The sequence below is a fragment of the Microbulbifer sp. ABE4_465 genome (assembly GCF_056160765.1).
Genome location: NZ_JBSWXV010000006.1, coordinates 57,672 through 115,342, shown reverse-complemented (window position 1 = coordinate 115,342; position 57,671 = coordinate 57,672). Strand labels below are relative to the sequence as shown.

48 protein-coding genes (2 of these 48 cut by a window edge) are annotated in these 57,671 nt (G+C 58.4%); 14 read left to right on the top strand and 34 right to left on the bottom strand.

Going from position 1 to position 57,671, the window contains the following annotated elements:
* From ACXAG1_RS11685 to arfB, 5 genes are all read right to left on the bottom strand, one after another.
* Positions 1-1,120 carry the 5' portion of an amidase gene (locus ACXAG1_RS11685; protein ID WP_475119782.1) on the bottom strand. The gene continues 335 nt to the left of window position 1, outside the view, so only the first 1,120 of its 1,455 coding nucleotides appear in the window; it begins with the start codon at positions 1,118-1,120; its stop codon lies off the left edge, out of view.
* A gap of 143 nt (positions 1,121-1,263) precedes the next feature.
* Positions 1,264-2,202, bottom strand: a complete 939-nt coding sequence (locus ACXAG1_RS11680) for a hypothetical protein (RefSeq protein WP_475092223.1) — start codon at positions 2,200-2,202, stop codon at positions 1,264-1,266.
* Positions 2,203-2,276: 74 nt separating this feature from the next.
* Complete coding sequence (locus ACXAG1_RS11675) at positions 2,277-4,877, bottom strand: TonB-dependent receptor (RefSeq protein ID WP_475092222.1); 2,601 nt, start codon at positions 4,875-4,877, stop codon at positions 2,277-2,279.
* A gap of 183 nt (positions 4,878-5,060) precedes the next feature.
* Positions 5,061-6,116, bottom strand: a complete 1,056-nt coding sequence (locus tag ACXAG1_RS11670) for an Ldh family oxidoreductase (RefSeq protein ID WP_475092221.1) — start codon at positions 6,114-6,116, stop codon at positions 5,061-5,063.
* 27 nt (positions 6,117-6,143) lie between these two features.
* The gene (gene arfB / locus ACXAG1_RS11665; RefSeq protein WP_475092220.1) at positions 6,144-6,560 is read right to left on the bottom strand and encodes an alternative ribosome rescue aminoacyl-tRNA hydrolase ArfB; all 417 of its coding nucleotides are present in this window, start codon (positions 6,558-6,560) and stop codon (positions 6,144-6,146) included.
* A gap of 114 nt (positions 6,561-6,674) precedes the next feature.
* Here arfB and ACXAG1_RS11660 point away from each other — a divergent pair, with 114 nt between their 5' ends.
* The 3 genes from ACXAG1_RS11660 to ACXAG1_RS11650 are packed head-to-tail and all read left to right on the top strand — an operon-like array spanning position 6,675 to position 11,283.
* Positions 6,675-8,666: a BCCT family transporter gene (locus ACXAG1_RS11660; RefSeq protein ID WP_475092219.1), complete on the top strand. Its 1,992-nt coding sequence runs from the start codon at positions 6,675-6,677 to the stop codon at positions 8,664-8,666.
* A gap of 54 nt (positions 8,667-8,720) precedes the next feature.
* On the top strand, positions 8,721-10,709 hold the full coding sequence (locus ACXAG1_RS11655) for a BCCT family transporter (RefSeq protein WP_475092218.1): 1,989 nt from the start codon (positions 8,721-8,723) through the stop codon (positions 10,707-10,709).
* Between the two features lie 55 nt (positions 10,710-10,764).
* A complete protein-coding gene (locus tag ACXAG1_RS11650) occupies positions 10,765-11,283 on the top strand; it encodes a GNAT family N-acetyltransferase (protein ID WP_475092217.1) in 519 nt (172 codons plus the stop codon).
* Positions 11,284-11,350: 67 nt separating this feature from the next.
* Here ACXAG1_RS11650 and ACXAG1_RS11645 read toward each other — a convergent pair whose 3' ends face one another.
* A complete protein-coding gene (locus ACXAG1_RS11645; protein WP_475119781.1) occupies positions 11,351-13,051 on the bottom strand; it encodes a sodium:solute symporter family protein in 1,701 nt (566 codons plus the stop codon).
* A 3-nt stretch (positions 13,052-13,054) separates the two neighbouring features.
* Positions 13,055-13,402: a DUF4212 domain-containing protein gene (locus ACXAG1_RS11640; RefSeq protein WP_475092215.1), complete on the bottom strand. Its 348-nt coding sequence runs from the start codon at positions 13,400-13,402 to the stop codon at positions 13,055-13,057.
* 264 nt (positions 13,403-13,666) lie between these two features.
* Between ACXAG1_RS11640 and ACXAG1_RS11635 the strand changes: the two genes are divergently transcribed.
* Positions 13,667-13,957, top strand: a complete 291-nt coding sequence (locus tag ACXAG1_RS11635) for a DUF1540 domain-containing protein (RefSeq protein WP_475092214.1) — start codon at positions 13,667-13,669, stop codon at positions 13,955-13,957.
* A 141-nt stretch (positions 13,958-14,098) separates the two neighbouring features.
* Here the strand turns inward: ACXAG1_RS11635 and ACXAG1_RS11630 are convergent, their stop codons facing one another.
* The 15 genes from ACXAG1_RS11630 to ACXAG1_RS11560 form a co-directional block, all read right to left on the bottom strand.
* Entirely contained in the window at positions 14,099-16,090 is a 1,992-nt protein-coding gene (locus ACXAG1_RS11630) for a cellulase family glycosylhydrolase (RefSeq protein ID WP_475119780.1), read from the bottom strand.
* A gap of 340 nt (positions 16,091-16,430) precedes the next feature.
* On the bottom strand, positions 16,431-17,495 hold the full coding sequence (lipA, locus tag ACXAG1_RS11625; RefSeq protein WP_475119779.1) for a lipoyl synthase: 1,065 nt from the start codon (positions 17,493-17,495) through the stop codon (positions 16,431-16,433).
* Entirely contained in the window at positions 17,488-18,240 is a 753-nt protein-coding gene (gene lipB / locus ACXAG1_RS11620) for a lipoyl(octanoyl) transferase LipB (protein ID WP_475119778.1), read from the bottom strand. The genes lipA and lipB overlap by 8 nt, the downstream gene beginning before the upstream one ends.
* Complete coding sequence (locus ACXAG1_RS11615; protein WP_475092209.1) at positions 18,240-18,521, bottom strand: YbeD family protein; 282 nt, start codon at positions 18,519-18,521, stop codon at positions 18,240-18,242. The genes lipB and ACXAG1_RS11615 overlap by 1 nt, the downstream gene beginning before the upstream one ends.
* A gap of 310 nt (positions 18,522-18,831) precedes the next feature.
* The gene (locus tag ACXAG1_RS11610) at positions 18,832-19,980 is read right to left on the bottom strand and encodes a D-alanyl-D-alanine carboxypeptidase family protein (protein WP_475092208.1); all 1,149 of its coding nucleotides are present in this window, start codon (positions 19,978-19,980) and stop codon (positions 18,832-18,834) included.
* Between the two features lie 80 nt (positions 19,981-20,060).
* Positions 20,061-20,963, bottom strand: coding sequence for a septal ring lytic transglycosylase RlpA family protein (locus ACXAG1_RS11605; RefSeq protein ID WP_475092207.1), 903 nt, complete (start codon positions 20,961-20,963; stop codon positions 20,061-20,063).
* A gap of 92 nt (positions 20,964-21,055) precedes the next feature.
* On the bottom strand, positions 21,056-22,045 hold the full coding sequence (mltB, locus tag ACXAG1_RS11600; protein ID WP_475092206.1) for a lytic murein transglycosylase B: 990 nt from the start codon (positions 22,043-22,045) through the stop codon (positions 21,056-21,058).
* Between the two features lie 213 nt (positions 22,046-22,258).
* A complete protein-coding gene (rodA, locus tag ACXAG1_RS11595; RefSeq protein ID WP_475092205.1) occupies positions 22,259-23,404 on the bottom strand; it encodes a rod shape-determining protein RodA in 1,146 nt (381 codons plus the stop codon).
* Positions 23,397-25,319 carry a penicillin-binding protein 2 gene (gene mrdA, locus ACXAG1_RS11590; protein WP_475119777.1) on the bottom strand — a complete coding sequence of 641 codons (1,923 nt, stop codon included), beginning with the start codon at positions 25,317-25,319 and terminating at the stop codon, positions 23,397-23,399. The genes rodA and mrdA overlap by 8 nt, the downstream gene beginning before the upstream one ends.
* A gap of 208 nt (positions 25,320-25,527) precedes the next feature.
* Positions 25,528-26,004, bottom strand: coding sequence for a 23S rRNA (pseudouridine(1915)-N(3))-methyltransferase RlmH (gene rlmH, locus ACXAG1_RS11585; protein WP_475119776.1), 477 nt, complete (start codon positions 26,002-26,004; stop codon positions 25,528-25,530).
* 18 nt (positions 26,005-26,022) lie between these two features.
* Positions 26,023-26,385: a ribosome silencing factor gene (gene rsfS / locus ACXAG1_RS11580; RefSeq protein WP_475092202.1), complete on the bottom strand. Its 363-nt coding sequence runs from the start codon at positions 26,383-26,385 to the stop codon at positions 26,023-26,025.
* 44 nt (positions 26,386-26,429) lie between these two features.
* Entirely contained in the window at positions 26,430-27,074 is a 645-nt protein-coding gene (gene nadD, locus ACXAG1_RS11575) for a nicotinate-nucleotide adenylyltransferase (RefSeq protein WP_475119775.1), read from the bottom strand.
* Positions 27,075-27,087: 13 nt separating this feature from the next.
* Positions 27,088-28,392 (bottom strand): glutamate-5-semialdehyde dehydrogenase, encoded by a 1,305-nt coding sequence (locus ACXAG1_RS11570; RefSeq protein WP_475119774.1) that lies wholly within the window; start codon positions 28,390-28,392, stop codon positions 27,088-27,090.
* A gap of 141 nt (positions 28,393-28,533) precedes the next feature.
* A complete protein-coding gene (locus tag ACXAG1_RS11565) occupies positions 28,534-31,227 on the bottom strand; it encodes a DUF2339 domain-containing protein (RefSeq protein WP_475119773.1) in 2,694 nt (897 codons plus the stop codon).
* 88 nt (positions 31,228-31,315) lie between these two features.
* Entirely contained in the window at positions 31,316-31,897 is a 582-nt protein-coding gene (locus tag ACXAG1_RS11560) for an LON peptidase substrate-binding domain-containing protein (protein ID WP_475119772.1), read from the bottom strand.
* A gap of 151 nt (positions 31,898-32,048) precedes the next feature.
* Here ACXAG1_RS11560 and ypfJ point away from each other — a divergent pair, with 151 nt between their 5' ends.
* Both ypfJ and ACXAG1_RS11550 read left to right on the top strand, forming a co-directional pair.
* Positions 32,049-32,957 (top strand): KPN_02809 family neutral zinc metallopeptidase, encoded by a 909-nt coding sequence (gene ypfJ / locus ACXAG1_RS11555; protein WP_475119771.1) that lies wholly within the window; start codon positions 32,049-32,051, stop codon positions 32,955-32,957.
* A 76-nt stretch (positions 32,958-33,033) separates the two neighbouring features.
* Complete coding sequence (locus tag ACXAG1_RS11550; protein WP_043318700.1) at positions 33,034-33,315, top strand: peptidylprolyl isomerase; 282 nt, start codon at positions 33,034-33,036, stop codon at positions 33,313-33,315.
* A gap of 203 nt (positions 33,316-33,518) precedes the next feature.
* Here ACXAG1_RS11550 and ACXAG1_RS11545 read toward each other — a convergent pair whose 3' ends face one another.
* The 7 genes from ACXAG1_RS11545 to ACXAG1_RS11515 all read right to left on the bottom strand — a co-directional run bounded on the left by ACXAG1_RS11545 (position 33,519) and on the right by ACXAG1_RS11515 (position 43,476).
* A complete protein-coding gene (locus ACXAG1_RS11545) occupies positions 33,519-34,349 on the bottom strand; it encodes a hypothetical protein (RefSeq protein WP_475119770.1) in 831 nt (276 codons plus the stop codon).
* 138 nt (positions 34,350-34,487) lie between these two features.
* The gene (locus ACXAG1_RS11540) at positions 34,488-38,588 is read right to left on the bottom strand and encodes a YhdP family phospholipid transporter (RefSeq protein WP_475119769.1); all 4,101 of its coding nucleotides are present in this window, start codon (positions 38,586-38,588) and stop codon (positions 34,488-34,490) included.
* A gap of 84 nt (positions 38,589-38,672) precedes the next feature.
* The gene (gene rng, locus ACXAG1_RS11535) at positions 38,673-40,160 is read right to left on the bottom strand and encodes a ribonuclease G (RefSeq protein WP_475092195.1); all 1,488 of its coding nucleotides are present in this window, start codon (positions 40,158-40,160) and stop codon (positions 38,673-38,675) included.
* Between the two features lie 11 nt (positions 40,161-40,171).
* Positions 40,172-40,825: a Maf family protein gene (locus ACXAG1_RS11530; protein WP_475119768.1), complete on the bottom strand. Its 654-nt coding sequence runs from the start codon at positions 40,823-40,825 to the stop codon at positions 40,172-40,174.
* A 173-nt stretch (positions 40,826-40,998) separates the two neighbouring features.
* On the bottom strand, positions 40,999-41,478 hold the full coding sequence (mreD, locus tag ACXAG1_RS11525) for a rod shape-determining protein MreD (RefSeq protein WP_475092193.1): 480 nt from the start codon (positions 41,476-41,478) through the stop codon (positions 40,999-41,001).
* Positions 41,479-41,482: 4 nt separating this feature from the next.
* Positions 41,483-42,274: a rod shape-determining protein MreC gene (gene mreC / locus ACXAG1_RS11520; protein WP_475092192.1), complete on the bottom strand. Its 792-nt coding sequence runs from the start codon at positions 42,272-42,274 to the stop codon at positions 41,483-41,485.
* Between the two features lie 167 nt (positions 42,275-42,441).
* The gene (locus tag ACXAG1_RS11515) at positions 42,442-43,476 is read right to left on the bottom strand and encodes a rod shape-determining protein (protein ID WP_043318714.1); all 1,035 of its coding nucleotides are present in this window, start codon (positions 43,474-43,476) and stop codon (positions 42,442-42,444) included.
* A gap of 365 nt (positions 43,477-43,841) precedes the next feature.
* On the opposite strand from ACXAG1_RS11515, the gene gatC reads away from it, so the two are divergent.
* The 6 genes from gatC to ACXAG1_RS11485 all read left to right on the top strand — a co-directional run bounded on the left by gatC (position 43,842) and on the right by ACXAG1_RS11485 (position 49,721).
* Positions 43,842-44,129, top strand: coding sequence for an Asp-tRNA(Asn)/Glu-tRNA(Gln) amidotransferase subunit GatC (gatC, locus tag ACXAG1_RS11510; RefSeq protein WP_475092191.1), 288 nt, complete (start codon positions 43,842-43,844; stop codon positions 44,127-44,129).
* Positions 44,130-44,191: 62 nt separating this feature from the next.
* Positions 44,192-45,646, top strand: coding sequence for an Asp-tRNA(Asn)/Glu-tRNA(Gln) amidotransferase subunit GatA (gatA, locus tag ACXAG1_RS11505; protein ID WP_475092190.1), 1,455 nt, complete (start codon positions 44,192-44,194; stop codon positions 45,644-45,646).
* Positions 45,647-45,652: 6 nt separating this feature from the next.
* Entirely contained in the window at positions 45,653-47,131 is a 1,479-nt protein-coding gene (gene gatB / locus ACXAG1_RS11500) for an Asp-tRNA(Asn)/Glu-tRNA(Gln) amidotransferase subunit GatB (protein ID WP_475093933.1), read from the top strand.
* Positions 47,132-47,558: 427 nt separating this feature from the next.
* Positions 47,559-47,855 (top strand): PA4642 family protein, encoded by a 297-nt coding sequence (locus tag ACXAG1_RS11495; protein WP_475092189.1) that lies wholly within the window; start codon positions 47,559-47,561, stop codon positions 47,853-47,855.
* A gap of 3 nt (positions 47,856-47,858) precedes the next feature.
* Positions 47,859-48,761, top strand: a complete 903-nt coding sequence (gene cysZ / locus ACXAG1_RS11490; protein WP_475092188.1) for a sulfate transporter CysZ — start codon at positions 47,859-47,861, stop codon at positions 48,759-48,761.
* An 81-nt stretch (positions 48,762-48,842) separates the two neighbouring features.
* Positions 48,843-49,721: a PPK2 family polyphosphate kinase gene (locus ACXAG1_RS11485; RefSeq protein ID WP_475119767.1), complete on the top strand. Its 879-nt coding sequence runs from the start codon at positions 48,843-48,845 to the stop codon at positions 49,719-49,721.
* A gap of 71 nt (positions 49,722-49,792) precedes the next feature.
* Here the strand turns inward: ACXAG1_RS11485 and rhlB are convergent, their stop codons facing one another.
* Positions 49,793-51,331 (bottom strand): ATP-dependent RNA helicase RhlB, encoded by a 1,539-nt coding sequence (gene rhlB, locus ACXAG1_RS11480; protein ID WP_475119766.1) that lies wholly within the window; start codon positions 51,329-51,331, stop codon positions 49,793-49,795.
* A 166-nt stretch (positions 51,332-51,497) separates the two neighbouring features.
* The gene (locus tag ACXAG1_RS11475) at positions 51,498-52,124 is read right to left on the bottom strand and encodes an HvfX family Cu-binding RiPP maturation protein (protein WP_475119765.1); all 627 of its coding nucleotides are present in this window, start codon (positions 52,122-52,124) and stop codon (positions 51,498-51,500) included.
* A 71-nt stretch (positions 52,125-52,195) separates the two neighbouring features.
* Here ACXAG1_RS11475 and ACXAG1_RS11470 point away from each other — a divergent pair, with 71 nt between their 5' ends.
* Positions 52,196-53,626: an MATE family efflux transporter gene (locus tag ACXAG1_RS11470; RefSeq protein WP_475119764.1), complete on the top strand. Its 1,431-nt coding sequence runs from the start codon at positions 52,196-52,198 to the stop codon at positions 53,624-53,626.
* Positions 53,627-53,737: 111 nt separating this feature from the next.
* Entirely contained in the window at positions 53,738-55,279 is a 1,542-nt protein-coding gene (locus ACXAG1_RS11465; RefSeq protein ID WP_475119763.1) for a succinylglutamate desuccinylase, read from the top strand.
* A 3-nt stretch (positions 55,280-55,282) separates the two neighbouring features.
* Here the strand turns inward: ACXAG1_RS11465 and ACXAG1_RS11460 are convergent, their stop codons facing one another.
* The 3 genes in view from ACXAG1_RS11460 to prfA are tightly spaced (at most 22 nt apart) and all read right to left on the bottom strand, a layout consistent with a single transcriptional unit that may run on beyond the window.
* Positions 55,283-56,191 carry a cation diffusion facilitator family transporter gene (locus tag ACXAG1_RS11460; protein ID WP_475119762.1) on the bottom strand — a complete coding sequence of 303 codons (909 nt, stop codon included), beginning with the start codon at positions 56,189-56,191 and terminating at the stop codon, positions 55,283-55,285.
* A gap of 22 nt (positions 56,192-56,213) precedes the next feature.
* Positions 56,214-57,044: a peptide chain release factor N(5)-glutamine methyltransferase gene (prmC, locus tag ACXAG1_RS11455; RefSeq protein WP_475092179.1), complete on the bottom strand. Its 831-nt coding sequence runs from the start codon at positions 57,042-57,044 to the stop codon at positions 56,214-56,216.
* 5 nt (positions 57,045-57,049) lie between these two features.
* Positions 57,050-57,671, bottom strand: the 3' portion of a protein-coding gene (gene prfA / locus ACXAG1_RS11450; RefSeq protein WP_475092177.1) for a peptide chain release factor 1. It continues 464 nt past the right edge of the window; the window shows 622 of its 1,086 coding nt (coding positions 465-1,086); the start codon falls outside the window, past its right edge; it ends in the stop codon at positions 57,050-57,052.

Sequence of the window (57,671 nt, the reverse complement as noted above, 5' to 3'; positions counted from 1 at the left end):
TGTGGAAGGCCGCCATACGCTCGCACAGGGCGGCGCGCTCATTGACGGCTTCGAGATAGTCCAGCATGGAAAGCTGTGCCGCCTTTTCCGAAACCGCCACCAGTTGCGGATCCATGATCATGCGCTGCTTTTTACTGATATTGCGCAGGGCGTTGGCGGCGCCGCCGTAGAACAGGTGGCCAAATGCCCCCAGCGGGTCGTCGAACCCCGGGGCCACTTCGGTGATTTCCGCTCCCAGGGATTGCAGCAGTTTGGCCGCGGCACGCACACTGTCTTCCACCTCGCGTTCCACCTGCACGTAGCCGAGGGTTGCACTAAACGCGATATGCACACCGCGCAGTAAATCCTGCGGTTCCCCTTCCAGGGCGGCGAGATAATCGATATTGCGGCGAGGGACGGCGTTGGTATCCCGGCAGTCCGCTTCCGACAGGACATTCATCAGCAGCGCACAGTCCGCAACCGTCCACGTCATGGGTCCGGCATGGGCGAGGGTGCCAAACGGACTGGCCGGCCAGTGCGGCACTTCGCCAAAGCTTGGCTTCAATCCGACGAGTCCGCTAAATCCTGCGGGAATGCGGATAGAGCCACCCGCATCGGTGCCCAGTGCCAGTGGCCCCATACCCAGTGGCACCGCGGCTGCACTGCCACCACTGGAACCGCCAGCGGTTTTATCCGGGTCCCAGGGATTGCGGGTGACTCCGTCCACCGGGTTATCGGTTACGCCTTTCCAGCCAAATTCCGGCGTGGTGGTTTTCCCCAGGGGCACGGCGCCGTTGCGATTGAGTGCCGCAACACTCGGCGCTTCTTTGCCGATAGTGGATTTCGGGTCGATGGTTTTGGAGCCCTTGATGGTCGGCCACTGGGGCGTAAGGAACACATCCTTGATGGCGACCGGCACACCGTCCAAAAGCCCCTTGGGATTGCCCTGTTGGTAGCGCTGCTCGGATTCCCGTGCATACGCCAGCGTCGTTTCCGCATCCACCAGGTTATAGGCATTCACCACCGGATTACACCGTTCTATCTGCGCGAGCATGGCCTGTGTGGCCTCAACCGGGGAAAATTGCTTGTCCTTATAGCCCTTGAGCAATTCCAGTGCAGACAGTCGGATAAATTCGGTCATCGGCGCTATTCTCCGTGTTGTGCGATCGCCTATTGTCACTTGTCGTTGGAATACGGTCTTTTTATGACGCGTCCCCCTAATGTAGACCTAATTGGCGCCGTTTCGGCGAAATGCGCGTCGAACAACCCGCCCCGATAAGGCCTTCAATCCCGGTTGAACTGGCCGGGGCTGCGAATCTGGCTGCTAACAGCCGGGATCGCCGGTGAGCTGACCTCGGGAACCTGCATGCGGAAGACCTTGCGGTCCCGTTTGCGGATTCCCCACAGTGTGCGCTGGCCACTACTGCGATCCCACGCGATACCCTGTCCGTGGATTTCCGGCGCCTCCACCGTCGCCACCCAGCGCAGCTCCGAACCGAGTTCAGGAATCTGCATGACATAGATCTCCGGGTGATCGTGGCCGGTGAGATACAGATATCCATCCGGGCCCCAGCTGCCGCCGGAATTGCTCATCGGCGCAATTCGATCGAGTACATTTTTCGGCAGCGTCCAACGCGCAAGCACCTCGAACGCGTCATTCATCTTGACGACCTGAGTATTCAGAGTTTTGCCATAGGGCTCCAGCTGACCTTTCTGAACCTTGTCGTAATTTCCAAATGCTCCCCACCAATAACCCTGGTAGCGATCCAGCCAGGTGAAAGACCCGAGCGCGATACCGAAACTGTGCGATGCTACGTGCTCCATGGTGGCTGTGTCCCACACTTCCACCGAACTCGTCATCGGCCAGTTGGGATAGTTGGAGTGGGAAGCATAAAGCTTGCCCTGCCACACCATACCGCTGTCCATATGCATCAGCGGGCCCCGCTCACTGACACCATCCCACTGCAGAATTGGAACGCCATCCGTCTTGCGGTGTTTGGTAATACGAAAATTATTCACTGCGTAAAAAAACTGGTTATCCACCGCAATGCCCTGCCGGGCATCGAAGGTATCAAATGTCTTCTCGGTAACTGCACGCAGGGTTTGTTCCGCACTTGCGGGTAACACCACTACCCAGAGCGCTAAAAACTTGATCGCGCTGCGTAGCGAGCAGTAAAAAGAAGCACTCTGTATAAACCTTGATAAATACACTGCCAATTTCATGCCAACATAATCCTAAATAGAAACCACAAACAAAAAGGCCCTCCGCAAGGAGGGCCTGGTATCAAGCAGATAGATCAGAAGGCGTAGGTAGCACCCAGATAATAGGTAGAACCCACATACTCATACTCGGTGTTGAAGCGCTCGTCACCGCCCTGAAACTCGGTGGTTGGCTCATTGTTCAGGTTATTGATGTCCAGATATACCGAGAAATTATTGGTAGCCGCGTAAGACGCGCGCAAATCCCAGCGTCCAAACTCGCCCTGTTCAATATCATCCGCCACATTTTCCAGGCTATTGAGATCCGTCAGGAAAGACGCGTTGTAGTTGTAGGTAAGACCCGCGTAAAAACCGTAGTTTTCGAAAAAGAAGGTGAAACTCTGGATTTCTTCCGGCTGCCCTTCCAGTTTGCGGTTCACACCCAGGTTGCTATCAAAGAAGGTCGCTTCGATATCCGTGTAGGAGTAGCTGGCACCGAGCCCGTTAAACGGCGCAGGCAAGTTGGTCAGCTGGTGCTGGAGGTTGAACTCGAAACCGGTAATCTCGGCCGTATCGGCATTTTTTACGGTGCGCACGGTCAGCTCGTCAACGCCGTAATCACTGCCCAGGTAAATTCCGCCATCAATCAACTGCTCGTCGTTGACGATAATGTTGTCGATGTCCTTGCGGAACCATGCCAGGGACAGCACGCTGGACTCGCTGGGGTACCACTCCATGGAGAGGTCGTAGTTATCGGCCTCGTACGGCAGCAGGTCCGGATTACCGATGGAGAGCACTGCGTCACCATCGTCGTTGATACCGAACTGGGAGCTGGCACTGAGGTCAGAATAATCCGGGCGTCCGAGGCTGGTGGTAAAGGATGCGCGGGCAATCAGATCCTCGCGGATCATATACTTCGCCACCAGCGACGGCAGCAATACATCGCTATCACCCTCGATGGATACCGTGGAGTAGTTACCTTCCCCATCCAGTTGCGAAGCACTGGATTCGATGTCGGTTTGCTCGTAACGCAGGCCCGCAATCACATCCAGACGATCGAAGCGCAGCGTATTCATCACGTACGCGGCAGACGTGGTCTCCTCTACACTGCGGTCGCTACCAAGCAGTGCTGCGGTATTACCGCCGTCGGCCTCAAACAGGTGTGGGTTGCTGGCAAACAGTCCATTCAGCGCCTTGAGGTCAAACCAGAGGTTATCCTGGCTCATGCCATCGACATCATTCTGGAAACTGCCATCGGTAACCGGGTAATTGCTCAGGGTATCGCGATACGCATCATAGCTCCGGTTGCCAAAATCAAACTGCTTTTCATTGGCCGTCAACTTCACACCAAATTTCACACTCGACTCAGCACCGGCAAAGTCGTACAGACGCTCCGCATCGAAGCGCACACTCTGAATGTCCTGCTCTGCGCGGTCGTTCTGGTACCCGACCGAATGGAAACGCAGATTCTCCGCCAGATTATGTACCGCACCACCGGGATTGAATTCCACAACACCTTCGCCATTTACCACGAAGCTATCGGGCCCCATAACAACAGAGTCATCCTGGCGGAAGGACCAGTCGGAATTGGTTTCGTGCAATTCCGAGCGGCTCAGGTTGACACCGTAATCCAGTTTCCACAAATCCAGGTTTGTATTACCGGTCAGGCTAAAATTCGCCAGCTCTTTCTCCACATCCTCGCGACGCAGATCCGCTCGGATATAGGTTCCGCCTTCGGCCATATACACCGTGTCACCTTCTACACGGTCAATCAGGTCGGCATCCTGTGCAATGCCCTGGCGAAAGCGGTTGCGATGCTGGAACTCTTCAAACTTGCTGTAGAAACCCTGTGCGAGAATATCGGTGGTATCGCTGAGACGATATTCCAGTCCGCCGATGAGAGTGACGCGGTCACGCCCGATCACATAGTAGTTATTCTTGGTCTGTTCCGGGAACAACAGGCCGTCTACTTCCGCCCAGTCATCCTGATAAATTCCCTGCGCCAGATATTCGCGCTCGGTCGAGGATGCGCCAAGATTCCAGCCCAGTTTTTCGCTGATTTTTCCGGACACCGCAACATCAACATTCTGCGGATTTTTACCATCGTAATAAGGGTTTTCCTGATCCGCCTCTTCCAGTCCCATGCGCACATTCGCTGTCGCATTGAACCCGTCGCCATCCAGAGGACGCTTGGTAACGATATTGATGGAACCACCAATTCCCTCACCATCCATATCCGCAGTTTTCGCCTTGTAGACTTCTACCCGCTGTAACAACTCACCACCGAGAAGGTCCAGTGGCATTGAACGGCCGCTGCCATCTTTTTCCGGAGAGCCCGTCACGAATCCATTGACATTCACCCGGTTCCAGTCCGGCTTGATACCGCGAATCGACGCGAAGCGGCCCTCGCCTTTTTCAATCAGGATAGATACGCCCGGCAGGCGATTGAGGGATTCAGCAGCATTCTTGTCCGGCAGGCGGCCGAGATCATCGGTGGCCAGAGCATCCATCACCACCGGCATATCCCGTTTGATATCCAGCGCCCGAGTACGGGACAGACGCTGACCGGTTACCGCCACTTCTTCGAGTGTGGTTGATTCAGTCGCTATAGCGCTATCTTGCGCAATCGCGATATTGGCGCTGGCAATAATTGCCAGGGTGAGAGTAGATACAGGAAATAGGTGACGCAAAGACGCCATGATTGCCCCCAGAGAGTGTGTCGTTGAAAGATCGACGGGATCTCGTGGTCCCGCCGTGTAGTTGACTGCACAATACGGGGGCAAAATGACACTAAGGTGCCACTAAAATGACCGGTCAATGAACAGTAGGTTACCGACTAATCCGGTACCGTGCTTCACGGGTGATGGAATTGAAAATGGTTTTCAATCACCTATGGCTGCTGGCATGGGAATGCCGTAGTTCCGGGCGAGCTTGTGTAAATCTTCTTCAATAGTGGGATAAAGGGAGACGCCCTGTGCCATCTGGTCGCGCCGCAGCTCCCAGGCCCGCTTGCCGGGCACCCGTGCAGCTCCGCCGTCGTCCGTCTCACAGGATTCCCACAAGTAGGTAAGAGCCGCCGTCTGGCGAAGAAAATTCTGCTCACTGCCAAACGCTTTGGGGTCGATGATCTGCAGGAAAACAGAATTGGCTTCATCATCCCCGGCCACATCATCGGCACGACCGTAGCCACCAAGACCCATGGTGAGAATTTCCAACATGGCGGACAGCGCCGCGCCTTTGTATCCGTGGTCCGCACCACCCACGGGCAGAATACTGCCACCATTGGTAAACGCTGCCGGGTCATCGGAGAGATTGCCCTCGCGGTCTTTCAGGTATTTCTCCGGCAACTGTTTACCTTCACGCTCCGCACGCGCTACATAGCCACCGGCAGTGACCGACATACTGATATCAAACAACAGGGGATAATCGGCCGCCGGCGCGCAAAAAGCGATGGGGTTGGCGGAAAACAGCGGAGTTTTACAACCCTGAGGGGAAACGGTCTCTTCCGCCGGAGTAGAACAGGTGAGGATCCCCACGCAATTGCGCTCGACAATTTTAGGTAGGTAAGCGGCCAGACAGGCAATATGCTGGCTGCGGCGAAGGGTCGCGGTCGCAACGCCGTGTTCTCGAACCCGAGCCAACGCCTGATCAATGGCCTGATTGACTATCCAGGGACCGGGCAGAAAGTCGGCGTCCCAATTAAACGTATTTCCGCGATCCGACAACACATGGGGATCACCCTGCATGCGTGAAGCGCCACTTTCCAGCCAATTGAGGTTGCTCGCCACCCGGTGCAAGCCATGAGTGGTAAAACCCATCAGGTCCGCTTGTAAAAAAGTTTCCGCCATCACATCGGCCCGTGCGCGATCGAGGCCCGTCGAGGCAAAAAGGTCGCTGGCAAACTGTTTCAGGTCGCGCGCGTTGTATCGGGTGGACATGCATTCTCCTTCTTGGTGCTTTGTCGATCAGTGATCGGAAATTTTTCCACGCAGAGATTTGATCTGGCTTCGCTGGGACTTGCTTTGCAAACGCCGTTCTTTGGAGCCACGGGTGGGCTTGGTTGCGACCCGCTTCTTGGGAGTTTTCGCAACACTGGCAATCAGCTCGCCCAGCCGCTCCAGCACGTCCGCCCGGTTTTTTTCCTGGGTACGGAATCGCTGCCCCTTAATGACCACTACGCCATCGGCGGTAATACGCTGATCGCGCAAGCCGAGCAGGCGCTCCTTTACTACCGGGGGCAGGCTGGAAGCGTGTATGTCAAAACGAAGATGGATCGCCGTGGATACCTTGTTGACGTTCTGACCGCCAGCGCCACCCGATCGCATCGCGTGCATTTCGACCTCTTCCAGGGGGATTTCGACACTTTGAGAAATTTTCCACATATCAACCGACAATATTATGAGCTGTGTTTATAAGACTAACTTTCGTCTATGCTGTGAGCAAACGGCGCAAAATTATACCTCTGCGTCGGGGTAGTCTATTTTAGGGATTCGGGAATGCCTGACACTATCGACAGTAGTAAACAACCGGCCCATTTCAATCCACCGGTATTTTACTCGGCTACCGCGGTACTACTGCTGATGGTCGCCTATGCCGTTCTCGCTCCCGACCACGCGACGTCTGCATTCAAAACCATGCAGACGTGGATCGTAGCGCATATGAGCTGGTACTACGTCTTGACCGTGGCAGTCATTCTGATCGGCACCATCATCATTGCCATGTCCCGCTTCGGCGAAATAAAGATGGGGCCAGAACACGCGGAACCAGATTACGACTTTACTTCCTGGTTTGCCATGCTGTTTTCCGCCGGTATGGGGATTGGCCTTCTGTTCTTCGGGGTTGCAGAGCCGGTCATGCATTACCTGCAACCACCGGTGGGTGAAACTGGCACCGTGTTCGCCGCTCGTGAGGCCATGGTACTGACCTTTTTTCACTGGGGTTTTCACGCCTGGGCCATCTACGCAATCGTGGCACTGATACTCGCCTATTTCAGCTATCGCCACAAACTTCCTCTCACTCTGCGCTCCGCGCTCTATCCACTTATCGGTGAGCGTATTTACGGGCCCATTGGACACGCGGTGGATGTATTCGCCATTGTCGGTACCGTCTGCGGCGTCGCCACAACTCTCGGATACGGCGTATTGCAGATCAACTCCGGACTCAACCATTTGTTCGGGCTACCGGTAGGGGAGTCGGTACAGGTCGTACTGATCGTGGTGACCACTATTCTCGCCACGATCTCGGTTGTTCTCGGCCTGGATGCGGGGATCAAACGCCTTTCGCAGCTCAATATGACTCTCGCCGCCATACTTCTGATCATGGTGCTGCTGTTGGGCAGTACGGTATACCTGCTGCAGGCGTTCGTGCAGAACTTCGGAAGTTACGTATCCGAGATCGTCAGTAAAACATTTAATCTGTTTGCCTACGAACCCACCGACTGGCTCGGTGGCTGGACGATTCTCTATTGGGGCTGGTGGATGTCCTGGTCGCCGTTTGTGGGGCTGTTTATCGCGCGCATTTCCCGCGGTAGGACCATTCGAGAATTTGTGATTGGCGCCATGCTGGTACCGGCGCTGGTGACCATGTTATGGATGACCTTTTTCGGAAATTCCGCCATCCATATGATTCTCGACCAGGGTTTGACGCAGCTGGGAGAAATTGTCGCGCAAGACCAGTCGGTAGCGCTTTTCCAGTTCCTGGAGCAGTTTCCTTTTTCAGCCGTGTTCTCCTTTGTCGCGGTGATTATGGTGATCGTATTTTTCGTCACCTCCGCCGACTCCGGAGCTCTGGTGGTCAACATGCTCTCTTCCCACGGAAGAGACGATACACCGCTCTGGCAGCGGATCTTCTGGTGTGCGCTGATTGGCGTGGTCGCTATCGCATTGCTTCTCGCGGGAGGTTTAGGTTCACTGCAGACGGCGGTAATCGCCAGTGCACTACCATTTTCCGCAATTCTGTTGTGTGCGATGTACGGACTGGTCAAGGCACTGCGCACAGACACGGTCAAACGCACCTCCCAATCCGCCATCGTTGCGCCGATCAGCGCGAGAAACCCGGTAGTGTGGCAACGGCGATTGAAAAATGCGCTTAAACTGCCCTCTCTGGCCGAGGTGCACGAATATATTCGGGAGGTTGGCAAACCCGCTCTGGAAGAATTCGCCGAAGAAATGCGCAAGAACGGCTATGACACTAAAGTTACTGAGAAACACAATCAGTGGATCCAGCTAACGGTCTGCCAGGGGGATGAGACCGGGTTTATTTACGGTATTTACCCCAAGGCGACACTCAAGCCCGATGCCAGTCAGCCCGACAAGGAACTGGCCGACGATTACGATGATGGCTCACCAGACACCTACTTCCGCGCAGAAGTCCACCTGTATGAAGGTGGTCAGGATTATGATGTCATGGGCTGGACCAAAGATCAGCTGCTCACCGATATCGTTTCCCAGTATGAGCGGCACCTGCAGTTTCTCCATACCCTGCGCTGATAGCGTCCAAATTGAGAGATTTTCACCCCGACATTTCCCGACCGAGTCAAACCAATGCAATTGCGTACGACGGAAGACGGCAAAGCGAAATTTGATCCACCGGTTTTTTACACCGCCACCGGTTTATTGCTGTTACTGGTGGCTTATGCGGTGTTTTTCCCAGAGGATGCCACCAGCCGCTTCCAGAGTATGCAGAATGCCATTGTCACTTATATGGGATGGTATTACGTGCTGATCGTTGCGGTCCTTTTGGTGACCGTCGTAATCATCAGTATGTCGCGACTTGGGGATATCAAGCTCGGGGCGGAGCACGAAAAACCCGAATACGGTTTCTGGTCCTGGCTGGCAATGCTGTTCTCCGCCGGTATCGGCATCGGCCTGTTGTTTTTCGGTGTCGCCGAGCCGGTGATGCACTACATGAACCCACCGGATGCAGAACCCGGTACCATCAGCGCCGCCCGCGAGGCGATGATCCTGAGTATCTTTCACTGGGGTTTCCATGTGTGGGCGATCTTTGCCGGTGTCGCACTGATCCTCGGCTACTTCAGCTATCGCCACAATCTTCCTCTCACCCTGCGCTCGGCACTCTACCCGATGATCGGGGAGCGTATTCACGGACCTATCGGGCATGCCATCGATGTCTTTGCCATCGTGAGTACCGTGTGCGGTGTGGCCACTACCCTCGGGTTCGGCGTATTGCAAATGAACTCGGGGCTGAACCACCTGTTTGGCGTTCCCGTGGGTGAGATCTCCCAGGTAATCCTGATCGTTGTTACCACGTCACTCGCCACCGTCTCTGTAGTTGTAGGGCTGGACGCAGGGATCAAACGACTTTCACAGCTGAATATGGGGCTGGCAGCGCTACTGTGCCTGACTATTCTGGTTCTCGGCAGCACCGTCTTTCTATTCCAGGCGTTTGTGCAAAATCTCGGCAGCTACCTGTCCGTCCTTGTCAACCGCACCTTTAATCTATACGCCTACGCACCTACAGACTGGATCGGCGGCTGGACCATTTTCTACTGGGGCTGGTGCCTGAGCTGGTCACCCTTTGTGGGGCTGTTTATTGCGCGCATTTCCCGGGGCCGCACCATTCGTGAATTCGCCGTGGGCACGTTGCTGATGCCAACGCTGATCACCATCATCTGGCTGACCGTGTTTGGCAACTCTGCGATCAAATTTATACGGGACGACGGCCTACAGTCTCTCGCGGATATGATTCAAAAAGACCAGTCGCTGGCACTATTCCAGTTTCTGGAACAATTCCCCTTCTCCCAGGTGCTTTCGGGTCTCGCCATAATTCTTGTAGTGATCTTCTTTATCACCTCCGCAGACTCCGGAGCCATGGTAATGAACATGCTGTCTTCCCACGGGCGCGATGATACCCCTGCGTGGCAGCGAATATTCTGGTCTGCAATTATCGGGGTCGTCGCCATCGCACTGCTTCTCGCGGGCGGCCTGGCATCACTGCAAACCGCAGCCATCGCCAGCGCACTGCCTTTTTCTATTATTTTATTGGTGGCGATCTACGGGCTGGTGAAGGCACTGCGCATGGATTCCGCAAAAAAGGATGCGCAATCTGCGCCGGTCGCCCCCATCAGTGCGAGCAACCCGGTGTCCTGGGAACGCCGCCTGCGCAATCTGGTACAACTGCCTTCGCTGCAAGAAGTCCACGACTACATTCGCGAGATTGCCGAGCCGGCGCTGCGCAAATTTTCCGCACAAATGCAGAAAAATGGATTTGTTGCCGAAGTCACTGAAGATGAGAACGCCGTGATTCACCTCACAGTCTACCAGGGCGACGAAGTAGACTTCCTCTACAGTATCTACCCCAAGGCCCACTTGAAACCCAATGCCAATAATCCGGACACGGTGCTGGATGACAACCACGACGACGGCTCGCCGGATATCTACTTCCGGGCCGAGGTACACCTGAGCGAGGGCGGCCAGGATTACGACGTGATGGGCTGGACCAGCGATCAGTTGCTAACCGACATTCTCTCTCAATACGAACGGCACCTGCAGTTCCTTCATTCTCTGCGCTAAATCACTTGCACCATTGCCGCTACAATGACCGGATCAACTAAGGAGTGATCCGGTCATGCCCCTGTTACACACAAACCGCCTACATCTTCGAGAGCTCACCAATAGCGACGACGATGCCCGCTTCACCCTCACGCTGCTCAATGACCCTGAATTTCACCGCTTTATCGGCGACCGCGGTGTGCGCACTCTGGATGACGCACGCGATTATCTGTTGAGAGGCCCCATCGCCATGTACCAGAGTCACGGTTTTGGCATGTACCTTGTGGAGTTGAAAGATGGAACACCAATCGGTCAGGCGGGATTGCTACGCCGCAATGGGCTCGACGATGTGGATATCGGCTTTGCCTTCCTCCCGCAACATCGCGGCCACGGGTTTGCACTGGAAGCCGCCTCTGCGGTGATGGATTGGGGCAAGACGCAATTGGGACTAAAGCGTATTGTCGCGATCGCGTCTCCCGACAACCGCAAGTCCATTCACCTTCTCGAAAAACTTGGCCTCCAAAAGGAAGGACCAATTACCCTGCCGGGAGGTGACGAGCAGCTGGTATTGATGGGGTGGAGCTCGCAGAACTGAGTGCAAAATACAAAAAGCGAGCCGAAGCTCGCTTTTTTATTGGTTATATATTCATCTGAATTCAAATTCAGTGTGCACTGGCCTGTCCTGCCCCCTGAGGGAAGCGAATACTCTCGACCATCTCCTGCACATCTTTCGGGGCCTCACGGGTCACCTTCGCCACCGCAATCGCCACTGCAAAATTGATGATCATACCCAGGGTACCGATGCCCTCCGGGGAGATACCAAACCACCAGTTGTCCGGGGTGTTGGCCGCCGGGTTGATGAACTTGAAGTAACAGATATAGACCGCGGTAAATAGAATGCCGGAGACCATACCGGCGATAGCGCCTTCCTTGTTCATCCGCCTGGAGAAGATCCCCATAATGATCGCCGGGAAAAAGGACGACGCCGCAAGCCCGAAGGCAAAGGCGACCACCTGCGCCACAAAGCCCGGTGGGTTGATCCCGAGGTAGCCGGCAATACAGATGGCCACCGCCGCCGCACCTCGGGCGTAGAGCAACTCCTTTTTCTCGCTGATATTCGGCATCAGATTGCGCTTCAACAGGTCATGGGAAATCGAGGTGGAGATAACCAGTAACAGACCGGCAGACGTGGACAGCGCCGCGGCCACGCCACCGGCAGCCACCAGGGCAATCACCCAGGCCGGCAGATTGGCAATTTCCGGGTTCGCCAGCACCATGATGTCGCGGTCCACGCTCATCTCGTTGCGCTCATCACCGGAGTAGAACATGTTGCCATCGCCGTTCTTGTCTTCCCATTTGATCAGACCGGTTTCTTCCCAGTTGGAAATCCAGCTCGGCGCTTCGGCGTGGGCGGTACCCTTGCCGTCAGGACCGTTGATGGTGTCGATCATGTTAACGCGGGCGAACGAGGCAATGGCCGGTGCGGTGGTGTACAGCAGGGCAATAAACAACAGTGCCCAGCCAGCCGATTTACGCGCGTCGCGTACCTTCGGCACGGTGAAGAAGCGCACAATCACGTGGGGCAGACCCGCGGTACCCACCATCAGCGCGGCGGTAATAAAGAATACATCGACGGTACTTTTGGTCCCCGAGGTGTATTCCGCAAACCCGAGTTCTGCAGAGAGCCCGTCGAGTTTATCCAGCAGATAGGTACCGTCCGACAACATGCCACCGAAACCGGTCTGCGGCAGCACGTGGCCGGTCATCATGATGGAAATAAAGATTGCCGGCACCATGTAGGCAAAAATCAGTACACAGTACTGGGCCACCTGGGTATAGGTAATGCCCTTCATGCCGCCGAGTACCGCGTAGAAGAACACTACCCCCATACCGATCACAACACCGGTGGCGATATCCACTTCCAGGAAGCGGGAGAAGACCACACCCACACCGCGCATCTGCCCGGCCACGTAGGTAAAGCACACGAAGATGGCACAGATCACGGCCACCGTACGTGCCGCCTGGGAATAGTAGCGGTCGCCGATAAAATCCGGCACGGTGAATTTGCCGAACTTGCGCAGGTAAGGCGCGAGGCACAGTGCCAGCAGCACGTAGCCGCCGGTCCAGCCCAGCAGGTATACCGCACCGTCGTAACCCATAAAGGAAATCAGGCCGGCCATGGAAATAAACGAGGCCGCCGACATCCAGTCGGCCGCCGTGGCCATGCCATTGGCCACCGGGTGTACGCCGCCGCCGGCGACGTAAAAGTCGGTAGTGGAGCCGGCACGGGCCCAGAAGGCGATGCCGATATAGAGTACGAAGGTGGCTCCGACAATCAGGAAGGTGAGACTCTGTACGTCCACGGCTCAGTGACCTCCCTGCAGCTGATGTGCATCAGCCGCCGAGCCATCTGCACAGGGCTCTTTCCCGGATCCCGCTGCTGGCTCGTCGTCTTCGTAGACGCCGTACTTTTTATCCAGCTGATTCATCTTGTAGACGTAAATGAAAATCAGCACCAGGAATACATAAATGGCGCCCTGCTGGGCAAACCAGAAACCGAGCTTGAAACCGCCCATACGGAACTGGTTCAGTTCGTCTACAAACAGAATACCGCAGCCAAATGACACTGCGAACCAGACCGCGAGCAAACAGAACATCAGACGAAGGTTCTCTCGCCAGTACAAGGAGGCCTGGCGCCGGTTGGAAAAGCTCATCGCGCAACTCCGTAATTATTTTACTTATCTGACGCAACACTCTACCCGGAGAAAAACAGTTTTGTCATTGATTTCGTTTCGATTTCTCCGCCAAACCCGAAGCCCGATACGCGACTGCGCCCTCCAAAATAGTCACACCCTGCCCTTCCTCTACTCCGAGACCGCTCCCCCCCTTCCCTGTCTTCAGAATTGACACCCTGTACCACTGAACTAGGCTTACAGGGGAAGTTTGGCCCTTCGACAATTATTAAAGAGTATCGCGCCATGATCATCGCCACCGATATGCCCGAAGTATCCAGCTGTACCGCCATAGAGTGTGCCTACAACACAGATGCCGCCTGCCACGCCCGCGCTATTACCATTGGTGACGGCACCCATCCGGACTGTGATACCTATTTCAGCAACAGCCATCATACCAAGCGCGAGCGCAATGCCGGTGTTGGCGCGTGCAAGGTCACCGGGTGTAGTCACAACGTCGATTTCGAATGTGGCGCAGACCAGATAGAACTCGGCTACAGTGGCGACTCGGTCAATTGCCTGACCTACGCCCATTGACCGCAACATACCTTCGAGTATTCGAGTGTGTTCGTCCCTGAGCGGACTTGGCCGAGTTTAATCCGTTTCACGAGCAAAAAAGGCTGGCAGATTCATATCTGCCAGCCTTGTGGTATCACGTCGAGCAATTAGCGGAGCTTACTACTCGGGCGTATTACTCCACAGGCGCTCAAGCAGGTTGGTTTTGCGCTGATCAAACTCCAGCCACTCTCCCCAGCCGGCGGTATTGCTTTGCGGGTCGTAGGCGTGACCGTACCAACCACCGGTGTCACCGGATTCCGGGTTGATGGACCAGTAGCAGCCCTGGATATTTTTCTCGACCATGTAATCGACAAAAATGTCCTGCCACTGAGCATCGACCACGCCGGGCTGGATATGATCCCAGCGCGCCTGATCACGCAGAGCGGCTTTCGCTGGCCAGTCCAGGTTGCCGCCGAACTCACCAACCACCATGGCATAACCCATTTCACGCAGATAGCCGAAGTGCTCGTCCCAACCGGCGCGCAACAATTCTTCATCAATCACGATATTACAGTCGGCATCACCGGCAGCATCTCCCTCCAGACCTTCACATTCAGGCTGCGACACCGCGTCCATAAAGCCTTTCTGCACAAATACAGACGGACCGTAGGTGTGCGGAGACCATACCAGGCGGTCTTTGGGGATATCCGGCGGGTTGTCACCGGCTTCAAACAGGTTTTCCCCCCAGTTCGGGTTGGTCAGCTCGTTGCCGTGCGGCACCTGAACAATAGTGTCCGGAGTACCGTCCTGATTACCAGCGGTGGCGGAAATACCCTGCACAAACAACAGCATATGCGGGCTGACTTCGTCGATAGCGGCAAACGCATCTTCGGTCAGGCTTTTCCACTCTTCCCAGGTGTAGTCCCAGGGCTCGTTGTAGATATCGATCCCGATGATGTTATCCACACCCAGCGCTTCTTCAAGGCCAGCCAGCTCGCGCAGGTTGTCCAGCCAGATGTCGCGGTTATACGCCTGCACATTGGTGACCGAATCCGGGTTGCCGGTGGCGGCACAAGAGCTGTCTTCCCGCGGGTAATCGTACATATCCCGATCCGCATCCACGTAGGGAGGACGGGCATCCAGGCGACCCGCACGCCAGCCCACATAGTTGGAGCAGGAATGCACATCGAGCATGACTTCAATGTTGTTCTGATCTGCGGCGATAATAAATTCTTCCATCGCCTGGCGCGCATTGGGGACACGTACGGATTCGTGGTTTTTCAGCACGTCGCCGCTGGCCTGTGGATCATTCGGGTCAAGTGTTTGCGGTACCACCGGGAAGCGCACCACGTTCACTCCCATTGCGGTGATCTCACTCATGGTCTGCTGAATGGTACGACCGGTGCCCGCACTGCCGTTGGCCCAGAAGGTGTTGCCCACGTAAAGCTCCATGGGCGCACCGCTGGGGTTCACTTCCGCATCGGATGGCTCATGGCGCCCTTCCAGACCAAACCAGGAACCGCAATTTACCGGAATGACTTCACCGTTTTTGGTGATATTACCGGTTGTATCCACACGGAAACGACCTGCCGTGGGCTCACCACCGGAACTGCCGCCGGAGGAGCTGGAAGAGCTGGACGAGCCGCTGCCTGAGCTGGAACCACCGGAAGAACTGGAGGAACTAGACGAGCTGGAGGAACCACTGCCGGAGCTTGAACCACCAGAGGAGCTGGATGAACTGGACGAGCCGCCCGAGGAAGAACCACCACCATTTCCATCCACAACCACCGGCACGGGCGCCTGGCCGCCGGGGTTGGCAATAAAACCTATGATCACTTCACCGCCGGGTGCGATGGTACTGTTGTACGAAGCGGCCCCCACTACGTATTGGCTGGCACTCTGCGACGTGAGTACACCATTCCACAGGTTGTTGATATCCACATCCATGTTGAATGATACAGACCAGTCGCTAAGCGGCTCACTGCCGTCGTTGACGACAAGAATCTCCCCCTGGAATCCTCCGCCCCAATCACTGACAATCCGCATTTCCGCTTCCGCCGCCATCAACGCAGCCGACGACGAGGCCAGCCAGAAGGCCAGCCCGGCCCTGGCGCAGGCCCGGTACAGCGATTGCCGCTGAAAGGGTCGTTTACCCGAAACACTTGCTTCCATTTTTCTCTCCGGTCGTTGTAACTGATTCACCACCGATCATCGATCGGTTAAAAATTGATAGATACCAATTCCCCGATAAAAAGCGGCGAAACACTGTATTTTCAATAATATTTTCTTAGTGCGTGCTCATTCGAGACGCTCTGATGCAACGTGTGGAAAAAGAAAAAGAACCCCATAAAAAGATGACTTTCAGGCCATTTTTCTACAGTTGAGAAATAATTAATTTTTCTGAAACGACAGCATGAACTGTAGCGGAAGTAAAACGAGGGAGATGTCACAGTAAAAAATGGGCAAAAAAAATCCCGGCACCGGGCCGGGATTTTTCAGGCAGCGCACATAATCAGCTGACGACTTCACCGTGCGCCTGCTTATCTGCATGGTAAGACGAGCGTACCATCGGCCCGCAGGCCGCGTGTTTAAAGCCAATTTTCTCGGCATACACGCGGTATTCTTCAAATTCATCCGGGTGCACGTAACGCTGTACCGGAAGGTGCTCTTTACTCGGCTGCAGATACTGACCAATGGTGAGCATGTCGATGTCATGTGCCCGCATATCGTCCATCACTTCGAAAATCTCTTCCTTGGCTTCGCCGAGGCCAACCATCAGGCCGGACTTGGTCAGCACGTCCGGGCGACGCTTTTTATATTCCTGCAGCAATTTCAGGGACCACTTGTAGTTGGCACCCGGGCGAGACTCGCGATACAGGCGCGGCACGGTTTCGAGGTTGTGGTTGAATACATCCGGGGCGTCCGCTTCCAGAATGTCCAGCGCGATATCCATACGCCCGCGGAAGTCCGGGGTCAGGATCTCCACTTGCAGGTTCGGAGATAGCTCTCGGGAACGCTTGATGCATTCGGCAAAGTGCCCGGCACCACCGTCACGCAGGTCGTCGCGGTCAACGGAGGTAATCACGACGTAGCGCAGGCTCATAGCGGCAATGGCTTCGGCCAGGTGCTGCGGCTCGTTGGGGTCCAGCGGATTCGGTTTGCCGTGGCCCACATCGCAGAAGGGACATCGGCGGGTACAGATTTCGCCCATGATCATAAAGGTGGCGGTACCGCCACTAAAGCACTCACCCAGGTTGGGGCAGCTGGCTTCTTCACACACGGTAGCGAGCTTCTGTGAGCGCAGGATACTCTTGATGCGATCCACTTCCTTCGACGCTTTTACCGAAGGTACTTTTACGCGGATCCAGTCCGGCTTGCGCAGGGTCTGATCACTGGCAATCACCTTTACCGGGATACGCTCTACCTTGTCACCATCGCGAAGCTTTTCGCCCTGCTGCAGGCGGCGGGTGCGCTTTACCGGGGTGATCTCGGGCTTACTATCAACCCCTTCACTCTTACCGGGATTGACCGTAGTCGCTTTGATTTCAGACTGGTCAGCGTCGAATCGTTCAGACATTGTTGGTTCCTGATTCGGCAGCCCGCGTGTTTGCGGCTACCTCAAATAGCTTCTCGTCAAATAGTTGCTCGTCCACCGGTTGCCATTCGGCTTCCGGCAGTTGCAGCTTGCGCTGTAGTGCCGCCACAAAGCTTTTTGCTACGGCTGCCCACTGCGGGGTGGGCTGGATGATCTCTGCCATCTGTACCATTTGCATGCCGGCATAACCACAGGGGTTGATGCGCAGAAAGGGCCCCAAATCCATATCGATGTTGATGGCAATTCCGTGGAAGCTGCATCCCCGGCGGACCCGCAATCCGATGGAGGCGATTTTGTTGCCGGCACGCGGGCCTTCGGTCAAATACACCCCGGGCGCATCGGGGCGCGGTGCGGCGGCAATGCCGAATTCGGCGAGCATGGCGACGGTGGCCTCTTCAAGGGCGGTGACCAGATCGCGCACGCCAATTTTGCTGCGGCGCAGGTCCAGCAGCGGATACACCACTAGCTGGCCTGGACCGTGGTAGGTAACCTGTCCACCCCGGTCTACCTGCACTACAGGTATATCGCCGGTATTCAGCAGGTGTTCGGCTTTGCCGGCCTGGCCCTGGGTGAATACGGGGGGGTGTTCGACGCACCAGATCTGGTCCACGGCGTCGTTGCCGCGGTTGTCGGTGTAGTGGGCCATGGCGCGCCATACGGTTTCGTAATCGCGGCGGCCAAGGTTACAAATGACCGGGTTGGCGACAGCCGGTTCTGGAGCGGCCATCAAATCACCATGTATACGCCCGGGTGGGCGGTGAGTTCGTCGGTCAGTGCCTTCAGCTGATCTTCGCCGGTGGCGACGATGTAGAAGGTCACGGAGGTAAATTTGCCATTGCGACTGGGCTTGTGCGTCAGCTTGCTTTCGTCCAGCTCGGGGGCGTGGCGACGCATTACTTCGAGTACGAAGTCCTTTACCTGGTCATCGGAGTCGCGCACGACTTTGACCATGTAGTCTTCACAGGGAAACTCGATTTTGGGAGGCTGCTGCTCTGAATCCTGGGTCATACCACTCTCACTGGGCCGCAGGTCAGAAGTGGGATTGCCGGTCACTTGTCCGGCGAGAGTTGCGGCCGGGCGGCGATTATACAGTGCCGACGGGGCACTGGACAGGGAGGAAAGATTGCAGAAGTAACTGCTTTTCCAGGAAGGACTAGGTCAAGTGGCGGCACTGCTAACGGGTAAACCCTTCTGAGACACGCCGTAGACCCATCCCTGGGGGCTCGGCTGTGGCCATCCAGGCCACAGACGGTCTCAGAAGGGTTTACCCGCTATCAGTGCCTTCGCATCTGACAATGCAATATATCGAGCTTTAGGTTTACTGAAAGAAACCCATCACAAAGCGCTTGATGGAATCCCAAAGACGCTTGAAGAAGCCCGCCTCTTCCACATCCTCAGCAACCACGGCCGCTACGTCGGCAACGGTTTCACCATCCAAATTGACCACGACTTTACCCACCTGCTGCCCTTTGGCGAGAGGCGCTTTGAGTTCGCCGTCGATGATAAGGTCGGCCTTGATGTTTTCTTCACCGCCACGGGGGATGGTGACGAACACATCGCGGGATACCGCGACGCCTACAGTGTCGGTTTTACCGCCCCATACACGCTCGGTCTGCAGCACGTCGTTATTGCCGTAGACTTTGTGGGTCTGGAAGTAGCGGAAGCCATAAGCGAGAAGTTTCTGTGTTTCCGCTGCGCGCTTTTCGTCACTGTCGGTGCCAACAACCACGGAAACAAGGCGCATACCGCGTTTGACAGCGGAGGCGACGAGACAGAAGCCGGCCTCTTCGGTGTGACCGGTTTTGATGCCATCTACCGCGGGGTCACGCCACAACAGGCGGTTGCGGTTGGGCTGGTTGATACCGTTGAAGCGGAAATATTTTTCAGAGTACAGAGCGTAGTGGCTGGGATGATCCTGGATCAGTGCGCGTGCCAGCTTGCTAAGATCGCGGGCGGTGGTGAGGTGCCCGTCAGCAGGCCAGCCGGTGGCGTTCACGAAGTGGGTGTCATTCATACCGAGCAATTGGGCCTGCTGATTCATGACTTCGGCGAAGACTTCTTCGCTGCCGGAGACGTATTCGGCCAGCGCAATACTGGCATCGTTTCCGGACTGGACGATAACGCCACGCAGCAGGTCGATGACCGGTACTTTGTCACCCACTTTCACGAACATTTTCGAGCCGCCCTTGCGCCAGGCTTTCTCGGAGATGTTGACCGAGTCCTGCTCTTTGATAGTGCCCTTTTCCAGCTCTTCGGAGACGATGTAGCTGGTCATCATCTTGGTAAGACTGGCCGGGGGAATCTGTTTGTCGGCGTCGTGCTCTACCAGTACCTGGCCGGTGTGGGCATCGATCAGGATGTAGGCGGTCGCCGCCAGTTGCGGGGGCGCGGGGATCAGGGGTTTATCGGCCTGGGCCACGCTGGCGCTGACAATCAGGAGCAGACAGGCAAATAAGCGTTTGAACATGGGTCTCTCTTTATTCCTTGCAATCGATGTGTGTCATACGCCCGGCTCCGGCCGGGCAAAAAACGGGGCGAGTGTAACGGTTAATCCACTACAACCTGAGGCTGGCCGAAGTTTTTCTCTTCGACAGATTCCCTCAATGCAGCCAGTGCGCGTTGCTGCTCGATGGGCCCGATTCTGACCCGATAGAGCATTTTCCCGCCCCGGTTTACCGGGCTGACGGTTACAGGATAGCCGAATGCAGCGGCAAGCTGCGCTCGAATCTCTTCTGCCTGACTGGAGGAGCTGTAGGCACCCACCTGCAGGTAGGTGTTATCGGGCAGTTTGAAGCTGGCGTCTTGCGGTAAACCCTTGCGCGCAGCGGCATCTTTTTCCACCGCCAGGGTTTCAATCGCACTTGGCAAACTCGCAGGATCCAGGGCTTCGACTTCGACCCGAGCCACACCTTTGTTGATATAACCGAGCTTCTGCGCAGCGGTGTAACTGAGGTCGATGATACGGCCCGGTACAAACGGGCCGCGGTCGTTGACGCGTACGATGATGCTGCGGCCGTTATCCAGATTGGTGACCTTGGCGTAACTGGGTAGCGGCAGGGTTTTATGGGCGGCGGACATGGCGTACATGTTGTACACCTCGCCATTGGCGGTCTTGCGGCCGTGGAATTTGGTACCGTACCAGGAGGCGTGGCCGCGCTCGCGGTAACCTTTTACGTCCTCGCGCACACGATACCTCACCCCATTCACCACATAGGGGGATTTATTGCCGGCAACACCGATGGGCTCACGTACCGGAGTCACTTCGGGGGTCGCCAGCATGTCTACCGGTACCGCCGGACCACTGTCGCGCACCTGATCGAACGGGACCTCATCCGGCTCGACTTTGGCGCTGCCAGTATCCCGGAGAGGTACGTTGCTACAGGCCGACAGAAATACGAGCGCACAGGCGGCGCCAAACCGGGCAGACAACCCGGGTAGTGGTTTTATCATGACTTCCCCCTGTGCAGGACAAACTGCGCCCGCAACTGCGTTTTATCGCTCTATTTCGTTATGTATTAAATTTGCCGAACTGCAGGGCCGGTTCAGGACCGGCCGCCCCGCGCCTTGATAATCTCCTGGCCCAGTTCGTACACCGCCATGGCATACAGGCGGCTGTGGTTATAGCGGGTGATAGTGTAAAAATTATTCAGCCCGATCCAGAACTGTTCGCCATCTTCGGTTTTCAGTGAAAACACATTCGCCGGCATGTCTTTGGTGACCTGCGCCGTGGTTGGAAAGCCCTTCGCCTCCACTTCACCCACGGTCCAGTTTGGCTTGAGGTCGTCGTTGACGATGGTCATGTCCGCGTTGGGTAGCGGCTGGGTAATCACGGTGACCGGTTCACCGGTCTTCCAGCCGTGCTCTACAAAGTAGTTCGCCACACTGCCAATGGCATCTTCGGTATCTTCCCAGATATCCACACGCCCATCGCCGTTAAAATCCACCGCGTAGTGGCGGTAGCTGGACGGCATAAACTGGCCGAAGCCCATGGCACCGGCGTAGGAACCTTTAAGGCTGGTAGGGTCAATTTTTTCGTCTCGGGTCAGCAGCAGATAATTTTCCAGCTCCTTGGTGAAGAACTTGGAACGGCGCGGATAATTGAATGCCAGGGTCGACAATGCATCAATCACCCGGTAACTGCCCATGTTGCCGCCGTAACGGGTTTCTACGCCGATAATCGCAACAATCAGCTCCGGTGGCACACCATACTTTTCTTCCGCGGCTTTCAGGGCCTCGGCATTTTTATCCCAGAAGTCCACGCCACCGCGGATACGGGTATCGGTAATGAAAATCTTGCGGTACTCGTACCAGGGCTTGGCTTTTTCTGCCGGGCGCTTGATCGCCTTGAGAATGGAGTCCTTGCGTTTGGCTTCCCGCATCAGGCCCTGAAGCTCATCGCGGCTGAAGTTGTGCTCCGCCACCATGTAATCCACAAAAGTCTTGGCCTGGGCATTTTCATCGTGCCCCTGCTCCTGGGCACAGGCGCCAAGCACCAGCCCCAAGCCAGCCAACAATCCCGTGGTCCACTTCAAAACAACCGCTCCTGTCTTCATAAAGTACTTCCAACTACTTTTCACTGATCGATGTATTTGTTCAGTCGCCCTCGCGTCCCCGCACCGGGAACACTGCGAATGGCTATTGTGACTGCAACCGCGCCAAAAAGTGGCACGATACACCCGAAAAAGTGAAGGCAGCCTGAACCGGCTCACGTTATTGCATACGCGACCAGTTTCAGGTCAAAGTTGTCAGAAAAGTACTCTGCGCCTTTCCGTGCTGACGGCCATCAGAATACCAAACCCCGCCATCAGGGTAATTACCGAGGTACCACCGTGGCTGACCAGGGGCAGAGGAACCCCCACCACTGGCAGTAAGCCGGTCACCATACCGATATTCACAAACACGTAGACGAAAAAGGTCAGCGTGATACTGCCCGCCAACAACCTTCCGAATACATGTTGGGCCATAAAACTAATATAGATGCCCCGGGCGATGATCAACAGATACAGAGTCAACAGGATCAGTGCGCCGCGCATTCCCCACTCTTCCGCCAGTACCGCGATGATGAAATCTGTGTGGCTTTCCGGCAGAAAATCCAGTTGCGACTGGGTGCCCTGCATGTACCCCTTGCCGGACCAGCCCCCGGAACCGATCGCCGCCTTGGACTGGAAGATGTTCCAGCCGGCGCCAAGACGATCCGCGTCCGGGTTGAACAGGGTGAGAATCCGCTGTTTCTGGTAATCCCGCAGCCCCCACATCCACATGGGCCAGGCGGCCATCAGCCCCATGACAATGGCGCTGCCAATCATCTTCCAGCTGAGGCCGGACAGATACAGGGCAAAGATGCCGGAGGCGGCGATCAGAATGGAGGTACCCAGGTCTGGCTGACGTACGATCAGCACAGCGGGAATACCGATAATAACGAGCGTGGCCACGACCGTCAGAAAGGACGGCGGCAGGGCCCGCTTGTGCAGATAGGCCGCCACCGCGATGGGTACGGCCAACTTCAGAGCCTCGGAGGGCTGGAAGCGAAAGCCACCAATCTGCAGCCAGCGCTGGGCACCCTTGGCACCGACACCCACAAACAGCACCGCCACCAACAGGCAGCACCCGGCCAGATAAAACCAGGGCGACCAGCGCCGGTAAAACTCCAGTGGAATCTGTGCGGCAATCAACATGCCGATAAACGCCAGGCCCATAAAGACCGCCTGGCGTTTTACGTAGTGAAATTCTTCGCCGGCAGCACTGTACAACACCACCAGGCCGACACCAGCCAGTGCCATCAGCAACAGTAGCAGCGGCAAATCGATGTGCCAGCGGCGGGAAAAACTCTCCGGGCGGCGCAGGCTGCTGCCGGTGTCCGGCAGCCGGTTCATGTAATCGCGGCTAGCCACTAATACGCACTCCCGCTTGCTCGTTCATACAGGCGTTGACCATGGGTGGACGCCAGGAGTGACGACTGGCGGTATCTTCGTAGGCCCGAGACATCCAGTCGAAAAAGACTTCACGGGCTACCGGCGCGGCGACCTTGCCGCCGCCCTCGCCGTTTTCCACCAGCACCGACACCGCTATCTGCGGATCGTCCACCGGCGCGAAGGCCACAAACAGGGCGTGATCCCGATGGCGCTCTTTCAGCGCTTCGGAATCGTATTTTTCACCCTGCGCAATACCGACCACCTGAGCCGTACCGGACTTGCCCGCCACTTTGAAGTCGAGGCCGGCACCGGCGCGCTTGCCGGTGCCGTGAGTGCTGTAGACCACCGCTTCCATACCTTCAAAGACCAGGTCCCAATGCTCTGGGCGCGCGTCCACATGGTGCAGAATTTCCGGCGGCTGCTCGATGCCATCCACCGCCATAACCACCTGCGGGCGGTAATGAGTGCCGCGGTTGGCAATGGTCGCAGTCATCACCGCCAGCTGCAGTGGCGTTGCCAACACAAACCCCTGCCCCAGCACTGCGTTCAGGCTGTCACCGGGAAACCAGGGCACACCGCGAGCGCCGCGTTTCCAGGCGCGCGACGGGAAGAGTCCCGGGTATTCCCTCGGCAAATCAATACCGGTTTTTTCCCCGAGGCCGAAACGGGTGGCAATATCGTGCATGCCATCGATGCTCCAGCGATGCGCCATGTCCCAGAAGTAGACATCACAACTCTGCGCGAGGCCCTGAATCAGGTCCACATGCTTGCCGTGGCCCCAGCGTTTCCAGTCGCGATAAATACGGGAGTCATTGGGGAGCTTGAAAAAGCCGGGATCCGCCACTTGTGTCTCGGCGGTGATCACACCGGCAGCCAGCCCCCCCAGCCCCATCATGGGCTTGAGCGTAGAGCCGGGCGGATACTGCCCCTGCACCACACGGTTAAACAGCGGCACATCCAGTGAGTCCCGCAGGGCGCTGTAATCCTTGAAGCTGATGCCGGTTACAAACAGGTTTGGGTCGAAAGACGGCTGGCTGACGAAGGCGAGCACACCACCGGTTTTCACATCGATCGCCACTACAGCGCCACGGTTGTCCCCCAGCGCCTCGGTGGCCACCTGCTGCAGGCGGGTATCCAGATGCAGGGTCAGCTCCGAGCCGGGTTTGGGGTCCTGACGCTCCAGCACCCGCAGCACGCGACCGCGGGCGTTGGTTTCCACATTCTCGTAGCCCACTTCGCCCAGCAGCATATCTTCGTAGGAGCGCTCCAGCCCCACCTTGCCGATACTCTGGGTGCCGCGGTAACGGCGCACGTCTTCCTCGGAGAAACTCGACAGTTCGCGCTCGTTGATCCGTCCAACATAACCGACGCTATGGGCAAACAGCTCCTGCTCCGGGTAATAGCGCACCAGTTCCGCCTCTACGGAAACCCCGAGCAGGTGAAACTCGTTCACGCTGATACGGGCGATTTCTTCTTCGCTGAGACGGTAGCGCAAAGGGACGGGTTCGAAGGGACGGCGGCGCGGCAGGCGGCGCTTGAATTTTTCTACATCGCCATCGTCCAGCTCCACCAGCTGGCCGAGCAGTTCGAGGGTCGCGTCCAGGTCTTTGACCCGCTCGCGCACGATAGACAGGGTGTAGCTGGGCCGGTTGTCGGCGAGCAACTCGCCGTTGCGGTCATAGATCAGCCCGCGGGTCGGTGGCACCGGGCGCACCTGAATGCGGTTCTGGTCCGACTGGGTACGGTAGTCCTCGAAGTTGACTACCTGCAGGTTGTACAGGCGCGCAACCAGCACCCCCAACAGCGCAACCACACCGAAGATGGCCACCAGCATACGGTTGCGGAATAGCCGCTGCTCCGTGTGGTGATCTTTAAAGTGCAGGTTTTCAGGCATGCTGGTGAAAACAGGTTAGTCAGTGGCGCGAAAATGACCACGGAGTGTACACAAGTTTGCCGTCCATGCGGAGATGACAGCGGAGTTGATGGCAAATATCGCAACCTATGGCCCAGGTGCCAGGTTGAGCTCCGTGCCACAGGATTGAGACCACAGCCGCCAGCAGCAGTTCACCATCCCTCGGCCAACCGATGGGATTGGTGACTATCTACTTGTGATAGGGGTGCCCCGCAAGCAGTGTCCAGGCCCGGTAGACCTGCTCCACCAACAGCACCCGCACCAGCGGATGCGGCATGGTGAGCGCAGACAGGGACCACTTCTGGTTCGCCCGCGCCACACACTCCGGCGCCAGCCCATCGGGGCCGCCAATCAGCAGGCAGACGTTGTCGCCGCCCATCTGCCAGTCCGCAAGCTCGCGGGAAAGCTGCTCGGTGCTCCAGGCCTTGCCCTTCACTTCCAGCGCCACCACATGCTCCCGCGGATTGATCGCCGCCAGCATGGCCTCCCCTTCTTTCTGGCGGGCTTTCTCCACCAGTGCCGGAGAGTTCTTCTGGCCGCGATTGCCAAGGGGGATTTCTACCATTTCCAGGGTCAGTTCCCGGGGCAGGCGCTTGGCGTACTCGTTGTAGCCCTCCTGCACCCACCCGGGCATCTTGCCGCCGGCGGCGATGATTCTGATCTTCACGGAAGAACGACCAGCGGATCAGTCTTGGTGCGGGTCGGAACCGTCCGCGTCGTCGCGGGTGTTCGGGGTCATGGACCAGAGTTTTTCCAGGTCGTAGAAGCCGCGGGTTTCCGCCTGCATCACATGGATCACCACGTCACCGTAGTCCACCAGCACCCACTCGCCCTGCTCCATGCCTTCCACACCGATGGGGCGAATGCCCGCTTCCTTGCCGTCCTCAACCACATTGTTGGCCAGGGACTTCACCTGGCGGTTAGAAGTACCGGTGCAGATGATGAGGGTATCCATCACGTCGCTGAGTTCAGAAACGTCCATGGAAACGATGTCTTTACCCTTGAGGTCTTCCAGTGCGTTTACCGCAATTGATTTGATATCAGTCATAACACCTGTATCGGGAGCCGGGGCTCCGCTCTTTTGAGGCTCAACTATTGGTAGAGCCGATAAGTTTGAATGTAGTCCAGCACCCGCTCCGGCAGCAGAAACTGCGGTGAGCGGCCACTTTTGATCTGGGTGCGAATGTCCGTGGCGGAGATTGGCAACAGGCTCAGTTCCTGCAGCAGGATTCGCCCTGCGGGCTGCTGTTGGATATCCACCAGAGCACCGCGCTTTGCCGCCACCAGTTCAGCCACCGCCCCTTCGCCAGGGATGTCGAATCCAGGGCGGGCGACAACCACCAGGTGGGCCAGCTCCAGCAACCGCTGCCAGCGGTGCCAGCCGGGCAGGCCCAGCAGGGAATCCATCCCCATGCAAAAGCTGATGGAGACTTCGCCTCCCAGCTCACCGCGCAGTTCTTCCAGGGTATCCACCGTGTAGGTGGGGCCTGCGCGCTGCAGTTCCCGCGCGTCCAGCACCAGCTCCGGGCAGTCCTGCAATGCCAGCGCCAGCATGTCCCGCCGCGTTTCCGCGGTCACGCCAGGGGCGGCGCGGTGCGCCGGCTGGTGGGATGGCAGCAGGCGCATTTCATCGAAACCCAGGCTCTGCTTCAGCTCCAGCGCCATGCGCAGGTGGCCGAAGTGCACCGGGTCAAAGGTGCCGCCAAACAGCGCCAGGGTTTTCGACGTCGGATTCATTACGGATTCGGGCTCACTGGCGGATCTGTCCGTCCCCGAACACGATCCATTTCTGCGAGGTCAGGCCTTCCAGGCCCACCGGGCCGCGGGCGTGAATCTTGTCGGTACTGATACCGATTTCCGCGCCCAGGCCGTATTCACAGCCGTCCGCAAAGCGGGTGGAGGCGTTGATGATCACCGAACTGGAATCCACTTCCGCCATAAAACGGCGGGCGCGGCTGTAGTCTTCGGTGACGATCGCCTCGGTGTGGCCGGAGCTGTAACGGGCAATGTGCTCCATGGCCCCATCCATATCCGCCACCACGCGAATCGCCAGTACCGGCGCCAGGTACTCCGTACCCCAGTCTTCTTCCGTTGCCGGCAGTGCCTGGGGCAGGATCGCGCGGGTCTTGTCGCACCCGCGCAGCTCAACGCCTTTTTCACCATAGGCCGCGGCCAGGCGCGGCAGGAACTCTGCCGCTACAGCCTCTGCCACCAGCAGGGTTTCCATGGCGTTGCACACGCCGTAGCGGTGGGTTTTGGCGTTCAGGGCAATGTTGAAGGCCTTTTCCGTATCCGCGCGGTCGTCCAGATACACATGGCAGATACCATCGAGATGCTTGATCACCGGCACCCGTGCGTCGTTGCTGATGCGTTCGATCAGCCCTTTGCCGCCGCGGGGGACGATCACGTCCACGTATTCCGGCATGGTAATCAGCGCGCCCACCGCAGCGCGATCGGTGGTGCCCACTACCTGTACCGCGGTTTCCGGCAGGCCAACCTGTTTCATGCCCGCGGAAATACAGGCGGCAATGGCACGGTTGGAGTGCAGTGCCTCGGAGCCGCCGCGCAAAATAGTGGCGTTACCGGACTTCAGGCACAGGCTGGCCGCATCGATGGTCACGTTGGGGCGGGACTCATAGATGATGCCCACCACCCCAAGCGGCACACGCATTTTGCCCACCTGGATACCACTGGGGCGGTATTTCAGGTCGCTGACTTCACCCACCGGGTCCGGCAGTTCGGCAATCTGGTTGAGCCCATCGATCATGGCGTCGATACGCGCATCATTCAGTTCCAGGCGGTCCAACAGGGCCGCATCCAGGCCGTTGTCGCGGCCGTTCTGCATATCCTGGGCGTTGGCCGCCGCCAGCTGCGGTCGCTGATTGTCCAGCTCCGCGGCGATGGCCTTAAGGGCAGCATTTTTGATTCCAGTGTCAGCGCGAGCCATCAGGCGGGCAGCGGCGCGCGCGGCGCGGCCCATGGCCTGCATTGTTTCCATGGCAGATGTGGAACCGGTAGATTCCTGCTCTCGCTCGGTGGCGCTGACACTGTTCATTGCTGATCTCCTTGCAAAACACGCTATCTCGCCGGGATTGTCGCCAATCCCGCGTCAATTCTCACATCTCCCGGCACGAGCGCCGGAAAACGGCCGCGCAGTATACCGCAACGGCGCCGGAAAATTGCCCAACTAAAACGGTTAATGGGCAGATTCTTGCGGCCGCTGCTGCCCCAGTTTCTGGTGGAGAAAGGCAATCCCCAGTAGCGCCAGCCCCATTCCCATAAACGATGCCACCCGCAGCAGCCCTTCAAGACCGGACATATCCACCAGGAACAGCTTGACGATAACGAGAGCCAGCACCGCCATACCGCCCTGATAACAGCTGCGCCAACCGCGCCAACTGCCGAGCAATATGGCCGCCACCGCCAGCGCCAGCCACACCGCAGAATAGGTGTAGAGCTCGCCGGTGGCCGCGGAAGTATCCAGGCGGATACTGCCTTGCCACAGGTGCCGCACCTCCAGGGATACCCATACAAACGCCGCAAATGCCGACAGCAGCGCGGCATAGCGGCGCACCCCAGGTAGATAGAAACGGCTCACCACAAAGGCCAGTAGCACCGGCCCGGCAAACGCCGGCAGCAGCATATTGAATAGCGGCCGCTCGCTAATGGCGCGCCAGGCCCAGGGCTCGCTGGTGGCGGTGGCCAGCAGAATCCACAGGTAATTGACCAGCCCCCCGGCCATCAGCAGCCGGCCGTAGCCGTCGTACCAGTTGGCGAAGCTGCCGGCGATCAGGCTTTTGCGGTAGTACACCAGCCCCAGGGCGGTAAACAGCCACATATTGATCACCGCCTCGGCAAATCGGTACTCCCCGGCCAGGGCATTGCCGTCGTACAGCCAGTAGCGGCATTCCGCCCACAGGGTCAGTACCAGCAAGTGCAGTGCCGCCGCCTCTGCCCAGCGGGCCAGGTTCAGCTGGGGTTCCCGCAACAGACGAGCAGCCAGCCAGGCGCACAGGGCGGAACCACCGTAGGTCCACAGGGACCAGTGGGCGACGTTGTTGTAGATACTGTCATATGTCAGGAGCCAGGGATTCAGGGTAAGGCGCACCACCACCAGTACCAGTACCGCCTTCAGTAGCCAGCCCAGCGCCGGCACTTCAAACCGGCGAATCACCCAGGCCAGAGAAATGGCCTGCAATGCCAGTGCGAGAGTCAGACTCGCCTGCTTCAGCCACAGACACACCGCCAAACTGTAGGCAAAATGCGCTGCGATAAACAGCCACACCACCATGCCCCGGGACCAGTGCCGGCCGACACCGCGGCTGCCCAGATACATAAACACCGCGCCAAAAATGGCGGCGTACAGGCACCACCAGAACTTGGACAGATAGCCCCCGGCCAGCGCGTATCCGATCAGCAGGGACAGTAGCGGTGCCATCACCGCGAGGGACGCCCACCAGGCACCAGACGCGCCGCGGCGGTTCTCCTCGCCCGACAGCTTGATTGAGAGATAGTTGTAGATGGCCATACCACTGAAAAGCACCGCCGTTAACAGCAGGTACAACAGGAAAGCGCCCTGCTGCTCCGCGGCCAGCGGCAACAGGCGCACCGCATCCCCGCCCCACTGATCCAGCCGGCTGGCAAACCAGGCCACCAACTGTCCGAGAAACAGCACCCAGGGCACCGGTGTCAGTGTGGGATTTTTGCGCGCGGCGATCAGCGCCACCAGAGCCAGCGGGCTCCATGTCCCCAACAGGGATACTGCAGAAGCCGTCGAGGGATCAACACCTTCACGGAATATCGACAGACACTGGGCGACCACAATCACCAGCAGGCTCGGCAGTACCAGTGCCGCTGCGGATCCGTTTGCTGGCATGCGCTCCCGTAACAGCCAGTTACCGGGAATGACCGCAATCACCAGATAGGCCACTGCCGCCAGGTAGAGGCCGCGCCAGCCGTCGGCCTGGTGCCCGGCCAGGGAGATCAGCCACCACAGCAGCGCACCAGCCAACATTCCAAGCCACAACCAGCTGCGGTAAACGTGTCGCAACAGCAGCAGTACCGAGGTGGAAATAATCAGTGCGTACACCATCGCACCCAGCACATTTCCCGAGCCGCTGGAAACCAGAATCGGCACCGCATAAGCGCCGAGCATGCCGATGGCGGCGAGCACCGGGCCGTGCAATCGCGCCAGCCACATGGTGATCAGTGCCACCAGCGCCAGCGCGCCAAAGGCCACACCTGGCTCAACCAGGCTGTAAAGATGTACCGCAGACAGCACCGCGGCAAACGCGGTAATAGCACCGCCGCCGGCGAGTGCGGCGAAAGTAGGATGGGTGCTGCCGGTTTTGCGTCGCAGCACTTCGGCTGCCACATACAGGGCAAGCGCGGTCACCAGCCCCATGATCACACGCACTTTCGGGCCGAGTAATCCCTGCTCGATACCGTACCGGGCGAGGAAAATTCCCGACAGCGCGACACAGGCGCCGCCCAGCCACACCATCCAGTTTTTCTGCAGACGCTCGAAGAGCCGGTCGCCCACAGGATCCTTATCCTGCGACTGAGCGGCGGAGCTTGAATGGGTGGACCAGCGCTCTTTTTTCCAACCGGCCTGCGGAGCCGGGGACGGAGCCGGCTCAACCGCTTTTGGTGCATCGATCTCGATATCGAGTTTCAGGTCGTCCGGTGCCGGCTGTGGCTGCGGGGTCATTGTGACGGCGGGCTGCACCGTCTCATCCGCAATGCCATCCACCAGTTCATCCAGCCTCTCTCGCAGGCGAGTGACTTCGCGGCGCAATTGCCTGACTTCGGCGAACGCAAAAATACCCAGAAAGGAGCCGATGATGATTGCGAGAATCAACATCACGCCCACAAAAACAAAATTATCCATTGGCAAAATCTGTTTTCTTTTTGTTTATTTATTTCTTATCGATTATTTACCAGCCCAATTCCGTGGTGCGCAGCTGGGCCTGTACTTTCTATTCCTTGGCCCAGCGATCCAGGTTGGCCGCGATGTTTGCCAGCCGTTCCAGCGGGTCGTGACTGGCCAGCAGCTCGACACGGGCGGCATCGTCCAGAGGAAGCAGCTGCGCCAACTGCCAGGAAAGCGCCTCGGCGGTTTCCACCGGGGCAAACTTCAATGAGAGCGTCGCGGTATGCTGCTTGAGCTCGTTCAAAATCGCCATCAGCCCGTCAAAGGTATCGGGCACCGGGTGCGACTCTTCATCCGGTAACCACTCCACATCTGCCATCAACAGACCGTCCTCTTCGGGAAAGGTCTCCTGCACGCGAAAGCGGGACTCTCCGGCCACATCGATATGCAGCAACCCCTCTTCACCCTGGCTCCAGTCGACAATACGCACATACAACCCCAGCGGCCACACCTCCGCAGGGCCCACGCCCACTTCCTTGCCACTGCGAATCAGTGCCACCCCAAATCCGGTATCGGACCGGAGTGATTCGGTCACCAGTCGCAGATAGCGCTGCTCAAAAATACGCAACGGCAGGGTCACACCGGGAAACAGCGCCATATTGAGGGGGAAGAGTGGGATAAGGGACAAGATCTTGGCTCTCCGGCTGAATGGGTTGGCGACAAAGATACCACTCCTGTCGATGGCACAAGAATAATCTCCCCACCTGAAAACAAAAACTCGCGCCAACTGTTCTATGCTCAAATTTATATGCGAACGGTTATTCAGTGAGAGGTATCCCATGCGCTGGCGTGAAGGTCGCAGAAGTTCAAATATTGAGGATCGCCGCGGCGAGCGCTCTCCGGGTGGCGGAGGAGGCATGGGTGGCCTGGGCAACCTGCTGGCCCTGGCGCCGTTTCTGTTGCGCAGTAAAAAGGGCTGGCTGATTCTGCTGGCACTGGCAGCGCTGTATTACTTTGGCGGCAACCTGTTCAGCGGTATGCCGAACACCGAATCCCCGAGCCTTGGACCCGACGCACAGACAGCGCCCGGCGCACCCGGGGCTGACGATGAGGTGGCGCAATTTGTCTCGGTGGTGCTGGGCTCGACGGAAGATGTGTGGGGGCAGGTTTTCCAGCAGGCCGGGGCACAATATTCTGCCCCCAAGCTGGTGCTCTATACCGACGCGGTGCGTTCCGCCTGCGGCCTCAGTTCTGCGGCGGTAGGCCCCTTCTACTGCCCCGGCGACCAGAAGGTGTATCTGGACCTGAGTTTTTTAAACGAATTGAAAAAGCTCGGGGCGCCGGGTGACTTCGCATTTGCCTACGTGATTGCGCACGAGGTCGGTCACCATGTGCAGAATCTGCAGGGCCTCTCCGCCAAGGTACAACAGGCGCGCATGCAAGCAGACAAGGTAACGGCGAACCGCCTTTCGGTAATGCTGGAGTTACAGGCAGACTGTTATGCGGGCGTTTGGGCGTTCTATGCCAACCGCGACAAACAGATGCTGGAGCCCGGCGATGTGGAAGAAGGCCTTCGCGCGGCTGCGGCAGTAGGCGACGACCACCTGCAACGCCGAGCCGGCCGCGCCGTCTCCCCCGACGCCTTTACCCACGGCAGCGCCGAACAGCGGGCCCACTGGTTCCAACAGGGGTTCAGCACCGGTGACGTCAACAAGTGCAATACCTTTGCGACGCTATCAGGACAGTAGCTGGCCCCAGGAAGCTTTAACCACTAAGCTTGCCGCTCAAGAATTTATCCATCATCAATAAATGAGGAATACACCCGTGCCAAGAGCAACAGCCCGCCACATTCTGGTAGAAAGCGAAGCCCAGTGTCAGGACCTGAAAAAGCAAATTGAAGACGGCGCCGATTTCGGAAAGGTTGCCCAGCAATATTCCAAGTGCCCCTCCGGCCGCAACGGTGGCGACCTGGGTGAGTTTGGTCAGGGTCAGATGGTGCCGGAATTCGACAAGGTGGTTTTCAACGATGAGTTGAACAAGGTACACGGTCCTGTGAAAACCCAGTTTGGTTATCACCTGCTGGAAGTAACCAGCCGTACTGATTGATCGCAGCTTTTAGTTAGCAGTTACTACTGAAGCAAAATGCGAAGGTGTCGATGCCGGGTAGGATCTTGTGAGACCTTCTGCGAGAGGGACCTCGCAGAAGAGCCCCCATGGATGGGTTCACGGCGCGTCTCACAAGATCCTACCCGGTAGCGGCACCGCCACCGGGCAAGAACCGAAGCACCCCAGACCACAAAACCACAAAATTACTCAGCGCTAGTCTCAGCCTGCCACTCGAACAGGTTCATCTCGATAAAGAAGAAGGCCACCAGCCACAGGAACGCATCCCAAAAATCAAGAAGCTCGCCACTGACTCCCCAGTAAATAGCGCAAAGCAGCAGAGTGAAATACAGCAGCCCCTTGATCACCTGGGAATACCGCATGATGGAATCGGTCAGCTGGTGACGCAGTTGCAGCCAGACATCGAATGCCAGGATCGCCACCACCAGCAGCCAGGCACCGGCATTGATCACATCCACCCACGCCAGCCACTGAATCTCTCGCCAGATCTCCGCATCACCCACGATTTGTGCATCAGCAAGACCAAGCAGGCTCGCATCCGCCAGCGACCCGCAATTTGCCGCCGACAGTGCCGTATATTCATTCTGCTCCAGTACCATCGACCAGCCACCGCTGGCCGCCAGATCACAGGCAGATCCCGCTACCGGCAACAGATGCGTCAGCGACAGCATCTCCGAGAAATAACCGTAAAACGAGTACACGATAACCACATAACAAAACGCGGAAACCGCATTCAAAACCCACTTAATACGCCCCTTCAGCTTCTCATCGGACAACACCCAGGTTTCCAGCTCGAACACCAACAGCAGTAACACCCAGGCCAGCGTGTCAATGGAATCGTTATAAGCCTCAATGATATTGCCCAGGCTTATCCCGTCGGCAAAAACAGTACCCGCTGCTGCGTGATTCTCGACAAAAAACGCATATACGTTGACCGCCAAAAGGCAGTAAACGGTGTACTTGAAGATTTTGAACAGGGTATAGCGATTCGCGGAAATACCAGTCAAAGAAACCACCTCGGACACTGGCGACCCACTTCAATAGTGAGCTTATTTTATTATTCATCTTGCCCTGGCCCCACACCACTGACCGGTATTACATTGCAAGTTGCATCAATATCGAAAGATAACTCGGATTGTGCAGTCAACGCTCATTCAGTTGGCACCCGCGCGCTGGGTCTCTCGCCCGGCCGCGCCGTCGTCAAACAAGCGGTCGAAGCGCACCTCAGGATCCGTCCATTCACCGCTGATTCGATAACTCACACTCGCAACCCTATCCACCTGCTTTTTGAACACCTTACTGATCAGGTACACACCCGCCGCAGCGGGCAGGCCCCCGGCCAGCGCCGCGACAAAGGCCAGGTTATTCCCCACGGGCAAAGTTGCCACCAGAGTCAGGTTCAGGTCTTCCCGGCGCAAGTTGACCCGCCCCGCCATCTGCAACTCACTGGTGGGCCCTTCCACCTGAATGGGCACCGCGATCAACAACTCGCCATCCCCCTCGAAATAGACCTCCCCGCGCACCTGGTCAAAGGTCAGTCCGCTCTGCACCAGGTCGGAAAAATCCAGGCGCAGGCGACGTGCCCAGGTGTCGAAGTTGAACAGGGACAGCAGGCGCAACAACGAAGTCCCCGCGTTGTCGCTGGCACGAAGGAAGCGGCCGTTGCGGATATCGATACTGATCTCGCCGTTCATATCATTGGGATTGACCATAGCGGGAGATCCACTCCAGCGCAGCGCGGTATCGAACACCGCTGCGCGGCTTTCGATCGCGGCCTCCTGCCCCCAGGCCTGCAGCACATCACCCAGATTGTCCCCCCGCAGGCGACCAATAAATTGGGAGGATTCACTGCCATCGGCATCGCGCATCCACATCAACTGCGCACCCAGTTTGTTTTCTCCCGCACCACGCCCCTCGATACGGATGCCGCGCATGGCCCCCTGTATTTCACTGATCACAAGGCGCTGTTCAGATGGGTGCAGGCGGAACGACCAGGGACCCATCGCCTCTTCACCCAGCCACAGGCTTTCGGTGGAAAAATCCACCCTTGGCAGACTGGCAAAATCGAACCCTTTCCAGCGGTCATGACGCAAGCCGGGCTCACCAGGTTCCTGCTTATCGACTTCCGTTGCTTCAGCGTCACCATCGGCGGACGGCTCTGCGGCAGCCAGTGCCGGTAGACGAAGGTGCTCCAGCTTCAATCGCAATGGCGAGGCGGTGTTGAGCATGCCACTCAATTCACCCGCCGCGATTTCACTGTCGAAATTGAGCAGCCAGTCCGCGCCGAGACCACGGCCACTCACGTGGATATTATCGATCCGTACCGACTCGGAAACTTTGAGCAGGTCGGTACTGAGATCCAGATTGATCGGCAGTGGTGACCCACCCTGGCCCACGTCCGGCTCGACCGCCTGAGTGGTGTAGATTTCCAACGCCTTTTTCCAGGGCGCAAGGTCCACCAGAGAAAGGTCGCCCACAACGGAGATACCGGGCGTGTCCGGCAGTTTCGCCGGTGCATTCAGCGCGATCGCCCCTCGCTCGAGCTTGCCATCCACCTGCCACAACTGGCCCTGCAAATGTTCCCCATAACTGATGTGGTAGAGGTTGCCCTCGTCACCCACCGGTACACGCATCACAAACCGGGATTTCTCGCCACCGGGTTTACCCAGTGGCGCAGGAAGGTTGACCGCCACTTGCTCAAGATCGGAAGTCAGCTCGAGAATCGCTCGATAGGGCTTGTCTTTGGATTTGGCCGGGATAGTGACCAGTGCCTGGTAATCCAGCTTGCCATCCAGCCACTGCAACTCGGGGCGTCCACTCCACTCGCCGATACCTGACGTAACCGCCTTGCCGTTGACCACCACCTGCGTATCTCTCTCCGCGCCACTGCCCAGATGCTGGATGGACGCGCGCAACGGTTGCCCCCACAACTGGCCGCGAAAATGAGACCCCTGCAAACCTGTTTCACTGTGATAGCGCACGTTGCCATTGAGCTGATGGATCTGCAGGTTCAGGCGTTGCAGGTCCAGGCTGGCATCGGAGAGCGCCAGTTCCACCACCTGCTCTGACGCAAATTTTGCGCCGCCCATGGGCTGTGCAATCTGCAGAGTGCCCTGCATGGCACCGTCCAGAGACCAGTGATCGAAGGCATCTCCCAGGCTGTCGCGCAGGGGCGACTCGCGCAGCAGCTTGAGACCGTCGGTCGCCGGGCCCTGCAGCTCGGCGAATACATCCAGGCGGGAGCCGCCCGGCGCAGGGGATATGCGCACCGAGACATTGGAGCCGTCGACATCCCAGAGGCGGGCCTTGGGTGCGACTACGAGAACCTCGGCATCGTTGATCCCCAGGTGGCCATCAACGTGCTCGGCCGCCGGCCAACCGGGGCTGTAATGCAAATGACTATCGGCAATATCTGCCTGAAGCTGCACCGTCTGACGCTGCGCATGCTGCCCCAGCGCAAGAAGCCCCTCGTCCTCTCCTTCGCGGTAGCTGTATCCGCGATACACAAATCCGGCCGCGGGGATACGCCCCTCGTTACTGGTGCCGATACCGCTGTTCAACCAGTTGCGCAGGTCGTCGCTGACAACGGTGGGCACCAGGTGGCGCTGCTCGGTAACCGCCACATCGCGCAATCCCAGTGCCAGAGTAAAATCCGCAGCGCGGGTGAAAGGCACCAGCGGGATCTGTAACAGAAACTGGCCCGTGAAGGCGCCGCCAGCCGGTACCGATTTTTTTCCTGTCTTGCCAGCGGCATCCAGGTCCAGAGGCCCGGAATACACCGAGACCGTCTCGTGTTCGCGGTCGATATCCCAGGCCACGGTGCCGCGCGCGGCAGAAAAGAAAAATGGTTCGTCGTACAGCAGCGGGAAATGGGCGCTGAACCCAAGCTCGCTGTCCAGCTCGACACGCCCACCCTGTCCGTTCAGGGACAGGAACCCGTTGACTCCGGTCACCGCTGGCGCGCCGCGGTGCGCTCCGGCAGCCACATCGCGTAAATTGGCAGTGACGGTCACTTCGCCATTCACGCGGGATAAACGCACATTTTGCAATTCGCCAGAGGGCTCGAGAGCCTGCAGCCATTCATCGGCCTTGGCAGGAATCAGTTCCAGCACCTTGAGCACCCGGTGCCAGGCCTGCAGTTCGATTTGATCGACCGCCAACTGCAGTCCGCCCTGCTGGTCACCGCTGGCCTGAATATTGACCGCGGGCACTTCCAGCTGTTGCCAGTTCAATCCCAGGTCCTGCAGTACCAGCTCCCAGTTTTGCCCCGGGCGCCAATGACCGGAAATATTGCTGGAGGTGGCGTTCAGGGTCTCCAGTGCACCGGCGGCCTGATTCGACACCGCGCTCCCGGTATTTTGTTCGGGCTGCTGGGCAAGGCTCAGATTGCCACGCAGACTGTATCCCGACTCGGCATCAGAGTTCAGCCACAAACGCCCGCCGGCAAGTTTGCGCCCGGGCCAATACAGTTTTTCCGGCAATGGTGATAGCTGGTAAAGCAGTCCCACCAGATCGGCGTCGATCAACAGTTCGTTGAGCTGCACGTATCCGCGCAGGGAAAACTCCTTGCTGCGGCGGGGATCACCACGCCCCTCCAGCACCAGGCGCAAACTTTCTTCACCCCGGTGCAGACTTTCCATCGCGCCGGTAACAAAAGCACGAGCCACCAGGCGATGAAAACCGCCACTGTTTTCCAATAGGATTTCTTTGAGGTTTAGATTTGCCGATTGGCCATCGGTGAGAGACAGGCCAATACTGGCGTCGCGCACCAGTACCTTGGGCCCAAGCTGAAAGATGCGTGCCGGATCACCAAGCCGTACACCGCCGCCACTGTTTTCCTCTACCGGCTTGCTGGCAAGCGGGAACCCGCGCACCTGCCACCCCCCTTCGGGGCGCTGTTCCAGCTCTGCTGAAAAGCCATCGGCTTCCAGATTTTTCCAGATCAGCTCGCGGTTCCAGATGCTCGCCAGCAGATCCAGATGGAACAGGCCGCGATCCAGTTTTACCTGGCCCTCGGCACCAATTTTCAGGCCATCGATCTGCAGCGCCACTTCCAGAGCCTGCCATTGCAGGGAGATATGCTCGAGCGCCACCGGCGCGCCCAGTCGCTCGGACAGCCAGAGGCCAATTTGTGGGCTGTATTTGCCAACCTGTGGCGAGAGCATACGACCGGTCTGCACAAGGATTGCCAGAGTGATCACAGTGATCACCACCAACAACCAGAACTTGCGGGCAAACCAGCGCAACCACAGCATCAGTCGGCCTCCCCCACAGGGGTGGCACGCGAAAAAGCCGTCACAGTCGGGCGCCTATACCAGAACCACTTGCACCAGAACCACTTACACCAGAACAATGTCGTACTGCTCCTGGTTGTAGATGGGTTCCACCTGAAACTGGATCGGGCGCGCGATAAATTCTTCCAAATCCGCCACATTTGCGGATTCCTCGTCCAGCAGCAGGTCGATCACAACCTGACTGGCCAGCACCATGATCTTGTCGCTGTCGTAAGCGCGCGCCTCGCGAATGATCTCGCGGAAAATTTCATAGCAGACGGTTTCCGCAGTCTTCAGGGTGCCGCGGCCGGCGCAAACCGAGCACGGTTCGCACAGCATCTGGCCGAGGGATTCGCGGGTGCGCTTGCGGGTCATTTCTACCAGACCCAGTTCGGACACCCCGGTGATACTGCTCTTGGCGTGATCCCGCTCCAGCGCTTTTTCCAGAGTGCGCAGGACCTGGCGCTGGTGCTCGGTGTCCTGCATATCGATAAAGTCGATGATGATGATGCCACCGAGATTGCGCAGCCTCAGCTGGCGGGCAATGGCGGTGGCCGCTTCCAGGTTGGTTTTGAAAATGGTCTCTTCGAGATTGCGATGGCCAACGAATGCACCGGTGTTCACATCGATGGTGCTCATGGCCTCGGTCTGTTCGACAATCAGGTAGCCGCCGGATTTCAGGGTCACCTTGTTTTGCAGCGCCTTGCGGATTTCTTCCTCAACGCCGTACAGATCAAACAGCGGGCGCTCACCGGGATAGTGCTCGATACGCGGGGCAATTTCCGGCGCGTACTTGCTGGTGAATTTGGCCGCGCGGGCGTGGGCCTCGCGGGAGTCGATACGGATTTTTTCCGTATGCGGGCGCGCCAGATCCCGCAGGGCGCGCATAAACAGCGGCAGATCTTCGTAGATGATCGCCGGTTCTTTTTCTGTTTTTATCCGCTGCTCCAGCTCGTTCCACAACTTGTACAGGAACGGAATATCCCGCAGTAATTCTTCTTCACTCACCCCTTCGGCGACGGTGCGCAGAATAAAACCGCCGTCAGCGCTCAGGCCTTCATCCGCCAGTTTGGCAGAAGCCAGATCCACCAGCTCGCGCAGGCGTTCACGCTCAGACTCGTCTTCGATGCGGTTTGAGATACCGATATGACGGGTCTGCGGCATATACACGAGATAGCGTGCGGATACCGACAGATGGGTGGTCAGGCGTGCGCCCTTGCTGGAGATGGGGTCTTTCACCACCTGCACCACCAGAGACTGGCCCTCGCGCACCAGCGCACGGATATCCGCCACCTCCCCTTCACGGGACTCCATGCCCTCGTCGTCGAGAGGAGCAATGTCCGAGGCGTGAATAAAACCGGCGCGCTCGAGGCCGATATCCACAAACGCGGCCTGCATTCCCGGCAGCACCCGCACCACCTTGCCCTTGTAGATATTGCCCACAATACCGCGGCTGGCGGTGCGCTCCAGGTAAACCTCCTGCAGCACGCCGTTTTCTACCAGCGCCACCCGGGTTTCCATGGGCGCCACGTTGATGAGTAATTCTTCGCTCACTGGCGTAACTCCTAAATCGTCCCTGCTTCCGCGCCGGTCGAGCGCTTGTCAAACTGCCAGTAGGGAATACCCGCCTGCTGCAGAAACCCGGCCAGGGTTTCCAGCGGCAGCCCCACTACATTGCTGTAACTGCCGTGAATGGACTCCACCAGCAGTGCGCCCATTCCCTGAATGCCATAGCCCCCGGCCTTGTCCTGGGGCTCGCCGGTATTCCAGTAGCCTTCGATCAGCGCGCGATCCAGCGCGCGGAAGCGCACCCGGGTTTCGACCACATCGCTGAAGGATTGATCGCTCCCGCTGAGGCAGATGGCGGTGAGTACCGAATGCTCACGGCCGGACATCAGGCGCATCATGCGGGCAAAATCGGTGAAATCCCCGGGTTTTTCCAGTATTTCGTCGTCTACCACGCCCAGTGTATCCGCCCCCAGTGACCAGACAGTGGCATCACCTTCCACCAGTGCGAGACCGGCGCGGGATTTCTCCTGGGCGAGCCGCAGCGCATAGTCACGCCCGGACTCTTCCGGTTGGCGGACTTCTTCCACAGAGGTGGCGGCGGAGGAAAACGGCACCCCGATCTGCATCAACAGTTCGGCGCGCCGGGGAGAGCCGGAGGCGAGGATCAGGCGCGGGGATGGGCTGGGCTGTCGGAAATCGGATGAAGGCACGGGCAACGCTTATGATTATGTGTTTGCTGAATATCGATCAGCTGAATACCGATCAGAAGGCCTGATTATAGCGGCCGCGCTCGAAAAATAACCGCACTCTGCGGACACTTAACACTATTTTTCAGTCACCATTTTTAGACGATCGTCCGCCAATAGAGCTTGAATGAAACGGGTTAGCGAATCCTCAAACTTGAGGCCATCCGGTGCAACCAGGGTGTCACCAGCGGCCAGAGGAGCGCCGTGGTCAGCGCCGGCCAGAGGAACGTCAGTCCGGGCACCGGCTTGCCCGCCAGGCTGTGCACCCAGTTACCCAGCAACTGATTGATTCCCACCAGTACAAATACCCACATCAACTGCTGCCCGGGATTGAAGGCGCGGGTGCGCCGATAGGTCAGCAGGCTGAAATACGCGAGCACCCCCAGGGCCAGTGCGTGGGCCCCGAGTGTAGAGCCGGTCACCAGATCTTCGGCCAACCCGGCCATCCAGGCAAAACCCACACCCAGCTCCTGGGGCATACGGGTCGTCCAGAAGATCACCAGCAGCGCGCAGAAGGCCGGACGAAACCACAGCCAGTTGGTGGGCAGCGGCATCACCGCCAGCAGCAGTGCGACGATAAAGGTGAACAGGATAAACCAGCGATTGTGGGCATCCATGGGATCAGTTCTGCTCTTCCGCGGGCTGCTCGCTCAGCACCGCCAGCACAAAGCGGCTGCGATTCATCAGGCCCCGGGGTTGCACGTCGACATCGGCAAAGGCACGGCCCGGGTCGCGCTTGACGGAAATCACTTCACCCACCGGGTAACCCGCAGGGAAGCGGCCACCGAGGCCAGAACTCAACAGCAGATCCCCTTCGCGGATATCGCTGGTATTGGCCAGGTGACGGAGCTTGAGGCGGTACAGGTCGCCGGTGCCCTCGGCCACCGCGCGCACACTGTTGCGCAGCACCTGCACCGGCAGCGCGTGGTTGGCATCGGTGATCAGCAGTACCCGGCTGGAAAAGTCCCCGGCCTCGATCACCTGCCCCAGCAGTCCGCTGGCATCCATGATCGCCGCACCCTGCTGCACCCCATCGGAGCGGCCCTTGTCGATGATCAGTACGTGCTCGAGCGGATCCGGCGAAACGCCAATCACCTGGGACACCAACACGCGCTGGTCCACACTCTCGGCAGAATTCATCAGCTCTTTCAGCTGGGTGTTTTCCGCGCGCACCGCGGCCAGTAACTGGGTCTGCTGCTCCAGCAGCATCACCTGGTGCTTGAGGCGGCTGTTTTCTTCCACCAGTTCTTCGCGGGTGCGCAGCTGCTCACCGGCCCAATCACCCACACGGGACGGGGTTCCGGTAATCCAGTAGAAAGGCGCGGCGAGACTGGAGAGGCGCTCGCGCACCGGGTCCAGCCAGTCGGTGTAGATATTGACCAGAATCAGCGCCGTCGCCAGGGCGCCCAGCACGATAATGCGGGATTCCGGTGACGGACCTCGGGTAAATAGCGGTTTAATGGGCGGCTCCCATTGACCAGTTCAGCAGTACTGTTGTTATTGGCTGTGGCGCCATTCCGTGGGCTGGTGCAGCGGCGGTGCTCACTCCTTAAGCACCGCCATCGTTCGGGCAGAATCTATCAGTTGGAGACCAGATACAGACGGCTCTTGTCCATCATATCCAGCGCCTGGCCGCCACCGCGGGCAACACAGGTGAGCGGGTCGTCGGCGACGATCACCGGCAGGCCGGACTCTTCCATCAGCAGACGGTCCAGGTCGCGCAGCAGTGCGCCACCGCCGGTCAGTACCATACCGCGCTCGGCGATATCGGAAGCCAGTTCGGGGGGAGATTGTTCCAGCGCGCTCTTCACCGCCTGCACGATACCGGTCAGGGGCTCTTGCAGCGCCTCCAGGATCTCGTCGCTGTTCAGGGTAAAGCTGCGCGGTACACCTTCCGCCAGATTGCGACCACGCACGTCGATTTCGCGCACTTCGCTGCCGGCGTAGGCACAGCCGATTTCTTCTTTGATGCGCTCGGCAGTGGCGTCGCCAATGACGCTGCCGTAGTTGCGGCGCACGTAGTTGACGATGGCCTCGTCAAAGCGGTCACCGCCGATACGCACGGAATCGGAGTAGACCACACCGTTCAGGGAGATGATCGCAATCTCGGTGGTACCACCACCGATATCCACCACCATGGAACCGCTGGCTTCTTCTACCTTGAGGCCGGCACCAATGGCGGCGGCCATGGGCTCTTCAATCAACCACACCTCGCGGGCGCCGGCGCCCAGGGCGGATTCGCGAATCGCACGGCGTTCCACTTCGGTGGACTGACAGGGGACACATACCAGAACCCGCGGGCTCGGGCGCATCCAGCTGTTCTCGTGCACCTTCTTGATGAAGTGCTGCAGCATCTTCTCGGTGACCTGGAAGTCTGCGATCACGCCGTCTTTGAGCGGGCGGATGGCGGTGATGTTACCCGGGGTACGGCCCAGCATACGCTTCGCCTCAACACCTACCGCTTCCACGATCTTGGTGCCGTTGTAGTGGCGAATGGCAACAACAGAGGGTTCATCGAGGACTACGCCGCGATCGCGCACGTAAATCAGCGTATTGGCAGTACCCAGGTCGATAGAGAGATCACTGGAGAACATGCCCCGCAAACGTTTAAACATGGAATTCGGTTACCTTAATTCTGATGTACAACACCCAATCCGGGTCGGGTGCCGCGGGCGCCGACAGAAGCCCCGGGCGAAGATGCGCCACAGGGTAATTAGTCCACGCAAATAATTCTGTGTTCCGGACGGCGTTTTCGTCCGCTTTTCGACAAGTTAGCCAGACACAGTCGTAGCCTGGCCAGAATCGGCAAACTCTAACAACGGCGTGGGTTCAGAGCAAGGCTCAGGAGCCCCTTAATAAATAAGCATAAAGAGATTCCACCACAGATATGCTAAATTTGCGCTCCTTCTGATCCCGCCGGCCCCGTTGATTCCGGGCCTGGCCGCAAATTAGCCAATGAGAAGCTGGAGTCTCTATCCCCATGGCCGTGGACGCGCAAACCGTTGAAAAGCTGGCCGAACTGGCCCGCATCGCCATTTCCGAAGAAACCATAGACGAAGTCAGCAGCCGCCTGGGCGATGTACTGCAACTGGTGGACCAGTTGCAGGCCGTCAATACCGACGGCGTCGCGCCTATGGCGCACCCCCTGGACGAAGTGCAGGTACTGCGCAAAGACGAAGTCACCGAGCCCAACCGTCGCGAAGAGTTCCTCGCCCTGGCCCCACAGACCGAAGCGGGCCTGTATCTGGTGCCCAAGGTGATCGATTAAGAGCCTATCGACCATCTCACCACCCTGAGCGAATACAGAATAGACAAGAAACCGGATTTCCAATGCATCAGTTGACCATCGCCGAGATTATTCGCGGCCTGCGCGACAAACAGTTCTCCAGCGTCGAGATCACCAGCCATCTGCTGGAGCGTATCCAGCAGCTGGACAGCCAGTTCAACAGCTTCATTACCGTCACCGGCGACCAGGCGATTAAAGAAGCCGCCGCCGCCGACGCCCGCCTGGCCCAGGGCGACGCCCCGGCCCTGTGCGGTGTACCCATCGCCCACAAGGACATCTTCTGCACCAATGGTGTGCGCACCAGCTGCGGCTCGAAGATGCTCGACAACTTCGTGCCTCCCTATGACGCCACCGTTGTGGATAACTTCCAACAGGCGGGTGCGGTCAGCCTGGGTAAAACCAATATGGACGAGTTCGCCATGGGCTCCTCCAACGAATCCAGCTTCTACGGCGCGGTAAAAAACCCGTGGAATGTGGAGCGCATTCCCGGCGGCTCTTCCGGTGGGTCCGCCGCCGCGGTGGCCGCGCTGTTGGTACCGGGCACCACCGCCACCGACACCGGCGGCTCCATCCGCCAGCCGGCAGCGATGACCGGCACCACCGGTTTGAAGCCTACCTACGGCCGCGTATCCCGCTGGGGCATGATTGCCTTCGCCTCCAGCCTCGACCAGGGCGGCCCCATAACCCGCACCGCAGAAGACGCCGCACTGATGCTGTCAGTGATGGCGAGTCCGGACCAAAAAGACTCCACCTGCCTGGATCGTCCGACCCAGGACTACACCGCCAACCTGAACGATTCCGTCAAGGGACTGAAGATCGGCGTACCCAGCGAGTACTTTGGCGAGGGCCTAGACAGCGAAGTGGGTGCGCGCGTGCAGGAAGCACTGAAAGAATACGAAAAGCTCGGCGCGGAACTCGTGGAAATCAGTCTTCCCCACAGCAAACTTGCCGTGCCAGCCTACTACGTGATCGCCCCGGCCGAGGCCTCCGCCAACCTGTCCCGCTTCGACGGCGTACGCTACGGCTACCGCTGTGAAAACCCGGCGGACCTGCGCGACCTGTATATGCGCTCCCGCGGCGAAGGTTTCGGCGAGGAAGTGAAGCGCCGCATTTTGGTGGGCAGCTACGCCCTGTCCGCAGGTTACTACGATGCCTACTACAACAAGGCCCAACAGGTGCGCCGCCTGATCAAACAGGATTTTGTCGACGCCTTCGACAAGGTCGATGTCATCATGGGCCCCACCGCGCCCAACCCGGCGTTCAAGCTGGGCGAGAAAAATGCCGATCCGGTGGCCATGTATCTGGAAGACATTTACACCATCGCCACCAACCTGGCCGGCCTGCCCGGCATGTCCATCCCCTGCGGTTTCGCCCACGGCCTGCCCGTTGGCCTGCAGATCATTGGCAACTACCTGAATGAGGCGCGCATGCTCAACGTCGCGCACCAGTTCCAGCAAGCCAGTGACTGGCATCAGCAAACCGCCCCGGCAGCAGAATAAGTAGGAATAAGGAGAAGCGACGTGGAATGGGAAGTCGTCATCGGGTTGGAAGTGCATGTGCAACTGGCCACCCAATCAAAAATTTTCTCCGGCGCCAGCACCGCCTTTGGTGCCGAGCCGAACACTCAGGCCTGCGCGGTCGACCTGGCCATGCCGGGTACCCTGCCGGTCCCCAATGAAGAGGCCTTCCGCTATGCGGTGATGTTCGGCCTCGCCATGAATGCGGAAATCGGCAAGCGCTCGGTGTTTGAGCGCAAAAACTATTTCTATCCTGACCTGCCAAAGGGCTACCAGACCACCCAGCTGGAACAACCGATCGTCGGCGAGGGCCAGATCGAAATTCACCTGGAAGATGGCAGCAGCAAAACCGTGCGTTTGCACCATGCGCACCTGGAAGAGGACGCGGGCAAGTCTTTACACGATGCTGTTTTTGATTCTGGCCACGGCATGTCCGGCATCGACCTCAACCGCGCCGGCACACCACTGATCGAAATCGTATCCGAACCGGATATGCGCAGCGCCGCGGAAGCGGTTGCCTACCTGAAAAAAATCCACAGCATCGTCACCTACCTCGGCATTTCCGACGGCGATATGTCCCAGGGTTCCCTGCGCTGTGACGCCAACGTTTCCGTGCGTTTGAAAGGCGAAGAAGAACTGGGCACCCGCACCGAGATCAAAAACCTGAACTCCTTCCGCTTTATCGAGAAGGCGATCAAAGTGGAAGCCCAGCGCCAGATCGACCTGATCGAAGACGGCGGCAAGGTGACCCAGGAAACCCGCCTGTACGATGCGGACAAAAACGAAACCCGCTCCATGCGCAGCAAGGAAGTGGCCAACGATTACCGCTATTTCCCCTGCCCGGATCTGCTGCCGGTGGTTCTGACGGACGATTATGTGGAGCAGGTGCGCGGCGAACTGCCGGAATTGCCGGATGCGAAGTGTGCGCGCTTTGAGAAAGACTATGGTCTGTCCGCCTACGATGCAGATCAGTTGACCCAGGAGCGGGCCACTGCGGATTACTTCGAACAGGTGGCGGCAAAATCCGGCGAGCCGAAACTGGCTGCAAACTGGGTAATGGGTGAACTGGCGGCGCTGTTAAACCGTGAGGAAAAGTCCATCGACCATTCTCCGGTTTCTGCGGAGCATCTGGCGGGTCTGATTGCGCGCATCAAGGACAACACCATTTCCTCGAAGATTGCCAAGCAGGTTTTTGAAGCAATGGCGAATGGTGACGGTGATGCGGACGCGGTAATCGAGGCCAAGGGCCTGAAGCAGGTTTCCGACACTGGTGCTATCGAGAAGCTGGTAGACGATGTGATCGCAGCCTCTACTTCTCAGGTAGAGAACTACCGCAATGCCGCCCCCGACAAGCGCCCGAAAATGATGGGTTTCTTTGTTGGCCAGATCATGAAGGCCTCCAAGGGACAGGCAAACCCGCAGATGATCAACAAGATTCTGAAGGATAAATTGGACGCACTTTTATAAGTTGGTCCACGTTATCGGGTCCGCTTTGTTGCAGGCCCGGTGGCGGCCAAGCACCGGGTAAGACTTTTCGAAACCGGACTGGGCGTCCCCCTGGGAATACATCCCTGTACGCTGCGTCGGCGACGTCCCTGTCGCCGACGCTTTCGAAAAGTCTTACCCGGCACTCGCCCTTAGATTTGAACAATTGCTCTTCGCATCAACTCGACGAGCTAACCAAGCACTCTAAAGTTTGATGCGAAGACGATGTCGCCGGGATTTGTTTGCGAAACCTTCCGCGAGAGGGACCTCGCGGAAGAGTCCCCATGGATGGGTTCACGACGTGTTTCGCAAACAAATACCGGCGGCAGCGCCGCCACCAAACCGCCCGACATGGAGCGGAGGTACAACGAGCAAGAGATTAGAAACAGACCACGAAAGGAATTAACAAGTGAGCCTGAAAAAAGACAAGCAAAAAGTCCTCGGTGAAGTATTCGACGATGAGCGTATCGCCGGATTTTTGGTAGGTGAGGCACCGGAAGGATTTAATCGAGATTTCTACCTGCTGGAGCGCGCCTACCGCGGTATGAAAGCAGAGAATTTTGAAACCTTCGTGCGCCTGTTCAAAGAGCAGGGACTGGATCTGGACAGCCAGAGCCCGGAAGGCCAGACACTGCTGGCGCGAATTGGCGAGCATGAGCAGAGTGCGGATTACGCCAACATCCTGAAGGCCGCGGGAGCGCAGTAACCCATGACCTCCAACCCGGCACATGGCGTACACGCACTGATCCGGGGGGCGCAGTTGCTTACCCGGAAAGAGCTGCGCCCGTTTATTATTATTCCCCTGCTCATCAACCTGGTGCTGTTTATCGCACTGGGTGCCCTGATGATCAGCCAGTTCGACGACCTCGGCCAGTATATCGGCAGCCTCCTGTCCGATACCCCCGTCGACACCTCCAATATGTCCTGGTGGCGTGCGATTCTCGCCAAAGGCGCAGACTGGGCCGCAAGTGTATTCCAGTGGCTGGCGTGGCTGATCGCCATCGTCGTGGTACTGCTGTTCTTCTTCGTGTACGGCTACCTGTTCGGCATAATCACCAACATTATCGCCGCACCGTTTAACGGCTTTCTCGCGGAAAAAGTCGAAGAACTCCTCACTGGCCATCCACCGCCCCCGGAAGCCCTGCACAGCATGGTATTCCGCACCCTGGGGCGCGAACTGCGCAAACTGATGTACTTTATTGGCTGGGGACTCGTGATTTTCGTGATCGCCCTGCTTACCAGCTGGACCGTTTTTATCCCGGCTATTCTCGGTGCGCTATGGGGCGCCTGGTGCATGGCGATTCAGTATGTGGATTACCCCCTCGACAACCACCAGCGCTCTTTCGGCGAGCTGAAAAGTGTATTGATGCGCAAGAAGTTCACCACCCTCGGTTTCGGCGGTGCGGTGATGCTGGCGAAAATGGTGCCGATCCTGAACATCTTTGTCATGCCCGCGGCGGTGGCGGGCGGAACCGCGCTGTGGGTGGAGCGAATCTGGACCGAAGGCGATCCCGGCCAGGGACCCAATGGTGGCGGTGATGTGAGCCCCGCCATTTCCCAGACTCGTGAGAAAAAGAAATGGCCCAAGGGAATCGACGGCCCCAAGAGATAACAGGCACCGCCAGCCCTCTGCCGTGTTGCGATTGACTAGGCTTTACCTGAAACCAGGCAATCGCGCAGGCAGACAGGGCTTATGGAAATCGACTGGGGTAAAATCCGCTTCGAGGGTGACAACCGCTACCGCAAGGGCGCCTGCCCCACCAGGATGACCCCGCTGTATCGCGATAAAAAAGACTACAAGAAGAAAATACGGCAACTGCGCAAGGCGATCGACGAGCGCCAGCGGATCATGTATGCCCACGACCGCTACAGTCTGCTCAGTATTTTTCAGGCATTGGACGCCGCCGGAAAAGACGGCACCATTCGCGCGGTGTTCAACGGCGTCAATCCCCACGGTGTGGAAATCACATCATTTAAACGCCCCAGTGAAACGGAGCTGGAGCACAACTTCCTCTGGCGCACCTCCGTGGCCATGCCCAGACGCGGCAATATTGGTGTATTTAACCGCTCCTACTACGAGGAAGTACTGGTGTGCCGCGTACATCCGGAACTGGTGACTCAATATCAGAAAATTCCCGGGGAGCAGACCCGCGATCTCGATGCCCTGTTTGCCAGCCGTTTTGAAGCGATCCGTACCATGGAACGCTATACCGCCGATAATGGCACCGTAACCCTCAAGTTTTTTCTCAACCTGTCCCGCGACGAGCAGCGCACCCGGTTCCTCTCCCGCATTGACGAACCGGATAAGAACTGGAAATTTTCCGAAGCGGACCTGAAAGAACGCAGATACTGGGACCAGTATCAGGATGCTTTCGAAGACATGATCAATGAAACCGCCACCCCCCACGCCCCCTGGTTTGTGGTGCCGGCGGACGACAAAATGAATATGCGATTGATCGTGGCAAGCGCGGTACTTCAGGCGCTCAACGAAATGGAAATGCGCTACCCAAAAGTATCCGAAGCGCGCCGAAAGGAGCTCGGGGAATACCGCAAGCAGCTTCAGAGGGACTGAGAAAGCGAACAGGAAAGGGGATAAGCGCGCCCCGGAACTGAATGCCCGAGGCGCCACAACCGGAAAAGAACTTAGCGACGTGGACGCCCACCACCACGGCGTCCGCCGCGATTACCACCGCGCTCGTTGCGATCACCGCTACTGCGTTTCACGTGGACTTTGGGCGGTTTTACCAACAGCTCCTCCGGGGGCACCTCGCACTTCAGCTTGCTGCCCAACAGTGCCTCGATGGGTTCCAGACGCATGGCGTCGTCTTCACAAGCGAAACTGATAGAGGTACCGCTCTTGCCTGCGCGACCGGTACGGCCGATGCGGTGCACATAGTCTTCCGGCTCTTCCGGCAAGGTGTAGTTCACCACATGGCTGATGCCGTCGATGTGAATGCCGCGGCCCGCCACATCGGTGGCGACCAGCACCTTGGACTTGCCGGTCTTGAAGTCGTCCAGGGTACGCACGCGCTTGTTCTGCGCCACTTCCCCGGACAGCAGGCCAGCGTTGATACCGTGAGCCAAAAGGTTTTCGTGCAGACGGCGGCACTGATCGCGGCGGTTGGCGAACACGATCAGGCTTTCCACGTCGTCCTGCTGCACGATGTTGAACAGCAGCGGGTACTTTTCATCACCGGACACCAGGTACACATGCTGGGTAACGGTGTCCGTGGCCACGCGCTCGGGCTGGATTTCCACGATCACCGGCTCGGAAGTCCACTGATCGACCAGATCGTCCACTTCCGGCGTAAACGTGGCGGAGAAGAACATGGTCTGACGGTGGGTCTTGCGCGGGGTCTGGCGCACGATGCGGCGCACATCGGGGATAAAGCCCATATCCAGCATGCGATCCGCCTCGTCAATTACCAGGATCTCGGTCTGATCGAGGAAGCAGTCGCGCTTGCTGACAAAATCCAGCAGGCGACCGGGGGTGGCCACGAGGATGTCTACCAGGCGCTCATTCAATGCTTTCTGCTGCTTCTGGTAATCCATACCGCCGACCAGGGTGTGGATTTCAAGATCCGTGTATTTACACAGCCCCTTGGCGTCGTCGGCAATCTGCATCACCAGCTCGCGGGTCGGCGCGATGATCAGCGCGCGGGCTTCGCCGGCGTAGCGCTCGCCCTCAAACGGGTTCTTGAGCAGATCATCGATCACGGTAATCAGGAAGGCCGCGGTTTTGCCGGTACCGGTCTGGGCCTTGCCCACCAGATCGTGGCCATTGAGAGTATGGGGGAGTGACTGGCCCTGAATGGGCGAGGCGTATTCAAAACCCAGGTCGGCGATGGCGTGCATCAGCGGCAGCGGCAGATCCAGATCGTGGAAGCGCACCTTGCCTTCCTGCTCCGGAACCTGAAACTCGTCCAGGCTCCAGGGCTTTTCCGGTGCCTTCTGGCGAGTGTCTTTTCGCTTGTCCCGACCGCCCTGCCCGCCACCATCTCCGCCGCGGCGACGGTTGCGCTGGCGACCGCCGGAGCGACCGTCCGCTTTGCCGCCCTCTGCGACGCGCTTTTCAGAGCCAGAAGCGGATTTCTTGGACTCGGGCTTCTGCCCTTTGGATGCGTTGTCAGACTTGTCTGCGCCTGATTGCTCAGCGGAACGACGGAAAAACTTGCCTATCAAAAGATTGCTCGCTCAATTGCGCCAGCGGGGCCGGAAGTGGCCGGGCCGGGGTTGCAGCCGTGACCAGCAGGCCACGGAAACGGGTTAAATAATCGGCGAGTATATCATCTATATGCGAATTGCGAGTTACTGGCGCAAACTCCACTGTCTCAGTCAGCACCGGCTATCAATCCCGCAATAGTCCCCGCCGGCGGGCGATCCAGTAATCCAGGCTCACGTAGCGTCCGCCACCGGTAAACAACAGCGCCAGCAGCATGACAAAGTAAGTGGCCGCAAACTCGATTCCGTTCTTGAGCACGGTGAAGCTCCCCGCCTCGGTCAGCCACTCGTAATTGCCGTGCGCCTTGAGCAGCTCTACCGCCTTATCCTTGCGAACCACCGCCTCTTCAATCAGATCCTTGCGCCACTCCCAGGGCATGGTAAGCGTCTGCTCCGGCAGCGCGTGCCACCCGTACTGCCAGTGCGCCGTTACCGCGGCAACCGCCATGGTGAACATCAGAGGAATGGCGGCGAGGCGCACCCCCAAACCCAGCACCAGGGCGATACCACCGAAAAACTCGGTCAACGCCGCCAGCCACGCCATCAACAGCGGCGCTGGCAGCCCCAGGCCCCAGTCAGGGTTACCAAACCAGGCCGCCACATTGTCGATGCCAGTGATTTTATTCCAGCCTGCGAGAATAAAGATTGGACCGAGAAACAAGCGCAGTGCCAGCGGGCCCAATCCACTCAATGGCCGCAGTGCGTGCAGAAAACAGATGTAAATCCGATTGAACCCGCTGTGTGCCCCATCCATAATCCGCTCCCGTTTTCGACAATACTGAATTCAGTAACATACTGTTCACTGAAGACTGGTCGCCGGAGACAGTGGATTCTTACACGCTGTCCCGAACCGAGTTCGATCAGTTTAGCCAGCCTCTACCTTTTACCCATACCAAATCCATGTTCAGACTCTACAAACGCGCCACAGCCACGGAGCTGCGCCACCTCACCAATCTGGGTGGGCCTCTGGTTGTGAGTAATCTGGCGGTGGTCAGCATGGGCGTCACCGATACCATCGTTGCCGGCCAGTCCGGCGAGGTGGACCTGGCCGGGCTGGCGCTGGGTTCCAGTATCTGGGCGGTATGCGCGGTGACGCTGATCGGCATGCTCGCCGCTGTTTCGCCAGTGGTGGCAAACCTGCGCGGTGCTCGCGACGAACAGGGCTGCGCTAGGCAGATGAGCCAGTCGGTGTGGATTGCGCTGATCGGCGGATTACTGGTAGCCGGCGCACTGCTGGCCTCGCCCCTCTGGAGCCAGTGGATTCAGACCGAGGAGCCGGTGCGCAAGGTGATGGTCCAGTACCTGCTGGCACTGGCCACCGGCACCCTGCCCTTTGCCTTTGGCAGCGCCCTGCGCGGTTACTGCGAAGGAATGGCACAGGTGCGGCCGGTCATGCGGATCTATCTCGCCGCGGCGGCACTCAATATTCCCCTGGATATCCTGCTGGTATTTGGCTGGGGGCCGATTCCCGCAATGGGCGGTGCCGGCTGTGGCTGGGCCACCAGTATAGTGTGCTGGTGTATCGCCATCGCCCTTTACTGGCACGCGGGTCACGATCCCGCCTACCGCGCACTGAACCTGAAGCTGCTGCCACCGCGCCCCCACTGGCCCACCCTGAAGCACCTGTTGGCAGTGGGCATGCCCATCTGCATTGGCGCCGCCAGTGAAGTGACCTTCTTTGCCAGCCTTACCCTACTGCTGGCCGCCTACGGCGCCACCATCGTTGCCGCGCACCAGATCGGGCTGAGTATCGGTTCAATTTTCTATCTGGTGGCGCTGGCGCTGGCGCAAGCAGTGAGTATTCGCACCGCCCAGGTATTGGGTCAGGGACGCCCCAAACGGGCCAAATTTGCCAGTATCGTCGGCGTCGGCAGCGGCCTGATTTACGCCCTGTGTACCGGTATCGTGCTGATCAGCCTGCGCAACCTGTTGGTGCTCGCTTACACCGACAACCCGGAAATCATTGCCGTGGCCACCAACCTGCTGTTGCTGGCCGCCGCCTTCCAGCTGGTGGACGTGGCTCAGGCCATGGCCTGGGGCGCTCTGCGCGGCTACAAGGACACCCGGGTGCCCATGTACCTGCAGCTGTTTTCCTACTGGCTGGTGGGACTCGGTTCTGCCTACTGGCTGGGAGAGCAATTCTGGGGGGTGTACGGCTACTGGGTGGGCATCTGTATCGGTCTCGGCACTGCGGCATTACTGCTGATCCTGCGCCTGCGTCGCACCAGTCGCAAAGCCTTGGTAAACACCCGCTAACCCGGTCGATTTCTGAATTACACCAAATGCCGCGCAAACCTGCGGGAACCGATTGGCTATACTCGCGCTCTCAGCAACCTGACACCTGTTTTTCCCGCAATGGAGTTTTTCATGCGCCGTCGCTCTTTGAGCCTCTCTGCAAGTCTGCCCCTGTTCTTTGCTCTCGCCAGTTATGCCGCAAGCCTGCCGGCGGAGGAGTCTGACGAGAATGGCGAGCCGGTGGAAATCCAGCAGCCTCTGGAGGCGGCAACAGAACAGCAACCCGTGGAAACCCCGCAGGAGGAAACGCCACCCACTGCGGATCTGAAGCTAGACGACCAGCTGGAAACCGATACGCAGCCGGAAAAGCCGATGCCAAAAGCAAAAAGTATCGAGCTGGATAAACCGGTCAGTGAACAGGAACTGGTAGCGCCCCCGCAGGCGGACGATACCGAAGCCAAGACAGAAACCACACCGAAGGCACCCGCCGAGAGCCCCCTCGAGGAAGCGGTGCCCTTACCAGACGTGACTGTCGGCCAGCCGCTGCAATTGCTCGGTTCAGAGGTATCCCCGGCAACCTCAACCCGTTTGGCGTGGTCCCCCAGCCAGCACTTTGAAGGGGTTTACAGTGCAACGCCGGTTCTGGTGGTCAACGGCGCGGAAACCGGTCCTACCCTGTGCCTGTTTGCCGCGATTCACGGGGACGAACTGAACGGTATCGAAACCGTGCGCCGGGTGATGTACAACCTGAACCCGAAAACCCTGAAGGGTGCAGTTATCGGCGTACCCATCGTCAACCTGCAGGGCTTTCACCGCGGCTCCCGCTATCTCACTGATCGCCGGGATCTGAACCGCTACTTCCCCGGCCACCAGCAGGGCTCATCCGCCTCCCGTATCGCGCGCTCGTTTTTTGATGAAGTAGTCACTCACTGTAACGCGATTGTGGATCTGCACACCGGCTCTTTCTATCGCACCAACCTGCCGCAGCTGCGCGGCGACCTGACGAATCCAAAAGTGGTAAAACTCACCAAGGGCTTTGGTTCCACCGTGGTGCTGCACAGCGACGGCGCCGAGGGCACCCTGCGCCGTGCGGCAGTAGAAGCCGGTATCCCCACGGTCACACTGGAAGCCGGCGCGCCCATGGTGCTGGACGAGCCCTCCGTAAGCCACAGCGTAAAAGGCATTCGCACCCTGCTGAACCAGCTGGGCATGGTGAGTAAATTCCGCCTGTGGGGAGACCCTGAGCCCGTCTATTACAACTCCACCTGGCAGCGGGCCACCACCGGAGGCATCATTTTCAGTAAAGTGGAGCTCGGCGAATCAGTCAGAAAGGGAGACCTTCTCGGCACCGTCACCAACCCAATCACCAACGTGCGCAAGGAGATCCGCTCCCAGTACAACGGGCGCATTCTCGGGATGGCGATGAATCAGGTCGTACAGCCCGGATTTGCCGCATACCACATCGGTATTCAGGCACCGGAAGAACAGATTCCGGCACCGGAGGAGGTTACTGCAGAAGCAGAGCCCGCGTCGGTGGAGGCCGGTAACACCGACACCGGCGAAAGCCCGGCGGTAGAAGCGAAAGAGAGTGCAGATGAAACCCACGATGAAACGCCACTGAAAAATGGCAACGAGCCGTCGATAGACCGCGATGAGGATAGAGAGGAGGACTGAGCCTTACCCCTTGGTCGGGCTCACCCTATCAATAATCGGTACAGGGTCCGGGTGCAGCGGCTCCGGTTGCAGCGTGACGTGATGAATCGCAAAGCGTTTTTCCAACGTTTCCTGCAAGCGTTCCAGTACCTGTGGCCAGGCTGCCAGATCGTCCACAACAATATGTGCGGACAGGAAAATCATGCTGCTATCCAGGCGCCAGATATGCAGGTCGTGGACCGAGCGCACCCCCTCCTCTAGCGCAATGGCTTCACCGACCACGGGCAGGCTCAGCTCTCGCGGAACCCGCTGCATCAGCACATCTACCGCATCCCTCAGTAATCTTACGCTGGCAAACAGAATCAGCACACAGATCAGTACCGAAAGCAACGGGTCGATAGGCGTCCAACCGGTGAAATAAATGACCGCACCGGCAACCAGTGCAGCGACGGAACCGAGCAAATCGCCGATGACATGCAACAGTGCACCGCGAATATTCAGGGTCTGCTCACCCCGGTGCAGCACCCAGGCCACAGCAATATTTACCAGTAGTCCGATTGCCGCAATCACCATCACCATGCCGCCCTGCACCGGTTGCGGATCGCGCAGGCGATCAAACGCAGCGACGGAAATTCCGCTAACGATGAGCAACATCAACACGGCGTTGGTCAGCGCGGCGAGTACTTCTGCGCGTCCCCAGCCAAACGACATTTCCCGGCTTGCCGGCTTCTGCGCGAGCAGCGCGGCGATGGCGCCCAGGGCGAGAGAAAAAGAATCGGTAAGCATATGACCGGCATCGCCGAGCAGTGCCAGAGAACCGGAAATCCAGCCGCCGATGGCCTCGACCATGGCGAAGGCGAGTGTGATGATGAGCCCCCAGATCAGAGGCTTGAGATGGCCACTTCCGTGGTGATGATGAGCGTGATCGTGCATGGATTCCTTCCCAAGAGTGCACTTATTTGTAGGTACCCAGCGTAATACGTTCCCGCCCGGCATAATCGAGACGGGTTTCCACATCCGTGTAACCGAGTTCGGTAAAGAGCTTGCGCACCGCTTTGCCCTGCTCCCAGCCGTGCTCCACCGCCAGCAGGCCGTTTAGATTGAAATGGTCGCGCGCGTCATTGGCGATTTTGCGAATATCCGCCAGCCCGTGATCCTCGGCAACCAGAGCGGACAAGGGCTCGAATCGCACGTCGCCTTCACGCAGATGCGGATCCTGGGTATCGATGTAAGGAGGGTTGCTGACGATCACATCAAACTGCTGATGCTCCAGGGAAGAAAACCAGTCGCTTTGCCGGATTTCCACATTGTGAAACCCGAGCAACTGACGGTTTTCCTCCGCGAGCGCGACCGCTGCGGGCATGGTATCAACGGCGGTAATTGCCCAGCGTTTTTTCTCGCTGGCCAGCGCCAGGGCAATCGCTCCGGTACCGGTGCCCAGGTCGAGGAGTTTCGCCTCTGCCTGCGGACAGCGTTCGAGCACCACTTCCACCAGCACTTCCGTATCCGGGCGCGGAATCAGGGTGGAGCGATTGACCTTGAGAGGGAGCGACCAGAATTCGCGGCTGCCGGTGAGGTGGGCCACCGGCTCGCCGGCGATGCGCCGTTTTACCAGCGCATCGAATTTCGACTGTTCAATTTCTTCCAGCGGATGTTCCGGCCAGGTGTAGAGCCAGGCCCGGGACTTGCCTAACAGATGGCAGAGCAACACTTCCAGATCCAGACGCGGGCTGTCACTTTCGTTGAGCTCTGCTGCGCGCTGCAGGTTTTCCTTCACCGTGGCCATGGGAATCAGTTCTGCCCCAAGGCTGCCAGCTGGTCTGCCTGGTACTCGGTGCGCAACGGTCCGATGACTTCGTCCACCGCACCCTGCATAACTTCGTCGAGCTTGTACAGGGTCAGGCCGATACGGTGGTCGGTAACCCGCCCCTGGGGGAAGTTGTAGGTGCGGATACGCTCGGAGCGGTCGCCACTGCCCACCAGGTTTCTACGCGCGTCGGAAATTTCCTGAGCGGCGGCGGATTCCTGGGCGCTGTTCAGCTTGGCCTGCAGCAGCGCCATGGCCTTGGCCCGGTTCTTGTGCTGGGAACGCTCGTCCTGACACTCCACCACAATGCCGGTGGGAATATGGGTTAGACGTACGGCGGAATCGGTTTTGTTGACGTGCTGGCCACCGGCACCGGATGCGCGGTAAGTATCGGTGCGCAGGTCCGCCTTGTTGATTTCAATGGCGTCGCGCTCGTCTGGCTCCGGCATCACCGCCACGGTGCAGGCAGAGGTGTGAATGCGCCCCTGGGATTCGGTTTCCGGCACACGCTGCACGCGGTGCGCGCCGGACTCAAACTTGAGTTTTGCGTAAACCTCTTCGCCGGCGACGCGGGTGATGATTTCTTTATAACCGCCGTGCTCGCCG

What these genes read in the sequence shown, in the direction of transcription:
- prmC (WP_475092179.1), bottom strand. Translation starts at nt 57,044, where the DNA reads ATGGCCACGGTGAAGGAAAACCTGCAGCGCGCAGCAGAGCTCAACGAA.
- ACXAG1_RS11630 (WP_475119780.1), bottom strand. Translation starts at nt 16,090, where the DNA reads ATGGAAGCAAGTGTTTCGGGTAAACGACCCTTTCAGCGGCAATCGCTG.
- ACXAG1_RS11485 (WP_475119767.1), top strand. Translation starts at nt 48,843, where the DNA reads ATGGAAATCGACTGGGGTAAAATCCGCTTCGAGGGTGACAACCGCTAC.
- lipB (WP_475119778.1), bottom strand. Translation starts at nt 18,240, where the DNA reads ATGGCCGCTCCAGAACCGGCTGTCGCCAACCCGGTCATTTGTAACCTT.
- ypfJ (WP_475119771.1), top strand. Translation starts at nt 32,049, where the DNA reads ATGCGCTGGCGTGAAGGTCGCAGAAGTTCAAATATTGAGGATCGCCGC.
- rsfS (WP_475092202.1), bottom strand. Translation starts at nt 26,385, where the DNA reads ATGACTGATATCAAATCAATTGCGGTAAACGCACTGGAAGACCTCAAG.
- ACXAG1_RS11680 (WP_475092223.1), bottom strand. Translation starts at nt 2,202, where the DNA reads ATGAAATTGGCAGTGTATTTATCAAGGTTTATACAGAGTGCTTCTTTT.
- ACXAG1_RS11465 (WP_475119763.1), top strand. Translation starts at nt 53,738, where the DNA reads ATGCGCCGTCGCTCTTTGAGCCTCTCTGCAAGTCTGCCCCTGTTCTTT.
- gatC (WP_475092191.1), top strand. Translation starts at nt 43,842, where the DNA reads ATGGCCGTGGACGCGCAAACCGTTGAAAAGCTGGCCGAACTGGCCCGC.
- gatA (WP_475092190.1), top strand. Translation starts at nt 44,192, where the DNA reads ATGCATCAGTTGACCATCGCCGAGATTATTCGCGGCCTGCGCGACAAA.
- mreD (WP_475092193.1), bottom strand. Translation starts at nt 41,478, where the DNA reads ATGGATGCCCACAATCGCTGGTTTATCCTGTTCACCTTTATCGTCGCA.
- ACXAG1_RS11675 (WP_475092222.1), bottom strand. Translation starts at nt 4,877, where the DNA reads ATGGCGTCTTTGCGTCACCTATTTCCTGTATCTACTCTCACCCTGGCA.
- ACXAG1_RS11650 (WP_475092217.1), top strand. Translation starts at nt 10,765, where the DNA reads ATGCCCCTGTTACACACAAACCGCCTACATCTTCGAGAGCTCACCAAT.
- cysZ (WP_475092188.1), top strand. Translation starts at nt 47,859, where the DNA reads ATGACCTCCAACCCGGCACATGGCGTACACGCACTGATCCGGGGGGCG.
- nadD (WP_475119775.1), bottom strand. Translation starts at nt 27,074, where the DNA reads ATGAATCCGACGTCGAAAACCCTGGCGCTGTTTGGCGGCACCTTTGAC.
- ACXAG1_RS11610 (WP_475092208.1), bottom strand. Translation starts at nt 19,980, where the DNA reads ATGTTCAAACGCTTATTTGCCTGTCTGCTCCTGATTGTCAGCGCCAGC.
- arfB (WP_475092220.1), bottom strand. Translation starts at nt 6,560, where the DNA reads ATGTGGAAAATTTCTCAAAGTGTCGAAATCCCCCTGGAAGAGGTCGAA.
- ACXAG1_RS11605 (WP_475092207.1), bottom strand. Translation starts at nt 20,963, where the DNA reads ATGATAAAACCACTACCCGGGTTGTCTGCCCGGTTTGGCGCCGCCTGT.
- ACXAG1_RS11660 (WP_475092219.1), top strand. Translation starts at nt 6,675, where the DNA reads ATGCCTGACACTATCGACAGTAGTAAACAACCGGCCCATTTCAATCCA.
- ACXAG1_RS11540 (WP_475119769.1), bottom strand. Translation starts at nt 38,588, where the DNA reads ATGCTGTGGTTGCGCTGGTTTGCCCGCAAGTTCTGGTTGTTGGTGGTG.
- ACXAG1_RS11635 (WP_475092214.1), top strand. Translation starts at nt 13,667, where the DNA reads ATGATCATCGCCACCGATATGCCCGAAGTATCCAGCTGTACCGCCATA.
- ACXAG1_RS11565 (WP_475119773.1), bottom strand. Translation starts at nt 31,227, where the DNA reads ATGGATAATTTTGTTTTTGTGGGCGTGATGTTGATTCTCGCAATCATC.
- ACXAG1_RS11460 (WP_475119762.1), bottom strand. Translation starts at nt 56,191, where the DNA reads ATGCACGATCACGCTCATCATCACCACGGAAGTGGCCATCTCAAGCCT.
- ACXAG1_RS11515 (WP_043318714.1), bottom strand. Translation starts at nt 43,476, where the DNA reads ATGTTTAAACGTTTGCGGGGCATGTTCTCCAGTGATCTCTCTATCGAC.
- mrdA (WP_475119777.1), bottom strand. Translation starts at nt 25,319, where the DNA reads ATGCCTGAAAACCTGCACTTTAAAGATCACCACACGGAGCAGCGGCTA.
- ACXAG1_RS11475 (WP_475119765.1), bottom strand. Translation starts at nt 52,124, where the DNA reads ATGGATGGGGCACACAGCGGGTTCAATCGGATTTACATCTGTTTTCTG.
- ACXAG1_RS11570 (WP_475119774.1), bottom strand. Translation starts at nt 28,392, where the DNA reads ATGAACAGTGTCAGCGCCACCGAGCGAGAGCAGGAATCTACCGGTTCC.
- ACXAG1_RS11670 (WP_475092221.1), bottom strand. Translation starts at nt 6,116, where the DNA reads ATGTCCACCCGATACAACGCGCGCGACCTGAAACAGTTTGCCAGCGAC.
- ACXAG1_RS11615 (WP_475092209.1), bottom strand. Translation starts at nt 18,521, where the DNA reads ATGACCCAGGATTCAGAGCAGCAGCCTCCCAAAATCGAGTTTCCCTGT.
- lipA (WP_475119779.1), bottom strand. Translation starts at nt 17,495, where the DNA reads ATGTCTGAACGATTCGACGCTGACCAGTCTGAAATCAAAGCGACTACG.
- ACXAG1_RS11640 (WP_475092215.1), bottom strand. Translation starts at nt 13,402, where the DNA reads ATGAGCTTTTCCAACCGGCGCCAGGCCTCCTTGTACTGGCGAGAGAAC.
- ACXAG1_RS11655 (WP_475092218.1), top strand. Translation starts at nt 8,721, where the DNA reads ATGCAATTGCGTACGACGGAAGACGGCAAAGCGAAATTTGATCCACCG.